This window comes from Brachybacterium sp. FME24 (assembly GCF_014897705.1).
GTDB lineage: Bacteria > Actinomycetota > Actinomycetes > Actinomycetales > Dermabacteraceae > Brachybacterium.
The window spans coordinates 171198-226357 of the sequence record NZ_JABUXV010000002.1 but is presented as its reverse complement, the minus strand read 5'-3'; the positions used below and the strand labels follow the sequence as shown (position 1 = coordinate 226357).

Sequence of the window (55160 nt, the reverse complement as noted above, 5' to 3'; positions counted from 1 at the left end):
TGCCCGGTTATCTCGAGACCAAGATCCACCTCACCCCGAACGAGTCCCTGATGGTGATCCTCATCGGCGAGGTGGCGATGATGGCGGTGATCCCGTTCTGCGGATCCCTGTCGGATCGGATCGGCCGCAAGAAGCTGTGGTGGTTCTCCATGGTGGGCCTGTTCGTGATGGCCCTGCCGATGTACACGCTGATGGGACAGAGCTTCGGCCTGGCGATCCTGGGCTTCGCGGTGCTGGGCCTGCTGTACATCCCGCAGCTGTCCACGATCTCCGCGACCTTCCCGGCGATGTTCCCGGCGCATGTGCGCTTCGCGGGCTTCGCCGTCACGTACAACGTGTTCACCTCGATCTTCGGCGGCACGGCCGCGCCGCTGAACGAGAAGGTCATCAGCGCCACCGGATTCCTCGAGTTCCCGGCGGTCTACGTGATGCTCGGCTGCGTGGTCGGGATGGTCGCGCTGCTGTTCCTCAAGGAGACCGCCGGTGCGTCCCTGCACGGCACCGACATCCCGGAGTCCGAACCCCAGGACTACGGTCTGGAGGCCATGCAGGCAGAGGACCAGGCGCTCGACGACGCCGGTCGCTGAGCGACCGGTGCGAGGATGACCGCATGTCTCCCGCCCCGCCCGTCTCCCGCCGCTTCGCCCAGCTCGACGTCTTCGCCGATCGCCCCCAGCGCGGGAATCCTCTGGCCGTCGTGCTCGACGCCGAGGGGATCGACGACGAGACCATGCAGCGCGTGGCGCGCTGGACGAACCTCTCGGAGACCACGTTCCTGCTGCCCCCGACGTCGGCCGACGCCGACTACCGGGTACGGATCTTCACCCCGTCGGGCGAACTGCCCTTCGCCGGCCATCCCACGCTCGGCACCGCGCGCGCCTGGCTGTCCGCCGGTGGGGAGCCCTCGGGGGAGCGGATCGTGCAGGAGTGCGCGGCGGGGCTCATCACGGTGCGCCAGGACGGGGACCGGCTCGCCTTCGCCGCCCCACCCCTTCTCCGCGACGGGCCCCTCGAGGAGGCCGACGTCGTCCAGCTCGCGAAGGCGCTCGGGGTGCAGCGCTCCTCGGTCCGCGGGCACACCTGGGCCGACAATGGCCCGGGCTGGCGCGTGCTCGAGCTGGAATCCGCCGAGCAGGTCCTGTCGCTGTGCCCCGACCTGGCGGGGATGACGGAGGCGAAGCTCGGTGTCGTCGGCCGTCACGGCCCGGCGGGCACCACCGACGGCCCGGACAATAGGACCGACGGGTCGGTCGACGGGACCGGCGGGACCACCGCCGGCCCGCTCTACGAGGTCCGCGCCTTCACCCTCGGCGGCCTCGAGGACCCCGTCACCGGCAGCCTGAACGCGGGCATCGCCCAATGGATGGTGGGCCGCGAGCCGATGCCCGCGCGGTGGACCGCCGCGCAGGGCACGGTGCTGGACCGCGAGGGTCGCATCGACGTGCAGGTCGAGGCCGACGGCACGATCTGGATCGGCGGCGCGACCGTGCTCACTGTGGAGGGCTCGATCCTGGTGTGACCCGTCGACGGAGCGCTTCGCGCTGGGTCCGCCGTGCCGGTCAGCGGTCCGTCGGCGGGGTCAGCTCCTCCATCGCCCGACAGATGGTCGCGTGCACATCGCTCTCGTGCTCCTGCGCTGCGGCCTCGGGATCCCACTCCAGCGCAGGGGCGTCGGCGTCCTCCGGGCCGAACAGCCACCACACGTTGTGCCACGGATCCTGGAACCGGGCGATCGTCGAGCCGTAGAACGGGGAGACCTCCGTGATGATCCATGCCCCCGATGCGCTCGCCCGCCGCAGTACTTCGCGGGGGTCCTCGACGTTGACCTGGAGGAGCGCGGGGGTGAAGGGCCAGTCGGGCTTGGAGTCGACGACCATGAGGCATGAATCGCCGATCCGCGCCTCGGAGTGGATCAGGAGTCCATCGGTATCGATGGCGTGGGCCTCGGGCGTCTCGACCGCGTCGAACACCGCGCCGAGGAACTCGAGGAAGGCACGGGCCCCGCCAGGGCCTGTGACGGCGGCGAAGGGGTTGAGGCTGCCGTAGCCGCCGGTCAGTCGGGAGGTCGGGGTGATCAGTGAAGAGGTCATGGACCGAGGGTCTCCCGCAGGGCGGACAGGCCCTGTCCGCGGAACGGCTCGGGTCCTCGAGCGTCGGCTCTCCGCATTCCGGAGGCGTCCCCGCGTTCCCATGCATACCCTGTCCTCATGGTGACGACACTGCCCTACGGGTCCTGGCCCTCTCCGATCTCTGCTGAGCTGCTCGCGACCGGGGGCACGAGGCTCGGTGCCCCGCGCCTGGTCGACGACGCCGTGTGGTGGACCGAGGGCATCGCGACCGAGGGGGGTCGTCAGGCGATCGTGCGCTCTGCCGGACCGGTCGCCCTCCCTGATCCGTGGGACGGCACCGCCGGTGCGGAGCAGGCCCCGACGGACCCCGTGACCGTGCTGCCCGCCCCGTTCAACGCCCGCTCCCGCGTGCACGAGTACGGCGGCGCGAGCTGGACCGTCGTCCCCCCTGCCGCCACCCCCGCCACGGCCACCGAACGCACCTCCCCGCTGGTGGTGTTCGTGAACTTCGAGGACCAGCGGGTCCACGCCGTCCGGGAGGGCGAGCAGCCGCGCCCGCTCTCACCCGTCGGCCCCGAGGTCGAGACCGCGCACGGACCCTCCCTGCGCTGGGCCGACCCCACCGTGGTCACCCTCGCCGACGGCACGCAGGAGGTCTGGTGGATCTGCGAGGACCACACCGGCGGCGACCAGGGCCCGCGGCTCGACGCCGACGGCGCCCCGCACATCGAACGCTATGTCGCGACCGTTCCCCTGGACGGCTCCGCCGCGGAGGATCCGTCGGCCGTTCGTCGGGTCACGCCTGCCTCCCGCTTCGTCGCCCATCCGCGCGTGAGCCCCGACGGGTCGAAGGTGGCCTGGCTGAGCTGGGAGCACCCGCAGATGCCGTGGGACGGCACCGAGCTGCACGTGGCGACCCTGATGGCCGGCAGCGCGGGGATCGGCGAGGTCGTCCTGGGCGGAGCGGAGACCTCCGTGCTGCAACCGGAATGGCTCGATGACCACCGTCTGCTGATCATCTCCGATGCCTCCGGCTGGTGGAACCCCTGGGTGTGGTCGGCCGCCGACGGTGCCCGACAGGTCCTCGAGCTCGACCAGGAGTTCGCCGGAGCCATGTGGGCGCTCGGCACCACCTGGTACCAGGTGCTCGACGCGGATCGCGCCCTGGTGCAGTACGGCCGCGCCGCAACCGGCCTCGGCGTGCTGCGCGTGAGCACCGGCGAGCTGACGCCGCTGTCATGCCCGCTCACCCACCTCACCGCCGCCGAACTGCGCGCCGACGGCCTGCTGCTGCTGGCAGGATCGTCGCCCACCGAGTTCCCCGCGATCCACACCGCGCTCCTCGACCTGCCGACGGGGCCAGAAGAGACCTCGCCGTCTCTCTCGCCGCTGCGCCTGCTGCGCTCTTCGCGAGCCGACGCCCCGAGCAGGGCCGTACTGCCCATCGGCGAGAGCATCGAGGTCCCCCTCGACGGCGGTGGCGTCGTCCACGCGATCATCTATCGCCCCCACCAGGAGGGCCTCGCCGGCCGAGAGGGAGACCTGCCGCCCTTCATCGCACGCGTGCACGGCGGGCCCACCGGGCACGTCCCCCCGGTGCTGTCACTGCCCACGGCGTACTACACCTCCCGCGGCCTGGGTGTGGTCGACGTCAACTACGGCGGCTCCACCGGGTACGGCCGCGAGTACCGCAACCGCCTGCGCGGACAGTGGGGAGTGGTCGACGTGCACGACACCGTCGCAGTCATGGAGCACCTGGTGGCCCAGGGGATCGCCGATGGTCGACGACTCGCCATCGAAGGCGGCAGTGCTGGTGGGTGGACCACTCTGGCCTGCCTCACCCGCACCGACACCTTCGCCGCCGGCGCCTCCAGCTTCGGGGTCGCCGAGCTCGAGAGGTTCCGGCTCGACACCCACGATTTCGAGTCCCGCTACATCGACGGACTCGTCGGCCCCTACCCGGAGCGCCGCGATCTGTACGTCGAGCGCGCCCCTCTCAGCCACGTCGAGGAGCTCGAGGTCCCCGTGCTGCTGCTGCAGGGCGACGAGGACCGCATCGTCCCACCGAGCCAGTCCGAGCTGTTCCGCGACGCGCTCGCCGCCAAGGGCATCCCGCATGCCTACCTGCTGTTCGAGGGGGAGCAGCACGGGTTCCGCAAGGCGACGTCGATCATCCGAGCCACCGACGCCACGCTGTCGTTCTACGGCCAGGTGCTCGGTTTCAGCCCGCCCTGCGTGCCGGTGATCGAGCTGGAACGGGACTGAGGCCGCCAGTTGTGACGGTTGCCACATCGTGGCTCGCGTCGATACCGTGGTCGACGGCGCGCGGCCCCGACGATGAGTCCCGACGAGGGGTTCTGCACCGTCGGCCTCCCGCGGGCGACCCGATGCGAAGGAGCTTCATGGACCCCCAGATCACCCGTCGGACGGGACTGACCGCGACCGCGCTCGCGGCGGCCACCACCGTGGTCGCAGCGCCGGTGGCGGCCTCGGCGAAGGGCGACCCCGCCCCGCACAAGGGGAAGCCGGCCGCCAGCACGGCCCGGGCCGCTCCGAGCTGGCGCCCCGGGGGGCCGCACCCGCACCCCTGGGACCGGCGCGGTTCCGGGAAGACCCTGCGCGAGACCGATCCAGGGTCCGTCGGGCTGGACGCCGAGACGCTCGAGGCGCTGCCAGGGATCATCCGGGCCGGCCTGGACCATGACCCGCCACGGTTCTCCGGGGCGTCCGTGCTGGTCGCCTCCCAGGCGGGGATCGCCATCGAGCATGCCGACGGGTACGCCCTGCGATGGAAGGACGCGACCGCGCAGCTGCCGGAGGCGCAGTGGCTCCCCGCGCGCACCGACACGATCTACGACCTGGCCTCGATCTCGAAGATCTTCACCGCGACCTCGGTGATGCAGCTGGTCGAGCAGGGGGCGCTGTCGCTTCAGGACACGGTCGCCTCGCATCTGCCGAGGTTCGCCGAGAACGGGAAGGAGCAGGTCACCGTCCAGCAGCTGCTCACCCACGTCGGCGGGCTGCCCGCTTTCATCAATCTCTACTCCGCCCACCCGGACGTCCCCTCGCGCGTGGACGCGGCGCTCACCGTCGCGCCGAAGACGCCGCCGGGGGTGGCGTATGTGTACAGCGACCTGGGGCTGATCGCGCTGGGCCTGGTCGTCGAGAAGCTGTCCGGGCAGAGCCTGGACGAGTACGTGCGCGAGCACATCACCGATCCGCTGGGCATGGCCGACACGATGTACAACCCGCCCGCCGAGCTGCGCGATCGCATCGCCGCCACCGAGTACATCGAGTACTACGGGGAGCTCGTGCACGGCCATGTCCACGACGAGAACGCCTATTCGCTGGGCGGGGTCGCGGGCCACGCGGGCGTGTTCTCCACCGCCCGCGACCTGGCGGTGTTCGGGCAGATGTTCCTCGGCGGCGGACGCTACGGCAACGCCCGGATCCTCGAGGCGGCGACGGTGCAGGACATGTTCACCGACCGCATCGGCGAGATCACCGGAGTGGGCGGCGCACGCAGAGGTCTCGGGCCGGAGCTGGAGGCCTGGTACTACCACGCCGGTCTGACCAGCCCCTACAGCGGGACGCATACCGGGTTCACCGGTACCTCCCTGGTCATCGACCCGCTGACCGACACGATCGTCATCATGCTCGCGAACTCGGTGCACCCCACGCGGGAGTGGTCCAGCACGTCGGCCACCCGGCGCGAGGTCTCCACCTGCGTTGCGCAGGCCCTCGGCGTGGTGCCGCGAAAGCTGCGGGACGGCTGGCACGCAGGCCACGAGGACGAGACCACGGCGACACTCGCGGTGGCAGTGGACCTGCCGGGCACGGAGGCCGGGTCGGGATCGGGTGCGGGGTCGGGCCCCGCGCTGGTCCTGGACCTCTTCGCCCACCTCGAGACCGCATACGACGTCCTCACCCTCGAGGCCTCACAGGACCAGGGCTCGACCTGGGCCCCGCTCGCCGGCACCCTGGAGGCGAAGCACCAGGAGCCGGTGGAGGTGCCCGACGGGCAGATCACCGGATGGGGCCGTAGGCAGCACTGGACGGGGACGTTCCCACTGGTCAGTGGCGCGGACTCGCTCGTCGGCGAGGTGCAGCTCCGGCTGGCCGTGACGACCGACGCCGCGACCCGAGGGCTCGGCGCCTGGGTCGGGAGAATCCGTGTGGCCGACGGTCACGATGTTCTGCTGGACACGGCGCGCGCCGAGGATCGCGAGCAGGTCGTGGCCGACGGGTGGATGCTGGGCGAGTGAGCTGAGCGGGCGGTCTCAGGCCTGCGTGGCCAGAGCCTTCTCGATGTCGTCGGCGATGTCGGCGGGCTCGACGTCCGAGGCGTAGCGCCCCAGCACGGTTCCGTCGCGCCCGAGCAGGAACTTGGTGAAGTTCCAGCCGATCTCGTCGGCCGGGATGTCGCCGTGCGGGCCGGTGAGCCACTGGTACAGCGGGTGCGCGCCCTCGCCGTTGACCTCGACCTTCGCGAACATCGGGAACTCGACCCCGAAGTTCACCTGGCAGAATTCGGCGATCTCGGACTCGGTGCCCGGTTCCTGGTGCATGAACTGGTCGCACGGGAAGCCGAGGACGGTGAGGCCCTTCTCGTGGAAGCGCGCGTACAGGTCCTGCAGCCCGGCGTACTGCGGGGTGAATCCGCATTTGCTGGCGGTGTTGACCACCAGCACGACGGAGCCGACGTAGTCGGCGAGGTCCTTGTCCTGCCCGGTGATCGTGGTCGCGGTGAAATCGGCGAGTGTCGTCATGGGTCCATTGTGGCCCTCCGGGGTGCGAAAGGGGTGTGGGGAGGGGTGGCGCCCTGTGCCCACCGTGCCGCTCCCCGTCCACCAGCCATGTCTCGCCGCCCACCGCTCCCGAACGGCATCGGGTTCTTTCCTCCCCACACCCTCACTATTCATATTTGTAAATACGCACGTGTGCGGCCACCGAAGAATACTGTGAACCCGGCATGGAGTACCTGCGTGCGGCGCCGGCAGCCTTTCCTCCCCAGTGGGTTGTTATCCACATTATTCGATCGCATCTTGTGCATCCCCGTCGGATGTGCTGGCCATGACTGCAGTTCATCGGCAATATGTGCGCCGCTACCGTGCCGTGGGTTGTGGAGGAATGGTCCGCTGCGCCACGACGTTATCCACATTCCGTGAAAGGGGTTCTCAAGCGTGGCGATACGAGTGAAGATGGGGGCATGTCGATCTCGCAGAAGGCCCCCGGCGCCGCGGAAGAGTCCCCGAACACTCCGTGGACTCTGGACGCCGTGCGTGCGGCCGGCGTGGACGGTCTCGCGCAGATGCTGGGGGATGTCGGGTTCATCCTCGAGGAGCTCGCGAAGGAGCCCGGCGACCTGTTCGAGACCCGCGCGACGGCGCGCAGCCACCTCGCGCACCTGCTGGTCTCCGAGCAGGTGATCCGGGGCGCGCAGGACGCCTTGGAGGCGCACACGGTGGTGGCCCTCGCCGAGGTGACGCGCCGCGAGCAGGCGGGCGCGGCCCGGAATGCCGCAGCCCACGAGGATGCTGCCGTGCCCTCGTCGTCAGTGCTGGACAAGCACGCCGATGGGATCGCACGTCGGGACCTGTCGCTGATCGCGCGATGTTCGCCCTCGGCCGCGGGCAGCTCGCTGGCCTCAGCGCGGCGGCTGGTCTTGTCGATGCCGAACATGGTGACGGCCCTGGCGACGAGGAAGATCCCGGCGCAGGTCGCGTACGCGGTCGCGGGGGCGACGTCGGTGCGGGACGAATCGCAGCGGCACGAGGTCGACGAGATCCTCGCGCAGCGGTTGCCGAGGCTCGATGGTGCCGGGGTACGGCAATGGCAGGCAGAAGTGGCCACCGCGATCATGGAGTTGGATCCCGAGGGCGCCGTGGTGCGCCACCGCCGGGCGCGGAGGAGGCGTGGCGTCACGCTCACGCCCAGGGAGAACGGCATGGCGAACATCTATGCGCAGCTGCCGGCCATCGATGCCCGGTTGCTCCACAAGCGCGTCTCCCTGGAGGCCGAGCGCCGCCGCGCCGAGGGTGCGGACGACGGCCACGGTGCCCTGATGGCAGATGCACTGGTCGATACCGTGCTGGGACGCGAGGGGGCTATGGAGGCAGTGGAGCTGGACCTCGGGGTGATCATCACCGACCGGGCCCTGTTCCGCCCCGACTCCGGTGATGCCGCGCAGATCGAAGGGTATGGGCCGGTTCCGCCGGAAGCCGTGCGCGCACAGTTGCGGTCCGCGACAGCCCTGCCCAAGGACTCCGAACAGGACCCGTTCGGGGCCGACGGCCCGGCGACTCGAGCTGTGATCCGCCGCTTGTACACGCATCCCACAACAGGGGAGCTGGTCGCCGTGGAATCCCGCGGTCGAGCGTTCCCGCCCGCGATGGCGAAGTTCCTGACCTGGCGTGATACCTCATGTCGCGGCCCGTTCTGCAACGCCCAGACCCGCCAGCATGACCACATCATCCCGTTCGCCCGGGGCGGTCCCACCAGCGTGGAGAACGGGCAGGACGCCTGCGCGCACTGCAACCAGAAGGAACTCGACACCCTCAGCGTCGAGCGCATCGACGATCCCGGCCACCCCGGACACCGCGTCGCCTGGACCGGGCACGCCGGCATCACGAGGGTGACCGGGCCGACCCCGCTCGTGCGCCCACCGCGCTCCGCCGCCCCCGACACGACGACCACCACCGAATCTGCCGCTACGAAGGCGGGAACGCCAGAGCGAGCGTCGCCCGGCGATGCTCCGCCGGGCGAAATATCCCCAGGCCACGCGGCGGCGTGACGCAGCGCCTCGCGACTGAACCGGAGGGTGGCGCCACAGACATCACGGCCTCACGGTGCCTCTCACTCCACGCCGTCGGCCGCCAGCCGCAGCGCCGCCCGCGCAGCTCCGTCCATGGTTCCTGCCTCTTGCACGCACCGTGCGAACAGCCACCGCCGAGCTCGGGCCGGATCCAAGCCGGTCAGCTGTGCCATGCGATCGGCGAACGCACCCGGCTCCGCCACCAGCCGATCGCTGTCGTTGAGCATGTGCTGCAGCAGGTCGTAGTGCGGATCGCCGACGTACGGCTTCGGATCGATCAGCACCCATTCCCGCTCCGCGCCCTCGCCGCGAGCCAGCACGTTGGACGGGTGGAAGTCGGTCGCCAACAGCACCGCCTCACCGTCCCACTGCCTCGGCAGTTCGCGGAACAGCGTCAGACCGTGCTCGACGAGGTCGCGAGGCAGCGGCGAGTCACCCGTATCCCCAGCATCCGCGCGTGCCTGTGCTTCGTCGGCCCACCACGCGCACATGTGCGAGAGCGGACGGAACCGCGCCGCCTCGGCCGGCGAGAACACATCTCCCGGCGGGAACCACATCCGTCGCAGCAGCCCCGCGACCACCTCGTCACGTTCCGGCCAGGAGAGCAGCTCCGCGAGCGGCGTCCCGGGCAGGACCTGCTCCATCAGCACCAGCGAGGTCTGCCCCCTGATCTCACTGCGCCGCACCTCGGCCGCGCCGCGCCCCTGCCACGCAGCCATCCCTGCGGCCTCGTCCCGCGACTCCTCATGCGCCCACGCGACCTTCAGGACCAGAGCCGTGCCGTCCCGGTCGCGCACCGGCGCGACCCACGCCGACGAACCGCCCGGCAGGTAGGGGGCCGACGCGACCAGCGACCACGTCTCGAGCACCTCCTCGACGAGCACCGGCAGCCCCGCCCGCCAATCCGCCAGACCCTGCTCGCCCCCGTCTGCCAGGCGAGGCGGCAGCGGATGCCCGGCAACGAGGATCCCGGCGGTCGAAGGCCCACCCGGGTCTCCAGCGTCACCGCCGCTCATTGCCTCGCCCCGGTCTCCCCGCCGCCATGCACTCTCGCGAGCCCGTGCACAGCGAGGCGCTGTGCCAGCGCGAAGGTGGTCGATGCAGTCATGGATGCGGTCATGAGGTCTCCTTCGACGGTCAACAGCGGCACTCGCGCAGGCGAAGACGCCCAGCGCGTGCCGCTAACATTCTCGCGTGAAACCGTTCGTGCAGATAGCCACCCGCCCTGAAGACGACGTCGCCCTCACCGAGAGAGCCGCCGTCCTGGCCTTCACCGGTCTGCGCGAGGATGACCTCCTCTGGGCCCGGCTGGACCGCGACCCCTTCCCCGACCTGCACGCCGAGGACATCTCCGGCATCATCCTGTGCGGCAGCCCCTTCACGGTCTCCGAGCCGGAGGACTCCAAGTCGAACGAGGAGAAGCGCGCCGAGGCGGAGATCTTCTCCGTGCTGGACCGCGTGGTCGCCGAAGACATCCCCTTCCTCGGCGCCTGCTACGGCATCGGCACCCTCGGCACCCACCAGGGCGCAGTCATCGACCGCACCTTCGGTGAGCCGCTCGGCGCCGTCGAGGTCACCCTCACCGCCGACGGACGACAGGACCCCCTGGTCAGGGAGGCAGGACTGCGCGACACCTTCACCGGACTCGTCGGTCACAAGGAGGCCGTGCACACCCTCCCGAGCCATGCGAGCGTGCTCGCCACCGGCGCCACGGCACCGGTGCAGATGTTCCGCGTGGGCACCCGGCAGTACGCCACCCAATTCCATCCCGAGCTCGACATCCCCTCGATCATCGAGCGGGCCCGTGCCTACCGCGACCACGGATACTTCTCGCCCGATCAGATGGAGGACATCTTCACCGCCCTGAAGAGCGAGAGAGCGGACGAGCCTCCGAAGCTGCTGCGCGCCTTCGCGACACTGTTCGCCCGCTGACCCGATCGTCGCCGGGCGGCCGAGCGAACGGTGCTGCGCCGCCACGTCATCCCGCTCCCAGTGCTCACGCTCCGGTAGCGTCACGGCCGTGCCCCGATTCACACCTGAGCAGGTTCGACGCCGTCAGCTGGTCGCTGGCGCCCTCGCGTTGACTCTCCTGCTGGTCCTCGGTGGCTGCACCGCCGCGCTGATCGGCGCGATACGCGGTGGCGGGGACGGATCCACCACCCAGCGCGAGCCGTTCCGGGCCGACGACGACGCCATGGCGGTCGGCACCACTGCGGAGGACGCCGCCGCTCTCGGCAATCTGCCCGGCGGCATCGCGCTTGCCGAGGACGAGGTCATGGGCGTGGATGTGTCCGCCCACCAGGGGGAGATCGCCTGGGACCAGGTCGCCTCCGACGGCTACGCCTTCGCCTACATCAAGGCCACCGAGGGCACCGGGTTCACCGACGCCGCCTTCGGCCGGAACTGGGACGGCGCCCGCGCCGCGGGAGTCACGCCGGGCGCCTACCACTACTTCACCCTGTGCTCGTCGGGCGCCGAGCAGGCCGCGGACTTCCTCGCGGCCGTCCCCCCGGACGACTCGGCCCTGCCGCCCGCCCTCGACCTCGAGTTCGACGGGGCCTGCGAGGAGCGCCCGGGAGGGGTCGATGCTCAGGCCGAGATCGACGCCTTCACCGCTGCCGTCGAGGAAGCCTGGGGCCGTCGTCTGGTCATCTACTCCTCGTCCGAGTGGCGCAGCCACTACGGCCTGCCGGTCACCGATCCACGTCCGGACTGGCTGTTCGCCCAGGACGGGCGCCCCCGGCAGGCAGACTGGGCGGTGTGGCAGCTCCGCTTCGACGGGAACGTCTCGGGCATCGAAGGTGGTGTGGACATCGACGTCGCCCGCATCGAACTGCTGCGTGACGGGGCTGCGATTCCTGAAGGAGACGGTGCAATCGCGCACGAGGTGGACGGCGAATAGCGCACTCCCGCACCAACCGGGAGATGCGCCGGGGCGGGCGCGCCAGGAAAGCGGGTGCTACGAGGGGAGGTCGTAGGTGACGGCAGTCTCGCGCTCGAGGGCCGCGACGAGATCATCCAGGATCGCGGTCCACTGCTCGAGCAGGCTCTGTCGTTCGACGGCGTCCACCAGTCGCTCCTGGTGGATCGCGATCGTCGTTCCGGCCGAGGCCTCCAGCAGAGTCACCTGGAAGACCGTCTCGTGGTCGAGGGCGACAGGTGTCCAGTACATCCGCACGCGGCGACCCATATGGCAGCCGACGATGCGGCCCCGCACACTGCCGTTGTGACGCAGCGGCGCCCCCACCAGCTGCGGGATGGAGTCGACCTCGAGCCACTGGGGCAGCCATTCGGCCAGGAGCCGATGCCACACATCCGGCGCCGTCGCCGCGACGGTGCGTCGGACGCCGAGCTCCCAGCCGGCGTCGCGGGTGAGGCCGAGGGGATCATGCCTGCGCAAGGTGTGCATACGGCCACCCTAGGGAGGCCGATGGGGAGCAGGGAGGGACGCGCCGAGGCGTCCACAGCTGTTCGCCACCTGGTCCTCGCGCCGTTACCTGGGTGCCGCCGTCGGTGAGGGAGCGACGTCCCGGGTCGCCGCGGATGCCAGGTCTCCTGGAGTCTCAGGACCCTTCGACAGCGGCCTTCACGGCGCCGGTCTCCGTGATGTCCCCGGTGAACTGCTCCCCGTCGATCAGCACGGTCGGGGTGCCCTCGGTGTTCTCGAGTGCCTCGGGCTCGACGATCTCCTGGACCCAGGGGATGTAGGTGCCCTCGGTGACGCAGGAGGCGATGTCCACACCGGTCGCCTCGCCCACCAGGTCGGTCAGCTCCTCATCGGTGAGGCCGGCCTCCCCGGGCTGGGAGCCGAACAGCGTCGCCTCGGCCGAGAACCACGCGCCCGGGTCCGCATCGTAGGAGTAGGCGCAGATCGCGGCATTCGCGGCGCGGCTCGAATATCCGGCAGGCGCGGAGTTGGCGTCGAGCATGGGACGCGGATGCATGCGCAGCGTGATCTCCCCGTCGTCGGCCATCTGCTGGAGGTCCTCGCCCTGGGCGTCGTGGAAGGTGGCGCAGTGCGGGCACAGGAAGTCGACGTAGACGTCGACGACCGGCCCGTCGGCAGCCGTGCTCAGCTCGAGGTACGGACCCTCGATGTCGACCTCCGGGGGCAGGATCAGCTTGCCGGAGGAGGATTCGGACTCGGACGCCGAGGGGCCGCCGTCACCCTGCTCCTCGGAGTTGTTCGCGAACAGGACGCCGCCGATCACGAGCGCGAGCACGACGATCAGTGCCAGGCCCAGGCAGGCGACACCCGCGACGATGCCGATGATGAGCGGGGTGCGGGAACGGGCCTGGGTCATGGGGCACCTCGGTGGCTGGGTCAGTGGTGACGGGGGTATGTGGTGGCGGAGTTCGTGGCACAGGTGTGCAGAGCACTGAGAAGTGTATCGAGGAGGTGTGGTCACGGTGGGCGACCGCGCGTCGGATGTCCCTCCCGTACGACAGACTGGAGTCGCTCCCTTCGACGGAAAGACACGGAAAAAGCTGAGATGACCTCCTGGACCACCCGCCCCGAACGCCCGGACGACGCCGCCGCGATCCACGCCGTGAACTCCGCAGCCTTCCCCACCGAGGAGGAGGCGGAGCTGGTCGAAGCGCTGCGCGAGGACCCGTCGGCCTGGATCGACGGCCTGTCCACCGTGACCCTCGACGAGGAGGGCCGCATCGTGGCGCACGCCCTGCTGACCCGCGCACCCGTCGGCGGCGAGCCCGCGCTGGCCCTGGCACCCTGCGCGGTGCTGCCCGCGGCCCAGCGCCGAGGGGCGGGATCCGCTGCGATCCGCGCTGGCCTGGAGGCGGCGCGGGCACTCGGCGAGAACCTGGTCGTCGTCCTCGGTCATCCCGAGTACTACCCCCGCTTCGGCTTCACCCCCGCCTCGGCGTTCGGTATCACCGCACCCTTCGAGGCGCCCGACGAAGCCTTCCTCGCGCTCGCGCTCGACCCATCGCGCCCCCTGCCCCGCGGCCAGATCATCTACCCCGCAGGCTTCGGGATCTGAAGGCCGACGAGGTGGAGGCGCCCCTGCTCCCGCTGCGAGAGGTGCGCCGGCACGAGCTCGCCCCCGTCGATCCGCACGTCTGGCCCGCGACGCTGCCGCCGGTGCGCCAGATCCTGTCCGACGGCCTCGAGCTCGGGCAGGTCACCGTGCTGACCGGGGACAACGGTGCCGGGAAGTCCACGCTCGTCGAGGCGATCGCCGGTGCGTACGGGCTGAACGCCGAGGGTGGTGGCACGGGCGCGATGCACTCCACCCGCGTCACCGAGTCGCCGCTGGCCGAGCACCTGCAGCTCGTGCGCGGCGCCGGGGCGTCGAAGAAGGGCTTCTTCCTGCGGGCCGAGACCATGCACTCGCTGTTCACGTATTACGAGGAGATCGGCGTCGGCGGCATGATGCACGAACGCAGCCACGGAGAATCGTTCCTCGCGCTCGTCGCCGAACGCTCACGGATCCGCGGACTCTGGATCCTGGACGAGTCCGAGTCAGCGCTCTCCCTCAGCGGCTGCCTGGCCCTGCTCGGACTGCTGCGGGACCTCATCGAGAACGGCTCGCAGATCCTCCTGTCCACCCACTCCCCGGTGCTCGCCGCCCTGCCCGGCGCGGACCTGTACGAAGTGGGGGAGTGGGGGCTTCGCGCCGCCGCCTACGACGACCTGGACCTGGTGCGCACCTGGCGCAGCTTCCTCGGGGCCCCGCAGCGGTTCCTGCGCCACCTGGACTGACCCGCCTCCGGGCGCGTCAGGGCTGCAGGCGGTGCCGCTCCCAGGAGCCGTCGGCGGTGAGCGCGTACTCGATCCGGTCGTGGAAGCGGTTCTCACGCCCTTGCCAGAACTCGAGGTGCTCGGCCAGCAGTCGCATCCCGCCCCAGAACTCCGGTCGCGGCACCTCGAGGCCCTCGAACCGCGCCTCCACCTCGGCGTACTGCGCGTCGAGATCTGCGCGGGAGGTGATGGGAGCGCTCTGGTGCGAAGCCCAGGCGCCGAGCTGCGAGCCGCGGGGGCGCTGCGCCCAGTACGCGTCGGACTCCGCTCCCGGAAGGTGCTCGACGCGTCCCTCGATCCGCACCTGCCGCTGCAGCGAGTACCAGGGCAGCAGCATCGCGGCGCGCGGGGTCGCATCCAGCTCCGCGACCTTCGATGAACCGAGATTCGTGTAGAAGAGGAAACCGTCCTCGTCGTGGCCCTTCAGCAGCACCGTGCGCGAACGCGGACGCGGACTGCCGTCGGCACCCAGTGCCACGGTCGAGAGCACCACGGCAGAGGGATCCGAGAGGTCGCCATGCTCCGTGCGTCGGGCGAAGGCGTCGCCCATCCAGACGTCGAACAGGGCCAGCGGATCCGCAGGGGCGTCATCGGCCAGGGACCCGGCGAGGTAGTCGAGGCGCTCATCGGCGAGGCGGTCTGTCATATCGGTGATCCTAGGACGTGCCCGGTGGTCCAGGCTGACGCCGCTGGGATCATCCGAGGTTCATGGGGTCGCCGTCGGCGATGTTCCGCAGAGCGGCCAGATGTGCCTCCAGGGCTGGTCGTCCGGTGCGGGTGAGCGCGACCCAGGTGAGCCGGCGGGCGTCCGTGCGCTGGGGGGACGCCTCCTTCCGCACTCTCACCAGGCCGGCATCGGAGAGCACCTTGAGGTTCTTGGAGAGGTTCGCGTCCCGCAGGTCCAGCGCCTCGCGGATCACGGAGAACTCGAGCTCGTCGACCTGTCGCAGCAGGCCGCAGATACGCAGCCGCACCGACGCGTGGATGACCTCATGGAACGCAGGAGCCGGCGACGAGGAGCTCATCACCGGGCGTCGGAGGGTCGGGCCAGCTCGGCGCGCAGGACGGCGTCGTAGCGCCGGCCCAGCACGAGGGTCGCGGTCGCGGCGAGGGCGGCGGGGATCAGCACCCACCCGGGGGAGAGGCCGGTGAGCTTGACGACGAGGCCGCTGGCCATGGCCATGATCATGAGGACGACCAGGATGATCAGGAGGCGCTTGCTGCGAGGGCCCGCAGGGTGGGTCACGGTGACCCCCGAGTGTCGGCTGTAGGCGATCACGAGGAACGGCAGGGCGATGATGGCCAGGGGCAGGATCATGACGGTCCCGGGGCCCGACAGTGCTTGGGAACCGACGATCACGGCCACGATCAGCGCGAGGATCGGGTGGTACCACCACGGCGTGACGACGCGATCGGCCAGGCGTGCGCCGTCGGCATCGAGGTCGGCCAGGGCCACGCGGGCCTCCGCGGTGGTGGGGGAGGAGTGGTGCAGGGGCTCCTCGGGCTCCGGCTCGAGGTGCCGCGGCGCACCGGCATCGTTTTCCATAGTGGAAAGTCTACAGGTGACTTGCCGAAGTGGAAAGACATGGGGCGGGTGAGGCAGGGTGCTGCGGACGGTGTCTCGCGCTCCCGGACGTCTCAGGCGGCTGCGAGGCGTCCGTTCCCGTGGTGGCGACGGCGATGCGTGCCGCGCTCCCGGCGGGGCAGGCTGAACGGCGTCCGACGGGCACGGGCCGACTGCGACGATCCTGCCTGCGCTGGCTCGGGCGCCGTTGCGAACTCCAGGGTGCTCGGGTCGAGCCCGCGCTCGGCGGCGCCGGCCTTGGCGGCGCGCAGGGCGTGCAGTGCCGCGACATCTCCCCACGTCTCGGGCAGGGGGCGGTACTCGATCAGGTCGGCGGAGGTGGCTCGGGTGCGGCTGGTGGCTATGGTCGCGTTCTTCATGCCTCTACGATCACCGGGATCGGGGGTTGCGCACGTCCACCTGAGAGCGCGGGGCGGTCATCCCCCGGGGTGATTCCGGAGGCCGACGGCCCACGACCCCAGGGGGAATCCCGCCTGGGGCCGCGAGCTGCGAGGGGACCGGCTCAGGAGGCCGGGATCTCGAAGTCGTAGCGGAACTCCGGCAGGGTCTGGTCCTCGCCGATGACCTCGGTCGCCGGACGGATGTACGCGGCCTTGTAGGTCTCCTGCCGGGTCAGGGCGGTGAACGCCATCCAGAGAGGCCCGGACGCCCCGTCGGATCGCGACGGCAGCTCGAGCGGCGTCAGGCCGGCGTCGGCGATCTCGCTGTTCAGGCCGCTCTTGGCGCGGTCCTCGACGCCGTCGACGACGAGATAGAACTCGTTGGTCGAGAGGGCGCCGCCCCACTCCCCGCTGGGCGTGAACTCGAACTGCAGGTAGACCACCTCGCCGCCGTCCTCGACATAGCCGGCGTCGATCGACGTGGGATTGTCGCGCTTCGCGGAGATGAGGGTGAACTCGTCGCCGAGGTCGGCGTCCGAGAAGGTCTCTCCGATCTGGACCTCCGTGCCCGCGGAGCCCGCAGCGGCGCCCGCCCCGTCGGACTCGTCCTCGGTGTCGCTCTCCTCGTCGGAACCGCCGTCGGACTCGTCGTCGGCCCCCTCCTGGTCGGGGCCCTCCTGTCCCTCCTGGCCCTCGTCCTCACCGTCCTCCTTCGGCGGTTCGTCCTTCTCGTTGCCGAAGCTGAAGCTGCAGCCCGACAGGGCCAGCAGAGCGAGACCGCCCACGGCGGCGCGTCGGGTGATGAGTGATCGAGTCATGATGTTCCCCCTGGAAACGTGTCGGGACCAGCGCAGGCTGGTCGGTGGAGTCTCCGTCGCCCTCCCCCGGGCGGCGGCCTGTGCTCGTCCTCGACGCTAGCTGGGTCGCGACGCTCTGGCGATGGGGAGGGGAGCATGGGGAGAAGTCCCCACAGGGCCCTCCTGCGGACGTGAGTAATGCCTGGCGCCCTGACCGCGCATCGCCTTTCATGGGGTGATGGGACAGCAAGGCATCCAGACAGGGCCCGTCCTCGAGAGCGCGAGACTGCTCCTTCGCGGATGGCGCCTCGAGGAAGCCATCGTCCAGCGCGAGCTCTGGGCCGAGCGGGACCCGCGCGTTCCGGCGCATCGTCGGATCGGGGCCGACGGGCGCCCGAGCGTCGGCGACCTCGAGGAGCGGATCCGACGCAGCGCGGTGAGCCCCGGCCTCGGTCTCGGGCTGCTCGCGCTGGAGCGGAAGGGCGAGCGGGACGTCATCGGGTACTGCGGACTGGTCGAGGACGGCGCCGGCTCGGTGGCCCTCGGGGCGGACCGTCCGGGACCGGAGATCGCGTTCGAACTGCTGCGCAGGGCGCAGGGTGCGGGCTATGCGACCGAGGCCGGCCAGGCCGTGCTCCGATGGGCGAGCGCAGCGGGCATCGAGCGTGTGCAGGCCACCGTCTGGGCGTGGAACGGCGCCTCGCGCCAGGTTCTGGAGAAGCTGGGATTCGTCGAGACGGATCGGAGGGGATCCGCCACAGCGGAAGCGGCCGACGGATCCGACGGAGACATGCTGGTCCTCGTCAGAACTCTCTGACCGGCGCGAGGCGCCGTCACCGCACCATGCGCAGATCGCGGATGCTGCCGAGCTGCTCCTCGACCTGAGTGGCGCCGTCGGCCACGAAACCGAGCTTCTCGTAGAAGCGTCGCGCCCGCGGATTCTCCTCGGCGACCCACACCGAGGCCGGCTCATCCCCGATGACAGCCTCCGCCAGGGAGCGCGCGAGGCCGCTGCCGAACCAGGCCCGGTCGATGTACAGCAAGGACAGCTCGCGGTCACGCACCGGCGAGGAGTCGCGCGGGGGCCAGGAGCCGGCGAGCCCGATGGGGGTGCCGCCCGCATCGCGCCCGAGCCGCAGAACGCCCTGGTCGGATGCGGGCGAGCCGGGCGTGAGCCAGGAGATCCACTGGGCGGTGCGGCGCTCGATCGCGGGCTGCCCGAACCATTGCTCGCCCGCCAGCAGGTGGCCATAGGCGATCTCCCACCCGCGCACGTGGATCCGGGCGAGCGCTGGGGCGTCCGCGAGGGTCGGGGAATCGATCGTGAAGGGGAGATCGGCGGCGGTCATGGTGCCAGTGTGCCGGTCCCGCGCGGCCACCGACTTCCCCCGCGGTACCTGCAACCCGTAGTATCACTAAGGGCAGGCCGTGGTCGTCCCGACGTCCTCGTCCGCCCACCGGCACGGGCCGCCCGAGGTTCCGTGCCCGCAGACACCGTCGTCGAAGGAGATCCACGTGCCCGAGGCCGTCATCGTCGCCACCGCCCGCTCGCCCATCGGCCGGGCCCGCAAGGGGTCCCTCAAGGACGTCCGACCGGACGACCTCGCCGCGCAGATGATCCGAGCGGCCCTCGAGCAGGTCCCTCAGCTCGATCCGTCCACGATCGACGACCTGCAGCTGGGCTGCGCGATCCCCGAGGGGTACCAGGGCGGCAACCTCGCCCGCACGGTCGCGATCCGCCTGGGTCTGGACGCCGTGCCCGGGGCCACCGTCACCCGCTTCTGCGCCTCCTCGATCCAGACCACCCGCGCCGCCTTCCACGCCATCCGCGCCGGCGAGGCCCATGCCATGATCTCCGCCGGCGTCGAGTCGATCTCGCACAGCACCGGCAAGCTCATGGAGGAGGACGCCCGCGACCCGCAGTTCCAGCAGGCCTGGGAGCGGACCGACGCTCGCGCGAGCCGCGAGATCCCCGCGCCCTGGCATGACCCGCGCGAGGACGACCAGCTGCCGGATCCGTACATCCTCATGGGGCAGACCGCCGAGAACGTCGCCGAGCTGCGCGGCATCTCCCGTCAGGCCCAGGACGAATACGCCGTGCGCTCGCAGAACCGCGCCGAGGCCGCGAAGGCCTCGGGATTCTTCGACCGCGACATCACTCCGGTCACCCTTCCCGACGGCACCGTGGTCAGCGCCGATGACTCCCCGCGCGCCGGTGTCACCTACGAGGCGGTCTCAGGACTGGATCCTGTCTTCCGCCCCGATGGCACCGTCACCGCCGGCAACTGCTGCCCGCTGAACGACGGCGCCGCCGCGCTGGTGATCATGTCCGACGTGCGGGCGAAGGAGCTGGGCCTGACCCCGCTGGCCCGCATCGTCTCCACCGGCGTCTCCGGTCTCAGCCCCGAGATCATGGGCCTGGGGCCGGTGGAATCCACCCGACGCGCCCTCGCCAGCGCCGGGATGGGCATCGGCGACATCGACCTGGTCGAGCTCAACGAAGCCTTCGCCGCGCAGGTCATCCCGTCGGCCGAGGACCTCGGCATCGACCACGACAAGCTCAACGTCCACGGCGGCGCGATCGCGCTGGGCCACCCCTGGGGCTCCACCGGCGCCCGTATGACCACGACCCTGCTCCACGGCCTGCAGGAGCGCGACGGCCAGTTCGGCCTCGCCACGCTCTGCGTCGGCGGCGGGCAGGGCATGGCCCTCATCATCGAGAGGATGAACTGATGACCAGCAATTCCACCCCCGCGCCCGAACCGGTGCAGAACTCCGTCTCCACGGCGCGGGCGGTGGTCTCCGGACCCGACGCCGACGCCGCGACACCCGCGGAGCTGCTGCCGGTCACCGCGGACCACCTCAGCCTGTTCCAGGACGTGGCGGGGGAGGACCTGGAGGCCTGGAGCACCGCTCGCTCGATCGCGGCCGAGGTGCTGCCGCAGATCAACGACTGGTGGGACCGCGGCGAGTACCCGATCGAGCTGATCGGCCGGCTCGGGGAGCTCGACCTGCTCACCGACGGACTGGACGTGCCCGGCCACCGCACGCTGAGCCCGCTCGCCACCGGCCTGGTGAACATGGAGCTCTCCCGCATCGACGGCTCCGTGGGCACCATGGTGGGCGTCCAGGGCGGGCTCGCGCTGCGCTCCCTCGTGCTGCTGGGCTCACCGGAGCAGAAGGAGCGCTGGGTCGAGCCGCTCGCGTCCGGTCGTGAATACGGCGCCTTCGCCCTCACCGAGCCCGATCACGGCTCCGATTCCGTCTCCCTGGAGACCACCGCGCGTCGCGACGGCGAGCAGTGGGTGCTCTCCGGCGAGAAGCGCTGGATCGGCAACGGCGCGGGCTGCCACCTGTCGGTGGTGTGGGCGAGGGTCTTCGACGAGTCGCAGCCCGACCTGCACGGACGGGTCTCCGGCTTCCTCGTCGAGCAGCAGCTGCCCGGCTACGAGGCCGAGGTGATCCGCGGCAAGGTCGCCCTGCGCGCCATCCACCAGGCGCACATCACGATGACCGACGTGCGGATCCCGCTGGATGCTCGCCTGCCCGGCGCCCGCTCCTTCAAGGACACCTCGACGGTCCTGTTCGCGACGCGCGCCGGCGTGGCCTGGGGCGCTCTCGGGCACGCCACTGCCTGCTACGAGGCCGCCCTCGAGCATGCGACCACCCGCATCCAGTTCGGCCGCCCGCTGGCCAAGGCGCAGCACGTGCAGGTGCGGCTCGCCTCCATGCTGCAGACGCTCACCTCGATGCAGCTGTACTGCGTGCAGCTCGCGCAGCTCGAGGCCGCCGGCACCATCCGGCCCGAACAGGCGTCGCTGGCCAAGGTGCACAACACCCGCGCCGCCCGTGAGATCGCCTCCGACGCCCGGGACCTGCTGGGCGGCTCCGGGATCCTGCTCGAGAACCGCGTGGTGCGCCACCGCAGCGACATCGAGGCCCTGCACACCTACGAGGGCACCGACACCATGCAGTCGCTCATCGTGGGCCGGTCGATCACGGGGACCAGCGCGTTCGCGTGAGGGACCGGTCGGGTGGTGCGATCAGCTCGGGCTGCGGGCGAGGATCACCGCGCCCGGCACCTCGTCGTCCGGCCGGAAGACCAGTTCGGACTCGAGCGTGAACCCGGCGTCATGGAGCCACCTCGCCAGGGTGGCGGGTCGGCGGTGGTAGCTGTCGATGCTGACCGGGCGGCCCGTGTACCCCTCGGACATATGGTGCGACCCGTCGCCGACATGGAAGCCGACGAACAGCAGGCCGCCGGGTCGCAGCACCCGCCGGAACTGCTCCAGGACCGTCGGCATGACGTCGTCGGGCACATGGATCACGGACCAGGACGCGACGATGCCGGCGAGGGAGTCGTCCGCGAGATCGAGATCGGTCATCGTCCCGGTCCCGAAGCTCAGGTCGGGCAGCTCCCGCCGCGCGATGGCGATCATCTCGGGGGAGAGGTCGATGCCGAACGCGTCCAGGCCGGCCTCGTGGAGATGACCGGTGATGTACCCCGGCCCGCAGCCGATGTCCGCGACCGGCCCACCCCCGCCCTCCTGGACCAGCTCCGTGAACAGCGCCAGGCTCATCCGGAGGTGAGGGTTGCCGTGCAGCAGATCTCGGATGCGCTCCGTGTACCCCGGCGCATCGGTGTCGTACGAGGAGCGGGTGGTCGACAACCACGAACTCTCCGGGACATCGGTGTCCTTCGCAGTTCTGCCCTCCACCGCGCCATTGTCCTGCGGGGACGGAGGGCTCGCAAGAGGTGCGGCGCGCAGGGCCGGAGAGCGATTTACCGCCCGTCGGCCGCCTCCTCACGCTCCTGACGGATCACGTCCCGCCCGAACGAGACGACGAGCAGACCCAGCGAGAGGGCGAGGATCGCCAAGGAGACCGGCACCGGGATCACGGGGACCACGGCGGTCACCAGCGAGATGCCCTGGAGCGCGCCGATAGCTCGACGGAGCAGGCTGTATGCGAGCGGGCGACGCAGCGCCGGGCGCACCCACGACGCCGCGACGTACGCATAGCGCATCAGACCGATCGCCAGCACCCACGGGCCGACGACCGACGCGGCGAGCACGGACAGCACCATGACCAGCGCGGCATCTGCCTCCATGTCGATGCGGGCGCCGATCGGCCCGGCGGTCCCGGTGCGCCGGGCCACCTGGCCGTCCGCCGCGTCGGAGGCGAGGGCGGCCCCGATGAGCACGGCGAGGACCCAGGAGCGGGAGGACAGCCCTCCGGCGAGGGAGAGGACGGTTGCCGCCGCGAGAACTCCCGCACCGAGCAGGCGGAGCATCGTGAGGAGATCAGCCGTGGTCACCGGACCCGGTGCGCGCGGGTGCAGGGTCGCGGCGGCGACGAGCGTGGGGGAGAGACCGAACAGGACGGCGAGCGTGCTGATCCCCCACGCCGGTGCAACGGCCGCGACGAGCACCGCGGCCGCGAGGAGCTGACCGGTCGCGAGCAGGACGAGGACCGCCCCCACGCGGCGGATCCCTCGCGCAGAGGGGGAGTCGGTGCGAGCCGTCGCCATGGGGCCGAGGGTAGCCGCCGGGCCCGTGCCGCACAGGCCGAGGGCCGTACTCTGGGGTCGTGACCCCACCGCAGCGCCGCCCCACCTCAGTCGATGTCGCAGCGCTCGCCGGGGTGTCCCGGGCAACCGTCTCCATGGTGCTGAACGGTCGCACCGAGGGCACCGTCTCGACGGCGAACCAGAAGCGCGTGCTCGACGCCGCCGCCGAACTCGGCTACACCCGATCCGCCCTGGCGATCTCCCTCAAGGAGCGTCGCACCCGCACGATCGGGCTGATCACCGACGAGATCGCCACCTCCCCCTTCGCCGGGCGCATGGCCCGCGCCGCTTCTCTCGCGGCCGCGCGGGAGAACTACATGGTCATCACCATGGACCTCTCGTTGCGGGACCACACCGTGGACGATGCTGCGCGGCTGCTGGCCGAACGCCAGGTGGATGGTCTGATCTACGCGACCATGGGCCGCATTCGCGTGCCCCTCCCGAAGACCCCGCCCGGTCTGCCGCTGGTGCTGCTCAACTGCGAGATCGACGTCTCCGACGACGCGAACGGCGCTGACTCGGACGCCGCCGCGGCCCTGTCGACGTTCCTACCCGACGACCGCGGCGGCGCCCGTCGCGCCGCCCGTCGTCTCGTCGATACCGGGCATCGCCGTATCGCGATGCTCTCGGACGACAGGATCTCCGAGGCGGGACGAGAGCGCGAGTCCGGCTTCCGGGAGGAGCTCGCCACGGCCGGCATCACGCCTCGAGTGATCCCTACCGGATGGCAGATGGACGATGGATACCGTGTGACCTCTCGGCTCCTGGCGGAGGAGGAGCCGCCGACCGGGCTGTTCTGCATCCGTGACCGGGTGGCCGGCGGCGCCCTGCACGCTGCGGCCGCCGCGGGCGTGGACGTGCCCCGTGAGTTGTCGGTGATCGGCTTCGATGACGAGGACTTCTTCGCGGAGCGACTCACGCCGCCGCTGACCACCATCGCCCTGCCCCATGAGGAGATGGGGGAGCAGGCCATGGTTGCGCTGCTCGGAGTGCTCGGAGTCGGGCCCGAGGGCGATCGCGCCGCCGAGGGAGGGCCGGCCGGAGCGGCGGCCGCATCGCGGGCGATCGTTGTCGAGTGCCCGCTGGTGGAGCGCGAGTCCGTAGGGATCGTGCCCACCGTCTGATTCCGATCGACGGGGCTGCCGCGGACAGGTCGCCGAGCGCGGCGCATTGACACGTGTGTAACTTGCGCTCCATACTGTCTGCACTCGACTTGCGCACGTGTAGAAGTCGAGTGGCCCGCCGCGTGGAGGGGCGAAGGCGTCGAGAGTGCCGTCGGCATGGGCATCGCCGCCACCCTCAGCGCACAGTCAGGCCGTGCCACCACTCACCGAAGAGGACTGTATGGCCAGCTCATCGAACATCACCCGCAGGGCGCTCCTCGGCGCGGCCGGGGTCGCGGGTGCCGCAGGCACCGTCGTCGCCTGGCCCCGGCTCACCGGCGCCGATATTCCCGGCCGCGGCGAGGACGCCCTGACCGTTCTCATTCTCGGCACCTCCCAGGACGCCGCCGGCCGCCAGGCCATCGCGGACGCCTTCATGGAAGAGCACCCGGACATCCCGGTGCTCATCCAGTCCGTGCAGGCCACCGACTGGGGAGATTTCTTCGCCAAGATCCTCACCATGGTCGCCTCCGGCACCGAGCCCGACATCGTCTACACCGCCACCGAGGGCGCCCAGCTCTTCGCCGAGCGCCTCGCCCTGCCGCTGGACGACTACATCGCCCACGATGCGGAGGAGATGAGGGACTACTTCGAGGACGTCCACCCCAGCCTCGTCGAAGCGTTCATGTACAAGGGATCGCTGTTCCAGCTGCCCTTGGACTTCAACGCCGCGAACATGTACCTCAACCTCGACGTCATCGAGCGCAACGGCCTGGAGATGCCCGGAGAGGACTGGACCCACGACGACTTCACCGAGCTCCTGCGCGGCATGAAGGGGGATGCGACTGCGTACTACTGGACCAACCGCCTCTTCGGCGGCGTCGTCCCCTGGCTCTACGTCAACGACACCAGCTTTCTGGTCGAGGAACGCGCCACGGGCGGCGAGGACTTCTGGTCCACCTTCTACCCCGGCGAGGAGCGCTCCGGCGGCTACCTGTGGACAGGCTCCAACGCGCGGCATGAGCGGGTCCACGAGACCGTCGAGTACATGCGCGGACTGGTCGAGGAGGGCCTCGCGGTGCGTCCCGAGGAAGGCGGTGGCAACACCCTCGTCGGCCTCTTCGCCTCCGGGCGCATCGGTACCACCCCCGCCGGCGGCTACTGGGTCCAGGGGCTCGCCGAGGGCGGTATGTCCCCCGAGCAGTACGACGTGCAGTTCTTCCCCCGCTGGCGCACCCAGCGTCACCAGTTCGGCGGCGCCGGTTATGCGGTCATGAAGACCACGAAGAAGGCCGACCAGGCATGGGAGTGGATCAAGTTCACCGCCACCAGGAACGCGATGGAGCTGGCGTTCCCGACCCCGTCGACCACGCCCGCCCGGCGCTCGATGGTCAACGACAACCTGTACACCGGCGTGGGCCCCGAGCACTGGTCCCGGTTCTACGACACCCTCGACCGCTTCCCGACCAGCGGGCCGATCCCCGCCCCGCCCCAGCAGGCTGCCGTGGAGACGGCGCTGATCCGCAACATCTCCACTGCCCTGTCCGGCGGCCCCGACCAGGTCGACCGATCCCTGGAATCCCTCGACCGCGACCTGCGCGATGTCTTCAGCCAGGAGGACGCCTCATGAGTATCGACCGTCGCAGCGCCCTCCTGAGCTGGCTGTTCCTGGCTCCCACCATGATCGGCGTCGGCATCTTCGTGGTCCTCCCCATCATCGGCTCGCTGGTGCTGGCCTTCTTCCGGTGGGACATCATCACCTCTCCGCAGTTCGTGGGTCTGCAGAACTTCACCGAACTCGCCACCGACTCCACTGTCGGCATCTCCTTCGTCAACACGGCGGTCTTCGTGGCGCTCGCGGTCATCGCGCAGCTGGCCATCGCGATGCTGCTGGCCGTGCTCGTGCAGTCTCGGATGCCCCCTTGGCTGCGGGTCTTCTTCCGCTCGACCTTCTTCTTCCCGCTGGTGCTGTCGGCCGCGAGCGTCTCGATCCTCATGCGGTACCTCTTCAACGAGAGCTACGGGGTCATCAACTGGGCGCTGTCCCTGGTGGGCATTCCCGCCGTGCCGTGGCTGACCAGCCCCCAGTGGGCCATGGTCGTGGTGATCGCCGTGTATGTGTGGCAGAACTTCGGCTTCTCGTTCCTGCTGTTCATCGGGGGTCTCGGGGCGATCCCCCCGGAGGTCTACGAAGCGGGCGCGATCGACGGCGCCACCGGCTGGCGGAAGTTCAGCAACCTCACGCTGCCGCTGGTCAGCCCCACCGTGCTGGTCGCCTCGGTGATGGCGATCATCTCTTCGCTGCAGGTCTTCGACCAGCCCTACGTGCTCACCCGCGGCGGGCCCGGCGACTCCACCCGCACCGTCGTGATGGTCATCTACGAGAGCGCGTTCCGGCAGCTCGAGTTCGGCCGTGCCAGCGCGATCGGGCTCGTGCTCATGGTGCTGATCATGCTCGTCACCGCGCTCCAGTTCCGCCTGGCCCGCCGCTTCGTCTTCTACCAGTGAGCCGCGCTCCCGCCGCCGCGAGCGCCCCTGCCCCCGTCCGGAAGGACCCCCGATGACCCGTCACCTGCCCGCCCTCGCCAAGTACGCGGCGCTCCTCGTCGCCGCCGTGCTGACCCTCGGTCCGGTCTGGTGGACCTTCACCACCTCTTTGCGCCCGGCCGCCGAATCCTTCAGCCTGCCGCCGAGCTTCTTCCCCCTCTCACCGGACTTCTCCAACTACGTCGCCGTCTTCCAGCAGATCAGGATTCCCCTGCTGGTGCTCAACAGTGCCCTGGTCACCGGGGTCATCGCGGTGGGCCAGATGCTCACCGCCGCTATGGCCGGGTACGTGTTCGCGCGCATGGAGTTTCGGGGGAAGAACGCCCTGTTCGCGATCGTGCTGTCTACGATGATGGTCCCGGTGCAGGTCACGATCGTGCCGGTGTTCATGATCATCCGCGGAGTCGGCCTGTCCGACACCCTGCTGGCCCTGATCCTGCCCGCGATCCCCACCGCCTTCGGGACCTTCCTCATGCGGCAGTACTTCCTCGGACTGCCACTCGAGCTCGGTGAGGCCGCCGCGATCGACGGCGCGAGCCCCTGGCGCACCTTCTTCTCGATCTACGCGCCACTCGCTCTTCCCGGTATGGCGATCGTGGGCGTCCTCGCCTTCAACTATCACTGGAACGAGTTCTTCCGTCCGCTGATCTTCATGATCTCCGAGCAGAACTACACCCTTCCGCTGGGCCTGGTGACGCTCCAGGGCAACCTGGGCACCGGCTCGATCTCCATCGTGCTGGCGGGCGTGATCCTCTCGATGATTCCCGCGGTGGTCGTGTTCCTGTTCGGCCAGCGGTACCTGCGAGAAGGTCTGACCGCCGGCTCCTCGAAATGACGCGATCTCCACACCACGACGCCCTGCACCACCACCCCGACCCCAGGAGCACCCGCACCATGGCCGAGACCCTCGACCCCCGCTTTCCCGCCCTGCACCGCGTCCACCCGCGCGGCTGGATCAACGACCCCAACGGGATCGTGCGCGTGGGGGAGCGGTGGCACGTGTTCTTCCAGTACAACCCGCAGTCCGCGCGCCACGAGCACATCTGCTGGGGCCACATGTCCTCGGCGGACCTGGTCACCTGGCGCGAGGAGCCGATGGGGCCGCAGCCTCGTCCGGGGGAGGCCGATCAGGACGGCTGCTGGAGCGGCGTCGGCCTGCTCGATCGCGCGAGCGATCCTGCCGGAGTGCCCACCCTGGTCTACTCCGGGGTCGACGGGGTGGAGAACCAGCTGTCCCGCGTGATCGTCTCGCGTCTGGACGCGGGCGCGACCGGGCTGGTCGAGCCCGGTGTCGTGGTGGCCGACATCCCGGAGATCGACGGACTCCTCGGCGTGCGCGACCCCTTCGTGTTCGAGCACGACGGCCGACGATGGGCGATCCAGGGCGCCGGGCTCCAGGAGGAGGGCGGATACGTGCCCGCACTGCTGCTGTACTCCTGCGATGACCTCGAGAGCTGGGAGTACGTCGGCCCGCTGCTGCGCGGTGACCACTGCGTCGCCGCGCAGCACGCGCCCGCGGACCTCTGGGAGTGCCCGCAGCTCGTGCAGATCGGCGGGCAGTGGGTGGTGCTGCTCTCGCTGTGGCGCCACCCCGACACCGTCGAGCGCTCCACCATCGAGGTGACCTATCTCGTCGGTGACCTCGTGTCGGATGCTGCCGGCGCCCCCCGCTTCGAGCCCACCGGCGGCGGTCGGGTCGACCTCGGCCCCGACTTCTATGCTCCGCAGGCGGTTCTCGACGAAGGTGGCCAGAGGGTGCTGATGTGGGGCTGGTCCTGGGAGGGACTGCAGCGCAGCCAGGAGCAGACCGATGCGCAGGGCTGGGCCGGCGCCCTCACCTTCCCTCGGGAGCTCCGTCTCATCGATGGCGTGCTCCTGGCCTCGGTGCCGGCCGAGCTGGAGGCGCTGCGGTCCGCGGCCCTCGACGTCCCTCCGGACGATGGGCAGGGAGCAGTGCTCGACCTGCCGATCCCGGCCCGTGCCGAGGTGCGCTCGCGGGGGCGCCTCCAGGTCGAGATCCTCTCGGCCGACGGGGCGGCCGCCGACGTCGTCTCGTGCGACGAGGGCCCTGCCACGGTGCTCCTCGACGGGAGCCTGCTCGAACTGATCCCGCAGCACGCGACCGCGTGCACCGTGCGCTTCTACCCCGAGGCGGGGGACGTCCTCCGGGTGCGAGGGGACCTGGACGGAGCCTGGGCGCTGGCGCTGCCCGCTGCGACGAGCTGACGGCGGCGCGCCTGCGGCCAGTCGGGGCTCACAGGCCGCGCAGCGTCTGCGCGAGCACCTCGGACTGCTGCCCGGGGCACAGCCGGTATGTCCAGGTCAGGGACGGCTCGCCCTGCTTGATCACCCGGATCTCCCCGGTCTGGTCGCCGCAGCCGAGCTGGCGCTGGCCCAGCAGGAAGCCGTTGACCTCCGTCAGGACAGTTCCGGTGGTATCCCATCCGAGCGAGGCGGGGTCGTCGCCCTCGGGCACGAGCTCGGCGCCCCAGCCGGAGGGGGCGTTCTGTGCGGTGATGCCCATGCCCTTCTCATGCTCGGCCCGGGTCAGCACGTACCGCTCGACGTCTGCGGAGTCGTCCGGTTCGGCCCCGGCGCGGATCTCGATCGTCCACTCGTCGGTGGGGTGGGCGAGCTGCTCGGGGAATTCGCTCTGGGCGTGGGTGACGCTCTGTTTCAGGGCGCGCAGCGGTGTCTCCTCCGAGCAGTCCTGCACGGTGGACTCGTGAGTGGTGGAGCCGGAGATCTCGATCCGATCGCTCGGAATGTCGGTGCAGGGGGTGCGTGCTCTCTCGGAGAGCGTCCTCTCCCACTGCAGGTACTCCTCGGCGGCGTGCTCGATGCGCTCGCGGTCCGGTGCGGCGAGCTCCTCGGTCAGAGCGTAGATCTCGGCGCCGTTGGGCAGCGAGTAGCGACTGGTGACCGTGTCCTCGGCGATCTCGGTGGTCCCCGCACCGAAGAGCCCGAACATCCCGGCGCTGGTACGGGTGATCGTGATGACGTCCCCCGACGCCAGGTCGACCCCGCCGCCACCCCACTGCGGCAGGGAGCAGGCGCTCACCATCATTGCCAGGCCGGTCATCAGCGCAAAGGCGCGTGTTCTCCGCATGGTTCCCCCTTCGTCCCACGCGGGCTCCCCCGAGCCGCGTGGCGCCAGCGTAGGGCCGTCCGCGCCGGCCGGCGATGGGGACAGGTCCCCATGGCGAGGGCCGTCACCCGGCAAGGAGGGTGAGCGGGCGCGCTCAGAGGCTCCCGATCGGCAGCATCCGCTCCAGCTCGGCCCGCCATGGGCCCAGCTCCCACCCCTGCGCGGAGACCCAGTCGTCGTCGAAGTAGGTGTCGGTGTAGCGGTCGCCGGTGTCGCACAGCAGCGTGAGCACGCAGCCGGTCTCGTCCCGCTCCCGCATCTGCGTGACCAGTTGTGCGACCGCGACCAGGTTCGTCCCGGTCGAGGCGCCGACCCGTCGGCCGAGCCGATCGGACAGATAGCGGGCCGCCGCCACCGAGGCCTCGTCGGGCACGCGGATCATCCGGTCGACCACGCCCGGCACGAAGCTCGGCTCCATCCGAGGTCGCCCGATGCCCTCGATCCGGGAGCCGGTCTCGGTGGTGGCGCCGGGGTCGCCGTGCACCCAGCCGTCGAAGAAGGCGGAATTCTCGACATCGGCGACGCAGAGCCCGGTGGGCAGGTGGCGATAGCGCAGGTAGCGCCCGAAGGTCGCACTGGTGCCGCCGGTGCCTGCGCCGACCACGATCCACCGCGGCACCGGGTGCGGCTCCAGCTCGAGCTGATCGAGGGCGCTGAGGGCGATGGAGTTGTTCCCGCGCCAGTCCGTGGCGCGCTCGGCATGGGTGAACTGGTCCAGGAAGAGACCGCCGTGCTCCTCGGCCACCCGCTGCGCCTCGCGGCTCATGTGCTCGGCGTGCTCGATGACGTGGCAGCGCCCGCCGGCGGATTCGATCAGCGCGATCTTGCGGGGGCTGGTGCCGCGTGGGATCACCGCGATGAAGGGGATGTCCAGCATCCGCGCCACATGCGCCTCGCTGACCGCCGTGGAGCCGGAGGAGGCCTCGATGACGGGCATTCCCGGCTTCAGCCACCCGTTGACCAGTGCGAAGGTGAACAGGGATCGGGCGAGGCGATGCTTCAGGCTGCCGGAAGCATGAGTGGATTCGTCCTTGAGGTACAGCTCGATGCCCCAGGCCGCGGGCAGCTCGACCTTGACCAGGTGGGTGTCCGCCGAGCGCCGGTCATCGGCGTCCAGGCGCCGGATCCGCTCGGCCACCCAGGCGCGCAGGCCGTCGTCGCTGCGGTCCACATCCGCCAGCTGGCCCAGCAGGGAGGTGCCGGGAGCGTTCTCCCCGGGAGTGTTCATGCCGGGACTGCGCAGCGCCTCATCCATGCGACGACCGTACCGGGTCAGGGCGTCCGCACGGCACCGAACATCAGCCGGCGCCGCAGCGCGAAACCGAGCTTCTCGTACCCGGCGATCGCGCTCGTGTTCGTGGCCGACGCGTGCAAAAGGGCCCGGTCGCCGCGCTGCTGGATCTGGAAGGCGACGTCGAGCACCAGACGTGAGGCGAGGCCCTGGCGGCGGTGGTCCTCGTCGACCGCGACCGCGCTGATCTCGGTCCAGCCATCGGGATGCAGGCGCTCGCCGGCCATCGCGATCAGTCGCCCGGCGCGGCGGATGCCCACGTAGCGACCCAGCTCATGGGTGCGCGGCAGGAACGGGCCGGGCTGGGTCCGCTCGACCAGCTCGAGCATGTCGGTCGAGTCCCCGCCGCCCAGTTCGACCGCTTCCTCGTCCGGACGGGCTGCCAGCTGCTCGGTCTGCACGAGCTGCACGCCGGGGATGGAGAACACGGGGGCCCAGCCCTCGGGCAGCAGCGGGTCGGCGTGGGAGACGCCCACGGTCGCGCCGTGCCCGAACACGTCGAGGATCGCGTCCCACACGTCCGGGTGCTCCCAATCCTTGACGCCGACGAAGGGGGAGACGTCGTCCGGGAAGTGCCGCACGAGGTCATTGCCGATCGCGAGATGCGCGTGGTGGCCGGTCAGCGAGGACCAAGCCGGATTGTCGAGCACGGCGTCGTCCGCCGTGCCGGCAGCGCTCGACCCCGCGTGCGCACCAGCGGTACCCGCATCGCGCGCATCGACGTGCAACGGCTCGTAGGCGGTCTCGTCCTGCAGGGCCATGCGGGCTCCTCGTTCGGCAGCGGAGGGGCGCACCGTCGGGTCCGACGGGCGTCGTCGAAACGCTACTCCTGTGCGCCCTGACAGCCCAGGGGGTGCGTCACGAGGTGTGACGGAGACCTGAGGTCGGGTCCGCCCGCCCGCCAGGCTCTTGCCTGGATGCTCGACGGGCGAGGGTCCGGTCCTCCCAGCGCACCCCGGCGAAGAAGGCGGCGCCGAACATCAGTGCGACGAGGACGCGGACGGCGACCGGGGCATCGTGAGGGAAGACGACCACTGCGAGGCTCAGTGAGATCGCGACGACCACGAGGAGCACGGAGGGCAGATCGAACGACAGAGCAGTCCTCCGCTCTCGGCCGTGACGCCGGTTCACCCACGCCACGAGCAGGGTGGAGGCGGCGATCAACAGAGCGCCGAGGCCCGTGTCCAGGGTGGAGGGCAGAGGGAGCACGGCCAGCACCGCGAGCGCCCCGAGGGTGGCCAGCGCGCTCGCCACCAGGTGGACAGGCAGAGGAACCCGAGCGGTCGGGCGCACCGCGGCGAGCGGCCCGGCAGACGACGCGGTGCTCCTGGGCGGAAAGGACATTCAGGCCTCCTGATCGGTCCCTCCACCGTAGAGCTCGTCGTCGCTCCTGTCATGGTGCCGGGCCGTCGCCGCGCAGGGAGCGCACGGCGGGATGCGGGCGAGGTCGGATACCGTGAGCTCGCCCGTGCGCACGGACGCGGGCACTGCGTCCTCGTCCGGAAGGAACGCGGCCCCGCGCGCCGCACATGCCCATGAGCCAGCCTCCTCAGCCTCCCGATCCCCAGCGTCCCGAGGGGCCGCAGTCGCCGCACGGTGACGGCTCGCAGCCCGCTCCCGAGCAGTCGTCGGCGCCCGAAGCCCCGCAGTACGGATCACCCGCATCGTCGTACGGGCAGTCCGGCGACGGGCAGTACTGGCAGCAGGATCAGTCCTTCGCGCCGGTGAACCAGCAGTGGATGCCCCCTGGTCAGCAGGAACTGCCGTTCGACGCTGGTGCGGCGGCCCCCGGATCGCAGCAGTTCCCCTCCCAGCCGTATTCGTCGCAGCAGGGTGAGCCGCCCCGCAGCTCCGGTATCGGCAAAGGGCCGATCTTCGCGATCATCGGGTGTGTCGTGCTCGTGTTCGTCCTGGTGGTCGGCATCGGTGGCTTCTTCGTGATCCGTGCCCTGATGGCCGATGAGAGCCCCCAGGGCACGGAGTCGTCGGAGGAGGCGCCGGCCGAGGAGACGCCCGCGGAGGAGGAGACGGAATCCGGCGCGGAGGAGACGACGGAGCCCGAGGAGGAATCGACCTCCGCGGAGGAGGAGGCCGAGGGCAGCCCCGTCGGGCTGGCGAACGCCCTCCCCGCAGGCAGCACCATCGACTATCTGGGGTCCGGTGGCGTCGAGGTGAGCGTGACCTTCGGCGAGATCGATTGGGATGCCGAGGCCGCCGTGATGGAGGCGAACAGCTTCAACGAGCCGGCCCCCGACGGCCAGAAGTACGTTCTCGTGGACATCGCGATCGTGAACAACAGCGAGGAGGAGTTCTCCAACTTCGCCTGGGCGAAGATCGACTTCGTCGACGCGGAGGGCACCGTCTACGAGGACGCCGGCCAGGTGATGCCGGCGACCGCAGCCGGTGAGGACGGGCCTGCGGCCCCCGGCGACTCCACGATGGCGCAGGCGCTGTTCCTCGTCCCGGAGGACCTCCCGGAGGGCGGCCACTTCGTGATCAGCGACTTCATGGGTCCCGAGGAGGGCACCTGGGTCGAAGCGGTCTGAGGCGATCTGAGTCCGGTGCGACCGGATCAGGCGACGAGGTCGTCGATCTGGTTGATCGCGGAGCGGGAGCCCTCCTCGACGCCCATGTCGAGCACCGTCTGGAGTCCTTCTCGCGAGGCGAAGCTGGTCACGTAGACCGCCTGCGTCGTCCCGTCCTGCTCGGTGAAGGTGCTGACGCAGGTCGAGATGGGCAGAGCGGTGTTCGGGGTGAAGTCCTCGTGCGCGAAGCCGTCCTCGTAGGAGAACGAGCGAGGCTCCTCGACGGTGAGCACGCCCCAGTAGCCGTAGAAGCGATCCCCGTCCGGGCCGGTCATGTAATAGGTGACGCGACCGCCCGGGGTGAGGTCGTGGTCGACCACGGTGGCCGGGTACTCCTTCGGGCCCCAGACCTTCTCCAGCTGGCGAGGGTCCGCATAGATGTCCCAGATGCGTCGGGCGGGCGCAGCGAACTCCGCGGTGATCGTGAGGGTGAGGGCGTCGAGGTCGTGGCTGATGTCGGTGACAGGCATGGTGGTCAGTCCTTCCGGTGGGGCGAGTCGGCCGGAGCCGCATCGACCGGGGCCGTGTCGGCCTCGGCGCTGAGGAGGTCGTCGATGTGGGAGACGCGCTCGCGCCAGACGGCTTCCAGCTCGGTGAGGAGATGCGCGACGGAGCGCACGGAGTCGGCATCGCCGCGAGCCAGGGACTCCCGGCCGCTGCGTCGCCGGCTGAGGAGGCCTGCTCGTTCGAGCACTGCGACATGCTTCTGCACTGCCGTGAGACTCATGGAGTAGTTCCTGGCCAGGGACGAGACCGACTGCTCGCCCACCAGCACCCGCCGCAGGATGTCACGGCGCGTGCGGTCGGAGAGAGCGTGGAACCGGGCGTCGGCCCGGTCGTCGTCGATCTGCTGCACAGGCCAAACCTACAACCGGTCGGTTGTGGATGACAAGCAGGTCTCCACCGTTCCTTCATCAAAGAATATTGCTCGAATTGGCCAAGAGATCGTAAAGTCTCTCGTGGAGAGCGAGGCAGTTCCTCGCTCGAGCATCTGCGGGGGTACCACCTGCCTGTTCTCCCAGCTGCCCCGTGGTCGGATCCAGGGCCTGATGCGCCCTCGCGGTCCACGGCATGGGGTGCTGAGCGGCACGACGGCGGCGTGCCGGATCGGGGCCGCCTCTATGCTCACGTCATGACGTCGCAGCGGGGAACTCCGCACGGGTACGACTGGGAGGACTCGTCCACCCCACCGGAACCGGAGCACCGTGCGCTGCCCGATCGTCGCTCGGATCCGCCGCGCATCGAGGGGGACGGCCCGCTCACTGCCGGCGCGCCCCGATTCGACCATCCCGAGGATCATGCCGGTGGCTCGGGGCGGGCCTCTCGCCGACTGCCCCCGTGGTCGATCGTGGCGATCGTCGCGCTGCAGGTGGTGGCTCTGATCGCCACGGTCGGCCTGGTCGTCGGAGGCGTGCTGCGCCTGGTCGAGGATGATGCCGACCCGGCCGCGGCGCCGTCGGCCACCCGATCTCCCGCACAGGACGAGCAGGAGAGGGACCGTGAGCCCGGCGTCGTCACCACCGCCGAGGGCACCGAGGTGCGGGACGGGACCGGCAGCTTCGAGGAGCCGGCCACGGTCGGCGAGCACACCGTCAGCTGGCCCACCTGGACCGACGGCACGATCAGCGTCACGGCGCTGGAGGTCGATCTCGAGGCGACGCTGCCGGGGGCCGACGGCGTGGACGTCGCCGAGGATCCCTACCGACTCGTGGCGGTCGCCTATGAGGTCCGCTACGAGGGTCCGGGCCAGCTCGCCCCGGTCGAGGAGCTCTGGCTCACCGGCGAATCCGATCGTGCCTACTACCCTGACATCTCCGAAGGCTTGGTCCCGGACCCCCTCAGCGACATCCACCCTCTGGGCAGCGGGGAGAGCACCGAGTTCCGCAGCGTGTTCGTGCTTCCCGAGCAGGAGCTGGAGAGCTTCCGACTCGGAGTGGAGACCTACAGCGGCCGGACCCTCTACTACGCGTCCCGGTGAGTCGAGGTCGTGCGCTAGCGTGAACCTGGCCGCGCCTGCCGGCGGTCACCGCACGTCACGCCGAGAAGGGGGAAGCCCGGCGCACGCCACGGGCCACCATGAACCACACTCCGCGCACCGAACCGCCCACCGCCGGCGGATCCACCCAGGCGCAGGCCACAAGGCCGTCGCGAAAGCCGTTCTACCTCAGCGTCGGCTGCGCCTCGGTGATCCTGGGACTGATCCTCGGCATCGGCGGATTCTTCGGGGTGCGGACCATCACCGCACCGCGCGAGTCGCCGTCCGCCGTGGCGTCCATCCCCGTCGGAGAAGGAGCTCCGGTGCCGCTCGGCACGACGTTCCCCTTCACCTCACCGGAGCAGTTCCCGGGCGAGGCCGAGGTGACCGTGACGGAGATCGACTGGGATGCGAGCACTGCGGTCACCGAGGCCAGCGACATCAACGAGCCCCCGCCCGAGGGCGAGAAGTACGTGCTGGCCACCGCGGACGTCACCTATCGCGGGGACGGCACGCTCCGGACCCTTCTGTGGGCCAACATGGTGTACGTCGCTGCGGACGGCACGGAGTACCCGCAGGACCATGTCACCGCCCCCTCGCAGGGGGAGGTGCCGGCGGAGGTGTCCGAGGGGAACGGATTCTCGGACGAGTTCACCTTCCTCGTGCCGACGGATGTCCCTCAGGACGGGCACTTCGTCCTCATTCCGGACTTCGGCCTCGACGTCGACAAGGGTGCCTGGGTCGCGGCGACCTGACCCGGACCGCACCTTCGGATCCCTCCCGGCGCGGTGGACAGCGGCCGTCGCCCTGAGGCATGATCTATCTGAAACCCGCGGTATCAGGCAACCGTGGGGGGATCCGCCACCCCTCGACGAAGAGATCGCGAAAGGCCACTGATGAGCAGCTACACCGAGCACGTCACCCGAGTCCTCACGCAGGATCGCGACCATCCCGGGCTGGGCACCGTCGCCGTGCTGACCTTCGCACCGCCCGAAGGCGAGGAGAAGCGTCCCGCAACCCTCGGTCCCCGCTCGATCGAGGCCGTCACCTGGGCGATCACGACCGCACTGGACCGCGCCGAGGCCGGGGAGATCCAGGCGATCGCCCTGACCGGAACCGGCCGCGTGTTCCTCGCCGGCGCCGACCTGTCGATGTTCTCCGACCCCACCGCCGCCTCGAACGTCCACGGCATGACCCGCGCCGCCCACGACCTGCAGGTCCGCGTGCGCACCAGCCCCGTCCCGCTGCTCGCCCACCTCAACGGCGTCGCCCTCGGCGGTGGCCTCGAGGTCGCCCTCATGGCCGACGTCCGCACCGCCGAGCCCAGCGTCAAGGGCCTGGGTGTGCCCGAGACCAGCCTCGGCATCCTCCCCGGCTGGGGCGGCACCACACTGCTGCCGTCCGTCGTCGGCCCCGAGACCGCCGTGCGCATGATCCTCGAGGACCCCGCCCGCGACAAGCAGCTCGGCGCCGAACAAGCCCTCGAGATCGGGCTGGTCGACGAGCTCGCCGACGATCTGGACGCCGCGCTCGACGAGTTCGCCGCCCTGGTCGCCGCGCACGTGGACGTCGACGAGACCGACGCCGACGTCATCGACCCGACGCTCGCCGAGGCCGCCGCCGACGAGAACTCCGTCGTCGCCGGTGCCTGGGGCGGCCGCACGGCGCCGCTGCCCGGCGTGGACACCCCGGAGGCCGAAGCCCTGCTCGACGCGCTCGATGCCCCGCACGGCAGCGCCGAGACCCGCCGCACCTGGGCCGCCCGCCTCGAAGGGCAGGGAGCCCCCGCCGTCGGCCGCGCGCTCGGGCTGCTGCAGAAGCTGCCCGGCTCCACCCTGGACGAAGCCCTCGCCCGAGAGGCCGACGCGCTGTCCGAGCTGGTCCGTTCCGACGCCGCCGCGGCCTCGATGTACACCGCGGAGCTGCTGCGCCGCGGCAAGCCCGGCCGCAAGGGCGTCGACGGGGCCCGAGAGATCCGTCGGGTCGGCGTCGCCGGAGCCGGCCTCATGGCCTCCCAGATCGCCGCGCAGCTGGCCCTCGGGCTCCAGGTCCCGGTGGTCATGCGCGACCTCGACGAGGGCATCGCCGCCAAGGGTCTCGCCGCCGCGCGCGACGTCATCGCCCAGACGGCAGCGCGCGGCCTGCTCGACGAGGACACCGCCACGCAGGTGGCCGGCGCCCTCTCCGCGACCACCGACCTGGCTGAGCTCGCGGGCTGCGACCTGGTGCTCGAGGCCGTCCCCGAGGTCCTCGCGATCAAGAAGTCCGTCTTCGCCGAGCTCGAGAGCGTGCTCGCGCCCGACGCCCTGTTGGTCACCAACACCTCCTCGTTGTCCGTCACGGCGATGTCCGAGGATCTGGACCATCCGCAGCGGGTCGTCGGCCTCCACTTCTTCAACCCCGTCGCCAAGATGCCGCTGGTCGAGGTGATCCACACCGAGGCGACCGACGAGGCCACCCTCGCGACCGGGCTCGAGGTGGTGCGCCGACTGCGGAAATTCGCCGTGCGCAGCGCCGACGCCCCCGGTTTCATCGTCAACCGCCTGCTGTTCCGGGTCCTCGGCGGGGTGCTCGCGCCCCTGGACGCCGGCGCGGACCCGGCCGAGGTCGACGCCTCCCTGGACGCCCTCGGCATGCCGATGCGACCCTTCGAGCTGCTCGACCTGGTGGGGCTGGCGGTCGCCGACCATGTGGGAACGGTCCTGCGCGGCGAGCTCGGCGACCGCTTCCACGCCTCTGCGGGGCTGAGCGTCATGGCCGAGCAGAAGGCTCACTTCACCGAGCGCAGCAAGACCTCCGTGCACCCGCCGGTCTCCCCGACGGTCGCCGAGGTGTTCGCGGCCGACGCCGCCCCAGCCGATGCGGCGACGGCACCGGTCGGCGACGCCCTGCTGGAACGGGTCCAGGACGCTCTCGCCGAGGAGATCGCACTCATGCTGGACGACGGCGTCGTCGAGCGGCCCGAGCAGATCGACCTGGCGTTGATCCTCGGGGCCGGCTTCCCCCGTCATCGCGGCGGGGTCACCCCGTACCTCGACGCCTCGGGGGCCTCGCAGCGCGCGGCCGGGCGCACCTTCCACGGAGAGCTGTTCACGGCACGGCGTTGAGCCGCTGCGGCAGGCGGCAGAGTGGTCAGCGGCGTCATCTCTTCGTGACCGGATAGCGACCTCGCGGCCCTCCGGGCAGAAGAGGGCGCCCCGTACGATGTGGCGATCGGGCCCAGGGGGGTTCGATCTCACGCAGTCGTGTCGGGAGAGAGGGGACGGTGCCGCCCGCGGCGCCGGAGGAGATCATGTCGCAGCCACCGCAGAACGGATGGGGTCAGCCTCCTTCCGGTGAACCCCATGGCCAGCCCTCGCCCAACGGTGGGTACGGCCAGGAGCAGCAGGGCGCGTACGGACAGCTCTCCGCCGACGGCGCGTACGGCCAGGACCAGCAGGGTGGATATGGGCAGCCGTCCGCCAACAGTGGATATGGCCAGGCCCCGCAGGGTGGATACGGACAGCCCTCTGCTGACAACGCGTACGGCCAGGACCAGCACGGAGGATACGGCCAGGACTCGCAGGGCGGTTTCGGGCAGGCGTCCCCGAACGGTGGGTTCGGTCAGGATCCTGCTTTCGCCCCGTCCTTCGGGGGTGGGACAGAGCAGACCGGTCAGACCGGGCAGGGCTTCACGCCGCAGCCCCCGGAGAAGAAGGGCGGCGGCGGCAAGCTCGCGATCATCATCTGCGCAGGCTGCGCAGTGCTCGCCCTGTTGCTGATCATCGTCGGCGGCGGCATCTTCCTGTTCACCCGAGGTGGCGAGGAGCCGATCGACGCCGGCGGGACCGCCACGGAGGAGACCACCGAGGAGGAGCCGACGGACGAAGCCACCACTGAGGAGGAGCCGCCCACCGAGGAGGAAACCTCGGAGGAGGCCACCACGGAGGAAGAGGCCTCGGAGGAGGCTCCGCCGGCTGGTGACGGAGAAGGCTCGAAGGACTCCCCGTACGCGCTGGGCGAGACGTTCACCATCGAGGATGGTGACGGCGGAACCCTCGACGTGACGCTGGGCGAGGTGAACTGGGACGCCACCGACGCAGTCATGGAATCCAACAGCGCGAACACCCAGCCCGGCGAGGAGGAGACCTACCTCCTCGTGCCCGTCTCGGTGACTTATCACGGCGACGGCACGGCCGAGCCGCTGCTGCTGCTGCTGGTCGACTACGTCTCGGATGCGGGGAACACCTACACCGACGAATACGCGATCACGCCGAAAACCTCGCTCGATGTCGGGACACTCCACGACGGAGGCAGCGGCGAGTGGGAGGTCGGGATCATCATCCCGACGGATCAGGCCAAGACCGGTGCGTTCACCGTCTCGGCGCTCCTGGACTTCAGCAACGATCCGGTGTGGGTGGCCGCTGGCTGACCTGACCTGCCTGACCTGGCGGGGCCGATGGTGCGACGGCCCGCCCGCTCCCCGGACGAACGGTGGAGCAGGCGGGCCGTCGCTGTGCCAGAGAGAGGCCGCTGGCCGGATCCGGCGGGTGGGCTGAACGGTTCGACCGAGCGGCCGATCTCAGCGGCGCGGCGCCGCCCAGGTCTCGAGGCGCTCGAGGGACTGCTCGAGGGTGGAGCGGTTCTTGCAGAACGCGAGCCGCAGGTACGAGCTCGCGTCCCCGGCCTGCCCGTCGCGGTAGAACGCCGACAGCGGGATGCCGAGCACCCCGGCCTCCTCGGGCAGGCGCTCGCACAGCGCAGCGGCGTCGGCCTCGCCGAGAGGCGCGGCGTCGGCCACGACGAAGTATCCGGCCTCGGGCACGCTGACGCGGAAACCGATCCGGCGCAGCCCGTCCGTGAGCAGGTCGCGGCGCTCGCGCAGGTCCTGGGCGAGGTCGTGGAAGGCCGACGTCGGCATCCCGAGCCCCGCGGCCACCGCGGGTTGGAAGGGAGCGCCGGAGGAGTAGGTCAACCACTGCTTCACGCCGGTGATCGCCGTGACCAGCTCGGGACGGGCCGTGATCCAGCCGACCTTCCAGCCGGTCACCGAGAAGGTCTTGCCAGCCGAGGAGATCGAGACCGTGCGGTCCTGTGCCCCCGGCAGCGTCGCGATCGGCAGGTGCGCGGGACCGAAGGTGAGGTGCTCGTAGACCTCGTCGGTCACGATGATCGCGTCGTGCGCCACCGCTTCGTCGACGATCGCCTGCAGCGCGTCCACCCACAGCATGAGCCCGGTGGGGTTGTGCGGCGTGTTCACCAGCACCAGGCGGGTGCGATCGGAGAACGCGGCGCGCAGATCCTCCTCGGCGACGTCGAGCATCAGGTCACCGGTTCCCTCGGAGCGCGAGGTGACCGGGACCGTGCGGTGGACGCCGCCGGCCAGAGCGATCATCGCCGCGTACTGGTCGTAGAAGGGCTCGAGGGTCACCACCTCATCGCCCGGTTCGACGAGCGCCAGGATGGTGGCGGCCAGCGCTTCGGTGGCGCCCGTGGTCACCAGCACCTCGCTGGCCGCATCCCACCGCAGCCCGTACCACTGCGCCTGGTGCTCGGCGATCGCTTCGCGCAGCACGGCTTCGCCGATCCCCGGCGGGTACTGGTTGCGCCCCTGCCGGATCGCGGCGATGGCGGCGTCGGCCACCAGAGCGGGTGGGGCGTCATCAGGGAAGCCCTGGCCCAGGTTCAGGGCGCCGGTCGCGGTCGCCTTCGCGGACATGCGGGCGAACACGGTGGGACGCGCCTCGCCGTCGATGAGCAAGCCGGCAGCTGCGGCGGCGCGGGTCCAAGGGCCGGTGGTCTCCATGTCCCCGAGTCTGTCAGAGACGACCACGACACGGTCGCAGCGCCCAGAAGGGCGGGTCAGCGGCGGGGGAAGACGAAGCGGCCGTAGGTGACGTACCGGAACGAGGTCGAGACGATCTGGCCGATGAATGTGCCGGCGATGTTGTCGGCCAGCACCGAGTCCAGGCCCAGCACGTACCGCGAGAAGCCCAGGCAGGACAGCTGCAGACCGGCCGCGAGCACGTTGATCAGGATGAACAGCATGATCGAGCGGGTGGTGTCCGGCCGCGGGCGATCGCCGAACGTCCACAGACGGTTGCCCAGATAGGTCAGGCACGAGGCCGCCGCGATCGTGAACACCTTCGCCACGAGCGGATTGCCGTGCATGAGGCCCTCGCCCCAGCCCTCGGCCGGGTGCCAGAACACCAGCAGGTTGTACATCCCGGCGTCCAACAGGAACACCACTCCGCCGACGAGCAGGAACTTCATCGTGGAGCTCAGATGCTCCTCGAGCAGGGCGCCAGCTCGCGCGCGCAGTGATGCCCGGTGGGGTCGCCGGCTGCGGGATGAACCGCGAGGGGGTGACTCGTCCGCCCCGGCGAGCTCGAGCGACGAGCACGAGTCCCAGCTGGCAGCGGACTCGCGAGCGGTGTCCGCCGGGCCGGGCCCGGGCATCGCGGATTCCGGGGATCGGGTGGGATCCGCGGTGTCCGTCGAAGGGTCTGGCGTCAGCACGCCCGGCACTGTACCCGAGGCGTTACGATCGATGTTCTGTCGCAGCGACGGGCCGGAGGCACCTCACACGGAGTCTCTCCAGCCCTGGGAGCGCGCGGCACGACCGTTGCGACGGGTCCGACGGGAGGTCGGCGCCCTGGGAGCGCGCGGTCACAGCCGCCGCGTCGGCCCCGTGGGTGCCCCTCGGACCCGATCAGCGTGCGGCCCCCTCTACGACCGACTCGCAGGAAGAGACCCCATGACCCACGTCGCCCTCACCATCGCCGGCTCCGAGACCACCGGAGGCGCCGGCGCGCAGACCGATCTGAAGACGTTCCACCAGCTGGGAACCTTCGGCACTGCGGCCCTGACCTGCATCGTGTCCTTCGACCCGGCGAACGACTGGGCACACCGCTTCGTGCCGATCGAGCCGCAGGTGATCGCCGACCAGATCGAGGCGACCACCGCCGTGCACGACATCGATACCGTGAAGATCGGCATGCTCGGCACTCCGGCCACGATCGACACCGTCGCCGCCTCGCTCGCCGAGCGCTCCTTCACGAACGTGGTGCTGGATCCGGTGCTGATCTGCAAGGGCCAGGAGCCCGGCGCGGCCCTGGACACGGACAACGCGCTCAAGGCGCAGATCCTGCCGCTGGCGACATTCGTGACCCCCAACCACTTCGAGGCGCTCACGCTGTCCGGGATGGACAGCATCGAGACCGTCGCGGAGCTCACCGAGGCCGCCCGGCGCATCCATGACACCTACGACGTGATCGTGCTGGCCAAGGGCGGAGTGGTGCTCGAGGGTGACGACGCGGTGGACGTGTTCCACGACGGCGAGCAGACCGTCGAGCTGCGCAGCCCCAAGATCGGCCAGGAGCGGGTCTCCGGCGCCGGCTGCACGCTGGCCGCCGCCGTCACCGCCGAGCTCGCCAAGGGCGCCAGCCCGCTGGAGGCCGCGCAGGTCGCCAAGGACATCGTCACCAGCTCCATCGAGCACCGCCAGGGCGGCCACGCCCCCTTCGAGGCCGTGTACCAGGGCGCCTACCAGGGCTAATTGCGCCGGGCAGTGCCGGGGGCAGGCTGGGCTGCGCCGTGCCGGACACCGCTGGGCCGCGCCGGCCCGGGCTTGTGGTGGCCGGTTCGCCGGGGCGCGACGCATCCACTGGCGCCCAGTGCGCAGGGAGCGGCTATACAGCCGTCGCTGCTCGCCTGGCGCCAGTGGATACGAGGGACGTGGCATGGGCTGGTCGGGGTCAGGCCGGGGGTGCGGCTCCTGGTCACGAAAACGTTCCGACATGCGATCGATCGAGGCCTGATCTGGACAGATGCTCCATTCCCGCGCATTCTCAGAGCATGAGCGACAGCAGCACCTCCACCGGAGCGCACCGCGCGGAACAGCCCGCGCCCGGCGCACCGGAGACATCCGGCGCGGCAGGTGCGCCCGGGGTCGGTCACGCGGCCAGGGGTCCTGCGGCCAGAGGTTCCCGGTCCGGAAACGCCCCGAAGCAGATCGGGGAACCCCTGATCTCCGCGCGAGGCGTCGACAAGTTCTTCGGGGACTTCCAGGCGCTGAAGAACATCGACCTCGACGTCCGCCGCGGTGAGGTGGTGGCGCTGATCGGTGCCTCCGGCTCCGGGAAGTCGACCCTGTGCCGCTGCCTGAACCGTCTGGAGACCATCTCCGGCGGGGAGATCACCATCGACGGCCAGCTGCTGCCTGAGGAGGGCAAGGAGCTGACGAAGTTGCGCAGCGACGTCGGCATGGTGTTCCAGAGCTTCAACCTCTTCCCCCACCTCAAGGCGATCGACAACGTCACGCTCGGCCCGCGGAAGGTGCGCGGCCTGAGCAAGGCCGACGCCGATCAGCAGGCCACCGAGCTCCTCGAACGCGTGGGCCTCGCCGACAAGGCGAACTCCCTGCCCACAGCGCTCTCCGGCGGGCAGCAGCAGCGCGTGGCCATCGCCCGCGCCCTGGCGATGAAGCCCAAGGCCCTGCTGTTCGACGAACCCACCTCGGCGCTGGACCCCGAGGTCATCAACGAGGTCCTGGACGTGATGACCGAGCTCGCCGAGCAGGGCATGACGATGCTGGTCGTCACCCACGAGATGGGCTTCGCCCGGCATGTCTGCGACCGCGTGGTCTACCTGGACCAGGGCGAGATCGTCGAGCAGGGCGATCCCGAGGAGTTCTTCACCAACCCGCGCAGCGAACGCGCCCAGGCCTTCCTGAGCAAGATCCTCGCCCACTGAGAACCGCTGCCGACCACCGCACCCGCGACGCCCCGACCCCGCCGGACCACCCGTCGTCGCTCCACCCGGAGCGACCCGAGAATCGGAGAGATTCATGACCAGCATCAGCTTCCGACCCGGCCGACGCGCCGTGGTCACCGCCGCGGCTGCCCTGCCGATCGGCGTCGCCCTGGCCGCCTGCTCCAGCGATACCGGCGCCGGCCCCGACCTGGGCGGCGACGCCTCCGACGGCGGCGGCGCAGGCACCCCCTTCGGCGACGCCGTCGCATCCGGCCCCGTGGCCGCGGACGACGTCGTCTCCGCCAGCGCCTGGGCCACCGCGATCAAGGACAAGGACGAGCTCATCCGCGGCGGCACCCTCGCCAACCAGGTGTTCTCCCTGGCGAGCACGTCCGACGGGCCGCCCACCGGCTTCGACGCCGGCATCACCCAGCTGCTGGCCCAGTACATCCTCGGCGAGGGCGGCGCCGAGAAGGTCGAGTACATCGACACCACCGTCGAGACCCGCGAGACCCTCGTCGAGAACGGCACCGTGGACTGCGTGATCGCCACCTACTCGATCACCCCCGAGCGGCTCGAGGTCATCAACTTCGCCGGCCCGTACTACCTCTCCGGCACCGCCATCCAGGTGCGCACCGAGGACAAGGACACGATCTCGGGGCCCGAGGACCTCACCGGCCTGAACCTCGTCACCCAGGCGAACTCGACCGGAATCGCCGCCATCGAGGAGTTCGTGACCGATCCGGGGGACGTCCAGACCCTCCCGGACAACGAATCCTGCGTGGCCGCCCTCAAGCAGGGCCGCTCCGACGCCTACGTCCTGGACCAGGGCGTGCTGCTGGGCAACTCCGCCGCGGATCCGGACGTCACTGTGGTGGGCGAGCCGTTCGTGGACGACCCCTACGGCATCGGCCTGTCGAAGGACGACGAGGACGCCCTGGAGTTCTGCAACACCTTCCTGCAGGAGATCATCGACTCCGGCACCTGGGAGTCCCTGTGGACCGCCACCATCGGCGAGGTCATCGACGGCGAGGCCCCCGAGCCGCCCGTCCCCGGCGACCTCCCCGCCTGACCCGTCGATGACGGGACGGGCGCCATGCGCCGCGAATCCGCGGCACGGACCCGTCCCGTCGGCCGACATCCCAGCACCGAGAGGCCCCGATGGAAGCCATCGCCGAGAACGTCCCCCTGCTGCTGCAGGGCATCGCGTACACCGTCGCGCTGACCCTGCTCGGCTATGTGCTCGCCCTGATCGTCGGCACCGCGCTCGCCGTGTGCCGGGTCAGCCCGATCCCGCCGCTGCGCTGGGCCGCCACGGTGTACGTCGAGATCTTCCGCAACATCCCGCTGCTGAGCCTGCTGATCCTCATCGCCTTCGGCCTGCCGGACGTCGGCCTGCGGTTGCCGTACTTCTGGTGCGGGGTGCTCGGGCTGACCCTGTCGTCGGCCGCCTTCGTGTGCGAGAACGTGCGCTCGGGCATCAACACGGTGCCCGTCGGCCACGCCGAGGCGGCCCGCTCCATCGGCCTCGGCTTCTTCGGGACGCTGCGCTTCGTCGTGCTCCCGCAGGCCTTCCGCACCATGATCCAGCCGCTGGTGAACGTCTTCATCGGCACCGTGATCGGTTCGGCGCTGTGCTCGGCCATCGCGGTCAGCGAGATCACCTGGGTCACCCAGACCCTCAACATCCAGTACGCGCAGGCAGTGCTCATGTTCCTGGTCGCCGGCGCTGTCTACCTCGGGATGTCGCTGGGCGGCTCCGCCCTCGGCGGCGTGATCGAGCGCGCCGTCTCCCCGGACGCCCCCACCGGTCGCTCCCGGGGCCGCAGCGCACTGGACGTCACCGCAGGAGCGCAGGCATGAGCGCAGCCGCGGGCACCACCCGCCACGCCCCCCGCGCCGCCCATCGCAGAGCCACGCACAGCGCGACCCAGGTCCTCTTCGACGCCCCCGGCCCCAAAGGGCGCCGGCGCATCGCGCTGCTGTCGGTCCTCAGCGCCGCGGTGATCCTCGGACTGCTCGCCGCCGGACTCTGGCAGTTCCAGAAGAACGGGCAGCTGGACCCCGCGAAGTGGGTCGTCTACCTGCGAGTCGACTATCTCGCCTTCCTCGGCCGCGGCCTCCTGGGAACACTCCAGGTCACCGCGGTCGCCGCCGTCGTCGCCTTCCCCTTCGGCCTGCTGCTGGCGCTGGCCCGACTCTCCCGCTTCGGGGCGCTCAGCAGCGTCGCGACCGTGTGGATCGAGTTCTTCCGCGGCATCCCGATGCTGCTGGTGGTCTACGCCTTCCTGCTGGCCCTGCCCGCCTACGGCGTCACCTTCCCACGGTTCTGGATGCTGGTCATCCCGATGATCCTGGTCTCCGCCGCCACCACCGCCGAGGTGTTCCGCGCCGGCATCAAGGCCGTGGACAGGGGCCAGCACGAGGCCGCCTCCGCGATCGGTCTGGGCCGGCGCGACGCGCTGGTCCACGTGATCCTTCCGCAAGCCGTGCGCCTGGTGCTGCCGAGCCTGATCCTCGCGCTGGTCACCCTGCTCAAGGACTCCACCCTCGGCTACGTGGTCAGCTACAACGAGCTCCAGTTCCAGGGCAAGACGATGGTCTCCATCACCCGCTACCTGGTACAGACCTATGTGGTCGTCTCGGTCATCTACATCGCACTGAACTTCCTGCTCACCCGCATCGCGTTGGCCCTGGACGCCCGCATGAAGGCGCGCGCGGTCGCGAGTTGAGCCGGCGGGCTCCGCGCGGCGGGTCCACTCCGCCGAGCTTCCGCGGCACGCAGGAAACCTCACGACGTTCGTCGGTACGCGTGGGTAAGGTTGGACGTCCCGGCAGCAATGCACGTCGGCCCATCCCGTCTGGAGGCCCCGGTGATCGGTTTCGAGAACGTCCGCAAGGAGTACCCGGGCGGCACACTCGCCGTCGAGGATTTCAGCCTGGAGATCGCCTCGCACGAATCCGTGGTGCTGGTGGGCACCTCGGGCTCCGGCAAGACCACCCTGATGCGCATGATCAACCGCATGGTCGATCCCACCTCGGGGCGCATCACCATCGACGGCGACGACGTGGCGAGCCTGGACCCCGTGCGCCTGCGTCGCAGCGTCGGCTACGTCATGCAGGCCTCCGGGCTGCTGCCGCATCGCACCGTGCTCGACAACATCACCACCGTGCCCGTGCTGCGCGGCATCTCGAAGCGCGATGCCCGGACCCGCGCGCACGAGCTCATGGAGACCGTCGGCCTCGAGGCCGCCCTGGCCGTCCGCTACCCCGCGCAGCTCTCCGGCGGGCAGCAGCAGCGGGTGGGCGTCGCCCGCGGTCTCGCCGCCGACCCGAACATCCTGCTCATGGACGAACCCTTCGGCGCCGTGGACCCCATCGTGCGAGGCGAGCTGCAGCAGGAACTGATGCACCTGCAGCGGGACCTGAAGAAGACGATCGTCTTCGTCACCCACGACATCGACGAGGCCTTCCTCATCGGTGACCGCGTCGTGATCCTGCGGCCCGGCTGCGTCGTCGCCCAGATCGGCACCCCGCAGGAGATCCTCGCCGATCCGGCCGACGACTTCGTGGCCAGTTTCGTCGGCGCCGACCGCGGGACCCGTTCCCTGCATGTTGAGCGCGTCGACGGCCGCGACATCGTGGTGGATGCCGACGGGCGCGCCGCCGGCGTGCTGACCGCGCATGCAGCAGCCCGTTCCGGGCCGGCGGGGGAGACCCCCTCGTGAGCTGGGTGCTCGAGAACCTCGACCTGATCGCCGCCCGCACGGGCTCCCACCTGCTGCAGGCACTGCCCCCGATCCTCGTCGCCCTTGCCCTGTCCCTGCCGCTGGCGAAGCTCGCCAACTCCCAGGGCTGGCTGCGCACAGGAGTCACCACCACCTCGGGGCTGCTGTACGCGATCCCCTCGCTGCCGTTGTTCGTGCTGCTGCCCGGCATCATCGGCACGAGCGTGCGCAGCCCTCTGAACATCGCGATCGCGCTCTCGCTGTACGGGCTCGCGCTGATGGTGCCCGCAGCCTCGGACGCCTTCCGCTCCGTGAGCCGTGACGTGCTCAGCTCCGCCACCGCCCAGGGCTATGCGCCCACGGCCCGCTTCTTCCAGGTCGAGCTGCCGCTGGCCGGGCCGGTGCTGCTGGCCGGGGTGCGCGTGGTCGCCGTCAGCACGATCTCGCTGGTCACCGTCGGCGGCGTGCTCGGCGTCCCCAGCCTGGGGATGCTCTTCGTGGACGGATTCCGACGCGGGATCATCGCCGAGATCGCCGCCGGAGTGGTCCTGACCGCGGTGCTCGCCGTCCTCACCGATGCGCTGCTGGTGCTGCTGGGACGAGCGCTGATGCCGTGGACGCGACAGAGGTCGGTGAGGCGGCCATGACCGGCAATCCCTTCCTGCAGGCCCTCGCATGGTTGGCCGAGGCCGCACACTGGTCCGGCCCCTCGGGCATCCCGATGCGCACACTCGAGCACCTCGGGTACACCGCGCTCGGTGTGTTCGTCGCGGCGCTGATCGCCGTTCCGCTGGGACTGCTCGTCGGTCACACCGGGGTCGGCAAGAGCGTGGCGATCGCCTCCGCCGGCGCCGCCCGGGCACTGCCCACCCTGGGCCTGGTCACCCTGTTCGCGCTGCTGCTCGGCATCGGACTCACCGCGCCGCTGCTGGCCTTCGTGGTCCTCGCGGTGCCCTCGCTGCTGGCCGGGGCCTACTCGGCGGTCGAGTCAGCGGATCCGGCGACCGTCGATGCCGCCCGTGCGCAGGGCATGACCGAGTGGCAGATCCTCACGAAGGTGGAGATCCCGCTGGGAGTGCCTCTGATCGTGGGCGGGTTCCGCGGCGCGACCGTGCAGGTCGTCGCCACCGCGATGCTCGCCGCGTACGTGGGCAACGGCGGGCTGGGGCGCTACATCTTCCTCGGCCTCACCTCCCAGGACTACCCGCAGATGATCGCGGGTTCGCTCCTGGTGATCGCCCTCGCCCTGCTCCTCGACCTCGCCCTCCTGCTGCTGCAACGTGTCACCGCCCCGCGCGGGGCGAAGACCGCATGAGCGACTCCGGGCGCGAGGACCGCCCACCCCATCACCACTGCATCGACCCCAGGAGAACCCCCATGAGAATCCACAGCTCCCGTCGTCATCTGCTCGGTGCGATCGGCATCGGCGGCGTCGCCCTCGGTGCGGCCGCCTGCGGAGCTTCTGATCCCTTCGAGGAGGGCGGCGACACCGGCGGCGAGGGTGGGTCCGGGTCCGATGGCGGCGCTGCGGACTCGGGCACCGTCGTCGTCGGCTCCCAGGCGTACTACTCCAACGAGATCATCGCCGAGCTGTTCGCGCAGTCCCTCGAGGCCGCGGGCCTCACCGTCGACCGGCAGTACCAGATCGGCCAGCGCGAGGTGTACATGCCGGAACTGGAGAACGGGGCGCTCGACGTGCTCCCCGAGTACACCGGCAACCTGCTCCAGCACTACGACTCCGAGGCCACCTCCGCGAGCCCCGAGGAGATCCACACCGCGGCCGATGAGGCACTTCCCGACGGCCTGCGCCTGCTGCCCTTCGCCGACGCCACCGACCAGGACTCGTACACCACCACCGCCGCCTTCGCCGAGGCCAACTCCCTGACCACCATCGCGGATCTCGCCGGTGTCGAGGAGGATCTGAAGATCGCCGCCAACAGCGAGTTCGAGGTGCGCCCCTACGGCCCCGAGGGCGTGAAAGAGGTCTACGGCGTGGACGTCACCGTGGTCCCGGTCGAGGACGGCGGCGGCCCCCTCACCGTGCAGGCCCTCACCGACGGTGATGTGCAGCTGGCGGATCTCTACACCTCGGACCCCGCGATCGTGGCGAACGACCTGGTGCCGCTCGAGGATCCGGAGTCGCTGATCCTGCCGCAGAACGTCGTGCCCGTCGTCTCCGAGAAGGTCGATGCGGATGCCGAGGCGGCGATCACCGCGGTGATCGAGGCGCTCAGCGCCGACGACCTCATCGAGCTGAACCGTCAGAGCGTCGAGGAGCAGTCCAGCTCCGCCGACATCGCGACGGCATGGCTCGCGGAGAAGGGTCTGGTCTGATGCGCATCGCGATCACCGGCGCGACCGGGAAGGTCGGGGGAGCGGTGGCCACGCTGCTGACCGAGCAGCCTGCCGGGACCGGGCCGGACCTCCGTCTCGTGGTGCGCAGTCCGCGCCGCGCCCCGGAGGTCCCCGGCGCCGAGGTGGTCCGCGCCGAGTTCTCCGATGCCGCCGCCTGCCGAAAGGCCTTCACCGGGGTGGACGCGCTGCTGCTCGTCTCGGCCGGGGAATCCGCGGACCGGGTCCAGCAGCATCGCACCGCGATCGCCGCCGCCGCGGAGGCGGGCGTCGGCCATATCGTCTACACCTCGTTCCTGGGGGCCTCGACCGACGCCGAGTTCACCCTGGCCCGGGACCACGGCACCACCGAGCAGGCCCTGCGCGACTCGGGCCTGCCCTGGACTTTTCTGCGCGACAGCTTCTACGCCGACGTGCTGCTCGACTTCGCGGGCGAGGAGCGCGTGATCCGGGGCCCCGGGGGCGCGGGCCGCTGCGCCTTCGTGGCCCGGGCCGACGTCGCCGAGGTCGCCGCCGCGATCCTGCGCGATCCGGCGACATGGGCCGGTCGCACCCTGGACCTCACGGGTCCGAGCGCGGTCACCCTCGCCGAGGCGGCGATGATCTTGACCGCTGCCCGCGGCGAGGAGTACCGCTATGTCGACGAGACGCTCGAGGAGGCCCGTGCCTCCCGAGCCCCGTACGGCGCCCCGGACTGGATGGTCGAGGCCTGGATCAGCACCTACACCGCGATCGCCTCGGGCGCGCTCGACGTGGTCAGCACCGATGTCGAAGCGGTGCTGGGACGAGCGCCGCGACCCCTCGCGGAGGTTGTCGCATCACCCCTGTGACCAGCGTCGTTGACCGTGCGGTCGGCTCGCGGGTGACAACGCGCAGAGTGCGCGACAGGGTGATGCCATGACTGACAACCAGACCCACGTGACCGTCACCCGAACCGTCGATGCGCCCTCCAAGGACCTCTTCGACCTGCTCACCCTGCCTGCGCGGCACCCGGAGTTCGACGGATCCGGCACCGTCCGCTCCGCCGATGACACCGAGCGCATCACCAAGGTCGGCGAGAAGTTCGTGATGAACATGCACCGCGAGGCGATGGGCGGGGACTACCGCACCCACAGCTTCGTCACGGCCTTCGACGAGAACAAGATGGTCGGCTGGCAGCCGGCCCCCGAGGCGGAGGACGGCACCGCACCGGAGCAGCCGCTGGGCTGGGAATGGCTCTACGAGCTGAAGCCCACCGGCGCCGGCACCACCGAGGTCACCTTGACCTACGACTGGTCCAAGGTCACCGACAAGGCGCTCCTGAAGAAGGTCGGGTTCCCGGCGATCCCGCAGGAGGATCTCGAGCAGTCGCTGAACCTGCTGGCTGCGGCGGTCACGAAGCCGTGACCCCTCCGTTCCCACGGTGACGTGCCAGGAACTCACCCATACTGCAATCGAAGGGTTGCACTATGGGTGGGTTCCTGGCACGCTGGGGGGGGACGAGGCCGGTGCGGCCATCCACCGAGCGCGAGGAGCGCAGTCATGACCGTCGATCCCACCCCGCTCACCACCGACGACGTCCCCGACGAGATCGTCCGCAGCATCCACATCGACGCCACTGCCGAGACCGTGTTCGCGATCGTCAGCGAACCCGGTTGGTTCATCAACGACGGCGCCTACACCGAGCACGAGATCACCACCGACGGCGACACCTCGCACGTGGTCGACCCCGTGCACGGCACGTTCGCCGTGGCCACCGACGTGCTCGACCCGCCTCGGCGAGCGGTGTTCCGCTGGCTCGTCGGTCAGGTCGGCGAGCTCGCCGATTTCCCGAACAACACCATCGAGTTCACCATCGACCCGGTGGGATCCAGTGCGTCCGACGGGGTCCTGCTCACCGTCCGTGAACGCGGTTTCGCCGCGATCAGCGACGACGCCGCCAAACGTCGGGCGGCCTTCGAGGACAACACCACCGGCTGGATCCAGGAGCTCGAGATCGCGCGCACCCTGGCGGAGACCCGAGCGTGACCGGGCGGGCAGGCCCTGACGGTCTGCTCGCAGAGGGCGCCGATGACCTCTTCGCGGCGCTCGCCGATCGCACGCGTCGGCGCATCCTGGTGCGCCTCGCCGAGCAGCCCGACGACGCCGGCGCCGTGGCCCGCGACCTCGACGTCAGCAGGCAGGCCATCGCCAAGCACCTGCGGATCCTCGAGGACGTCGGCCTCGTCGGCGCCGCGCGGCAGAAGCAGCGCCGGGTGCACGCGGTGGAGCCCGCTCGCCTCCGGGAGATCTCCGACCTGCTCGGTCTCGTCTCGCGCGGCTGGGACCGGCGCCTGCTGCAGATCAAGGACCTGGCGGAGTCCCGGGATGATCCGTCGGCGTGATCCGTCGGCGTGATCCAGCGGCGTGATCCAGTTGTCGAGCCACGCCGCAGGTGGGAGGGCTACCCTCGCGGTATGGGCAGGGTCACCGACACCACACGGATCCGCACCGTCAGGGTGCGCGAGGGCCGGCTGTATGCCGGGCGCAAGGGCGATCACGTCGCCGTCGAGGAGCCGCTCGACATCCGGGTCAACGGGCAGCAGCTGTCGCTGACCATGCGCACGCCCGGGAACGACGTCGAACTGATCCACGGCTTCCTCCATGGCGAGGGCATCATCGCCCACCGCGAGGACATCACCGAGGCCCGCTATTGCGACGGCGCGGTGATCGACGACGGCAGCGGCTTCGCGCAGAACACGTACAACGTCATGGACTTCACGACCACGCGGCCGCAGCTGCTCCCCCTGGCGACCAGGAACTTCACCACGACCTCCGCCTGCGGGGTGTGCGGCTCGGAGAGCATCGACGCGGTGCGGCAGAAGAGTCGCTACACCCTGGTGAAGAACTGGTCACTGGATCCGCGCGTGATCCTCGGCGCCGCCCGCGCCCTCACCGACCAGCAGGCCGTCTTCGCCCGCACCGGCGGCGTCCATGCCGCCGCCCTCGTGGACCTCGACGGCACGATTCTGGTGGTGCGCGAGGACGTCGGCCGCCACAACGCTGTCGACAAGGTCATCGGCTGGGCCCTGCTCGAGGACCGCCTGCCGCTGCGTGACTGCTTCCTGCTCGTCTCCTCCCGCGCCAGCTTCGAGATCGCCCAGAAGGCCTGCATGGCCGGGATTCCCCTGCTCGCCTGCGTCTCCGCCGCGAGCTCACTGGCCGTGGGCACCGCCGAGGAGTTCGGACAGACGCTGGTGGGCTTCACCCGCGCCGCCGACGACGGCGATGGCCGCATGAACGTGTACACCCACCCCGAGCGCCTCGACCTCTCCGCCGCCGAGGGCTGACCCGGCCCGCCCCGGCCGCCGAGGGCTGACCCGGCCCGCCCCGGCCGCTCGGCGGCACCCCGGCCGGCTCTGCGTACTTCCAGGTTCTCTGCCAAATTCGGGCTCAGATGGCAGGGAACCTGGAAAATCCGCGGGTCCGCGGGTCGGCGGGTGGGGGTGGCGGTCCGGTGCGGCTCGTGGACATCGTTCCTCCCCATGTCGCCGTCGTCCCGAATCCGGGGCGACACGTCGTCGGCGGGCCCCTCGGGCCCTACGTTCGGGCCATGGCGCGACGTAAGCGGGGAGGTGCGGAAGGAGGTATCGCAGGAGCACTGCTCCATCGCGATCAGTGGAGGGCGCGGGGAGTCTACGACCGTGCTCTGGCGTCGGCCGAGTTCACCACGGTGTATCCCGGGTATCAGACTCCGACGGACGAACCGGCGTCGTTCTCGGCCATGTCATGGGTGCTCCAGAACAAGGTCCTGCCGGGTGCCGTCCTGAGCCACACCACGGCCGCGTTGCACTGGGGGATTCCTTTCCCCGTGCAGCTCGAGAGGGGCGTCAGCCTGCTCCGTCAGCCGGATCTGCCGGTATGGAAAGGCGTCGAGGTCATCCCGTCCATCGGCGAGGGGAGGTCCCTGCGGTCCGGCGCGCGGCTCCCCATCCTGCACTGTCGTCTTCCTCCGGGAGCGACCTCGGCCGTGGGGCGCGGGGTCGTCGTCCACCGGTGGCGGGAGGGGCCCACCGCAGCACGCAACGAGCTCACGGTCTCCTCCCCGTCGGAGGTGCTCCGCGAACTGGCGACGATGATGCCGCTCTGGGACGTCGTGGCAGCGATCGATGCCGTGATCGGGCCGCATTTCACGGGGCCGGAGCAGTGCCTGGAGGGCCTGGTCGCGCAGGTCGGACGGGCCCGCGGGCTGCGAGGATCCGCGCGTCTGTCCAAGGCGCTGGCGCAGGCTCGCGGGAACGTCCTCTCGCCAGGAGAGTCGTTGACCAGACTGGTCCTGTTGGCTGCCGGCTTTCCCGAGCCGGCGGCGAACCTCCACGTCCGTGACCCGATCTCCGGCCAATCGCGATACATCGACCTCGCCTGGGAACAGATCGGGCTCGGCGTGGAGTACGACGGGGACGGGCATCGGACGACGAAGGATCAATGGCGTGAGGACGAGGCGCGGCGTGACGAGCTGGCCTCCCACGGGTGGACCCTCGTGAGGGCGACCGGCGAGGACATCAAGCATCCGCGTCGACTGCTCCTGCGTCTTGGCCGGACGATGGGTGAGCGGGGCCTGTCAGTCCCGTCCCCGGAGCGCATCGGACGGTTCGTCGCAGGTCTCGGGGAGAAGCGGCCGTCGATGCAGATCGGCCGCCATCAACCCAGCGCCTGATCCAGATCCCGGGTCCCGAGAGCGCGTGAAGCGTCACGGGACCAT

58 protein-coding genes (1 of these 58 only partly in view) are annotated in these 55160 nt (G+C 70.5%); 37 read left to right on the top strand and 21 right to left on the bottom strand.

The window, feature by feature from the left end:
- Positions 1-587, top strand: the final stretch of a protein-coding gene (locus INT51_RS03065) for an MFS transporter (RefSeq protein WP_304502062.1). 835 nt of this gene lie to the left of the window's left edge; the window shows 587 of its 1422 coding nt (coding positions 836-1422); its start codon lies off the left edge, out of view; the stop codon is at positions 585-587.
- 23 nt (positions 588-610) lie between these two features.
- Positions 611-1519, top strand: a complete 909-nt coding sequence (locus INT51_RS03060) for a PhzF family phenazine biosynthesis protein (protein WP_193103732.1) — start codon at positions 611-613, stop codon at positions 1517-1519.
- A gap of 40 nt (positions 1520-1559) precedes the next feature.
- On the opposite strand, the gene INT51_RS03055 is transcribed toward INT51_RS03060, so the two are convergent.
- Positions 1560-2090 carry a glyoxalase/bleomycin resistance/extradiol dioxygenase family protein gene (locus INT51_RS03055; RefSeq protein WP_193103731.1) on the bottom strand — a complete coding sequence of 177 codons (531 nt, stop codon included), beginning with the start codon at positions 2088-2090 and terminating at the stop codon, positions 1560-1562.
- 117 nt (positions 2091-2207) lie between these two features.
- Here INT51_RS03055 and INT51_RS03050 point away from each other — a divergent pair, with 117 nt between their 5' ends.
- Entirely contained in the window at positions 2208-4334 is a 2127-nt protein-coding gene (locus tag INT51_RS03050) for a S9 family peptidase (protein ID WP_193103730.1), read from the top strand.
- A gap of 137 nt (positions 4335-4471) precedes the next feature.
- On the top strand, positions 4472-6334 hold the full coding sequence (locus INT51_RS03045; RefSeq protein ID WP_226831896.1) for a serine hydrolase: 1863 nt from the start codon (positions 4472-4474) through the stop codon (positions 6332-6334).
- Positions 6335-6349: 15 nt separating this feature from the next.
- On the opposite strand, the gene INT51_RS03040 is transcribed toward INT51_RS03045, so the two are convergent.
- Positions 6350-6838, bottom strand: a complete 489-nt coding sequence (locus tag INT51_RS03040; protein ID WP_193103728.1) for a glutathione peroxidase — start codon at positions 6836-6838, stop codon at positions 6350-6352.
- 440 nt (positions 6839-7278) lie between these two features.
- Between INT51_RS03040 and INT51_RS22630 the strand changes: the two genes are divergently transcribed.
- Complete coding sequence (locus INT51_RS22630; protein ID WP_193103727.1) at positions 7279-8862, top strand: HNH endonuclease; 1584 nt, start codon at positions 7279-7281, stop codon at positions 8860-8862.
- Positions 8863-8924: 62 nt separating this feature from the next.
- Here INT51_RS22630 and INT51_RS03030 read toward each other — a convergent pair whose 3' ends face one another.
- Positions 8925-9899 (bottom strand): aminoglycoside phosphotransferase family protein, encoded by a 975-nt coding sequence (locus tag INT51_RS03030; RefSeq protein ID WP_193103726.1) that lies wholly within the window; start codon positions 9897-9899, stop codon positions 8925-8927.
- Between the two features lie 178 nt (positions 9900-10077).
- Between INT51_RS03030 and INT51_RS03025 the strand changes: the two genes are divergently transcribed.
- Positions 10078-10815 carry a glutamine amidotransferase gene (locus INT51_RS03025; protein WP_193103725.1) on the top strand — a complete coding sequence of 246 codons (738 nt, stop codon included), beginning with the start codon at positions 10078-10080 and terminating at the stop codon, positions 10813-10815.
- An 88-nt stretch (positions 10816-10903) separates the two neighbouring features.
- Entirely contained in the window at positions 10904-11785 is an 882-nt protein-coding gene (locus INT51_RS03020) for a GH25 family lysozyme (protein ID WP_193103724.1), read from the top strand.
- Positions 11786-11842: 57 nt separating this feature from the next.
- Here the strand turns inward: INT51_RS03020 and INT51_RS03015 are convergent, their stop codons facing one another.
- Complete coding sequence (locus INT51_RS03015) at positions 11843-12292, bottom strand: hypothetical protein (RefSeq protein ID WP_193103723.1); 450 nt, start codon at positions 12290-12292, stop codon at positions 11843-11845.
- A 154-nt stretch (positions 12293-12446) separates the two neighbouring features.
- Positions 12447-13187 (bottom strand): thioredoxin domain-containing protein, encoded by a 741-nt coding sequence (locus INT51_RS03010; RefSeq protein WP_193103722.1) that lies wholly within the window; start codon positions 13185-13187, stop codon positions 12447-12449.
- A gap of 189 nt (positions 13188-13376) precedes the next feature.
- Here INT51_RS03010 and INT51_RS03005 point away from each other — a divergent pair, with 189 nt between their 5' ends.
- Both INT51_RS03005 and INT51_RS03000 read left to right on the top strand, forming a co-directional pair.
- On the top strand, positions 13377-13886 hold the full coding sequence (locus INT51_RS03005) for a GNAT family N-acetyltransferase (protein WP_193103721.1): 510 nt from the start codon (positions 13377-13379) through the stop codon (positions 13884-13886).
- A gap of 11 nt (positions 13887-13897) precedes the next feature.
- Positions 13898-14608 carry an ATP-binding cassette domain-containing protein gene (locus INT51_RS03000; RefSeq protein ID WP_193103720.1) on the top strand — a complete coding sequence of 237 codons (711 nt, stop codon included), beginning with the start codon at positions 13898-13900 and terminating at the stop codon, positions 14606-14608.
- Positions 14609-14624: 16 nt separating this feature from the next.
- Here INT51_RS03000 and pdxH read toward each other — a convergent pair whose 3' ends face one another.
- The 5 genes from pdxH to INT51_RS02975 form a co-directional block, all read right to left on the bottom strand.
- Entirely contained in the window at positions 14625-15293 is a 669-nt protein-coding gene (gene pdxH / locus INT51_RS02995) for a pyridoxamine 5'-phosphate oxidase (RefSeq protein WP_193103719.1), read from the bottom strand.
- Between the two features lie 49 nt (positions 15294-15342).
- Positions 15343-15672 (bottom strand): transcriptional regulator, encoded by a 330-nt coding sequence (locus INT51_RS02990; protein WP_193103718.1) that lies wholly within the window; start codon positions 15670-15672, stop codon positions 15343-15345.
- Positions 15672-16193, bottom strand: coding sequence for a hypothetical protein (locus INT51_RS02985; protein ID WP_193103717.1), 522 nt, complete (start codon positions 16191-16193; stop codon positions 15672-15674). The genes INT51_RS02990 and INT51_RS02985 overlap by 1 nt, the downstream gene beginning before the upstream one ends.
- A gap of 92 nt (positions 16194-16285) precedes the next feature.
- Complete coding sequence (locus tag INT51_RS02980; RefSeq protein ID WP_193103716.1) at positions 16286-16591, bottom strand: hypothetical protein; 306 nt, start codon at positions 16589-16591, stop codon at positions 16286-16288.
- A 143-nt stretch (positions 16592-16734) separates the two neighbouring features.
- On the bottom strand, positions 16735-17430 hold the full coding sequence (locus INT51_RS02975; protein ID WP_193103715.1) for a transcriptional regulator: 696 nt from the start codon (positions 17428-17430) through the stop codon (positions 16735-16737).
- A 217-nt stretch (positions 17431-17647) separates the two neighbouring features.
- On the opposite strand from INT51_RS02975, the gene INT51_RS02970 reads away from it, so the two are divergent.
- A complete protein-coding gene (locus INT51_RS02970) occupies positions 17648-18226 on the top strand; it encodes a GNAT family N-acetyltransferase (RefSeq protein ID WP_193103714.1) in 579 nt (192 codons plus the stop codon).
- Positions 18227-18242: 16 nt separating this feature from the next.
- On the opposite strand, the gene INT51_RS02965 is transcribed toward INT51_RS02970, so the two are convergent.
- Positions 18243-18758, bottom strand: a complete 516-nt coding sequence (locus tag INT51_RS02965; protein WP_193103713.1) for a GNAT family N-acetyltransferase — start codon at positions 18756-18758, stop codon at positions 18243-18245.
- Between the two features lie 166 nt (positions 18759-18924).
- Between INT51_RS02965 and INT51_RS02960 the strand changes: the two genes are divergently transcribed.
- Positions 18925-20142 (top strand): acetyl-CoA C-acetyltransferase, encoded by a 1218-nt coding sequence (locus tag INT51_RS02960; protein ID WP_193103712.1) that lies wholly within the window; start codon positions 18925-18927, stop codon positions 20140-20142.
- Complete coding sequence (locus tag INT51_RS02955; RefSeq protein ID WP_193103711.1) at positions 20142-21431, top strand: acyl-CoA dehydrogenase family protein; 1290 nt, start codon at positions 20142-20144, stop codon at positions 21429-21431. Before INT51_RS02960 ends, INT51_RS02955 begins: the two co-directional genes overlap by 1 nt.
- 21 nt (positions 21432-21452) lie before the next feature.
- Here the strand turns inward: INT51_RS02955 and INT51_RS02950 are convergent, their stop codons facing one another.
- Together INT51_RS02950 and INT51_RS02945 are read right to left on the bottom strand one after the other, a co-directional pair.
- Positions 21453-22127, bottom strand: coding sequence for a class I SAM-dependent methyltransferase (locus INT51_RS02950; RefSeq protein ID WP_193103710.1), 675 nt, complete (start codon positions 22125-22127; stop codon positions 21453-21455).
- 65 nt (positions 22128-22192) lie between these two features.
- Positions 22193-22939: a CDP-alcohol phosphatidyltransferase family protein gene (locus INT51_RS02945; protein ID WP_193103709.1), complete on the bottom strand. Its 747-nt coding sequence runs from the start codon at positions 22937-22939 to the stop codon at positions 22193-22195.
- Positions 22940-22998: 59 nt separating this feature from the next.
- Here INT51_RS02945 and INT51_RS02940 point away from each other — a divergent pair, with 59 nt between their 5' ends.
- The 5 genes from INT51_RS02940 to INT51_RS02920 all read left to right on the top strand — a co-directional run bounded on the left by INT51_RS02940 (position 22999) and on the right by INT51_RS02920 (position 28854).
- Positions 22999-24102: a LacI family DNA-binding transcriptional regulator gene (locus INT51_RS02940; protein ID WP_193103708.1), complete on the top strand. Its 1104-nt coding sequence runs from the start codon at positions 22999-23001 to the stop codon at positions 24100-24102.
- A 220-nt stretch (positions 24103-24322) separates the two neighbouring features.
- Entirely contained in the window at positions 24323-25711 is a 1389-nt protein-coding gene (locus tag INT51_RS02935; protein ID WP_193103707.1) for an extracellular solute-binding protein, read from the top strand.
- Positions 25708-26589 carry a carbohydrate ABC transporter permease gene (locus INT51_RS02930; RefSeq protein ID WP_193103706.1) on the top strand — a complete coding sequence of 294 codons (882 nt, stop codon included), beginning with the start codon at positions 25708-25710 and terminating at the stop codon, positions 26587-26589. Before INT51_RS02935 ends, INT51_RS02930 begins: the two co-directional genes overlap by 4 nt.
- 52 nt (positions 26590-26641) lie before the next feature.
- A complete protein-coding gene (locus INT51_RS02925; RefSeq protein WP_193103705.1) occupies positions 26642-27463 on the top strand; it encodes a carbohydrate ABC transporter permease in 822 nt (273 codons plus the stop codon).
- A gap of 59 nt (positions 27464-27522) precedes the next feature.
- Complete coding sequence (locus INT51_RS02920; RefSeq protein WP_193103704.1) at positions 27523-28854, top strand: glycoside hydrolase family 32 protein; 1332 nt, start codon at positions 27523-27525, stop codon at positions 28852-28854.
- Positions 28855-28882: 28 nt separating this feature from the next.
- On the opposite strand, the gene INT51_RS02915 is transcribed toward INT51_RS02920, so the two are convergent.
- The 4 genes from INT51_RS02915 to INT51_RS02900 form a co-directional block, all read right to left on the bottom strand.
- Positions 28883-29737, bottom strand: a complete 855-nt coding sequence (locus INT51_RS02915; RefSeq protein WP_193103703.1) for a hypothetical protein — start codon at positions 29735-29737, stop codon at positions 28883-28885.
- Positions 29738-29870: 133 nt separating this feature from the next.
- Positions 29871-31031: a PLP-dependent cysteine synthase family protein gene (locus tag INT51_RS02910; protein ID WP_226831895.1), complete on the bottom strand. Its 1161-nt coding sequence runs from the start codon at positions 31029-31031 to the stop codon at positions 29871-29873.
- Between the two features lie 17 nt (positions 31032-31048).
- Complete coding sequence (locus tag INT51_RS02905; RefSeq protein WP_193103702.1) at positions 31049-31828, bottom strand: GNAT family N-acetyltransferase; 780 nt, start codon at positions 31826-31828, stop codon at positions 31049-31051.
- Positions 31829-31925: 97 nt separating this feature from the next.
- The gene (locus INT51_RS02900; protein ID WP_193103701.1) at positions 31926-32411 is read right to left on the bottom strand and encodes a hypothetical protein; all 486 of its coding nucleotides are present in this window, start codon (positions 32409-32411) and stop codon (positions 31926-31928) included.
- 191 nt (positions 32412-32602) lie between these two features.
- Between INT51_RS02900 and INT51_RS02895 the strand changes: the two genes are divergently transcribed.
- Positions 32603-33613 (top strand): hypothetical protein, encoded by a 1011-nt coding sequence (locus INT51_RS02895; RefSeq protein ID WP_193103700.1) that lies wholly within the window; start codon positions 32603-32605, stop codon positions 33611-33613.
- Positions 33614-33639: 26 nt separating this feature from the next.
- Here the strand turns inward: INT51_RS02895 and INT51_RS02890 are convergent, their stop codons facing one another.
- Both INT51_RS02890 and INT51_RS02885 read right to left on the bottom strand, forming a co-directional pair.
- Positions 33640-34122: an SRPBCC domain-containing protein gene (locus tag INT51_RS02890; protein WP_193103699.1), complete on the bottom strand. Its 483-nt coding sequence runs from the start codon at positions 34120-34122 to the stop codon at positions 33640-33642.
- A gap of 5 nt (positions 34123-34127) precedes the next feature.
- Entirely contained in the window at positions 34128-34508 is a 381-nt protein-coding gene (locus INT51_RS02885) for a helix-turn-helix transcriptional regulator (protein ID WP_193103698.1), read from the bottom strand.
- Between the two features lie 276 nt (positions 34509-34784).
- On the opposite strand from INT51_RS02885, the gene INT51_RS02880 reads away from it, so the two are divergent.
- The 4 genes from INT51_RS02880 to INT51_RS02865 all read left to right on the top strand — a co-directional run bounded on the left by INT51_RS02880 (position 34785) and on the right by INT51_RS02865 (position 40038).
- Positions 34785-35630, top strand: a complete 846-nt coding sequence (locus tag INT51_RS02880) for a hypothetical protein (RefSeq protein WP_193103697.1) — start codon at positions 34785-34787, stop codon at positions 35628-35630.
- Positions 35631-35728: 98 nt separating this feature from the next.
- Positions 35729-36382: a hypothetical protein gene (locus INT51_RS02875; protein WP_193103696.1), complete on the top strand. Its 654-nt coding sequence runs from the start codon at positions 35729-35731 to the stop codon at positions 36380-36382.
- A gap of 141 nt (positions 36383-36523) precedes the next feature.
- On the top strand, positions 36524-38734 hold the full coding sequence (locus INT51_RS02870; protein ID WP_193103695.1) for a 3-hydroxyacyl-CoA dehydrogenase NAD-binding domain-containing protein: 2211 nt from the start codon (positions 36524-36526) through the stop codon (positions 38732-38734).
- A 185-nt stretch (positions 38735-38919) separates the two neighbouring features.
- Positions 38920-40038 carry a hypothetical protein gene (locus INT51_RS02865; RefSeq protein WP_193103694.1) on the top strand — a complete coding sequence of 373 codons (1119 nt, stop codon included), beginning with the start codon at positions 38920-38922 and terminating at the stop codon, positions 40036-40038.
- Positions 40039-40188: 150 nt separating this feature from the next.
- Here INT51_RS02865 and INT51_RS02860 read toward each other — a convergent pair whose 3' ends face one another.
- The gene (locus INT51_RS02860) at positions 40189-41412 is read right to left on the bottom strand and encodes an aminotransferase class I/II-fold pyridoxal phosphate-dependent enzyme (RefSeq protein ID WP_193103693.1); all 1224 of its coding nucleotides are present in this window, start codon (positions 41410-41412) and stop codon (positions 40189-40191) included.
- 56 nt (positions 41413-41468) lie between these two features.
- Positions 41469-42125 carry a GtrA family protein gene (locus INT51_RS02855; RefSeq protein ID WP_304502061.1) on the bottom strand — a complete coding sequence of 219 codons (657 nt, stop codon included), beginning with the start codon at positions 42123-42125 and terminating at the stop codon, positions 41469-41471.
- A 238-nt stretch (positions 42126-42363) separates the two neighbouring features.
- Between INT51_RS02855 and INT51_RS02850 the strand changes: the two genes are divergently transcribed.
- The 15 genes from INT51_RS02850 (at position 42364) to INT51_RS02780 (ending at position 55115) form a co-directional block, all read left to right on the top strand.
- On the top strand, positions 42364-43164 hold the full coding sequence (locus tag INT51_RS02850) for a hydroxymethylpyrimidine/phosphomethylpyrimidine kinase (RefSeq protein WP_193103692.1): 801 nt from the start codon (positions 42364-42366) through the stop codon (positions 43162-43164).
- A gap of 299 nt (positions 43165-43463) precedes the next feature.
- The gene (locus INT51_RS02845) at positions 43464-44360 is read left to right on the top strand and encodes an amino acid ABC transporter ATP-binding protein (RefSeq protein WP_304502060.1); all 897 of its coding nucleotides are present in this window, start codon (positions 43464-43466) and stop codon (positions 44358-44360) included.
- 94 nt (positions 44361-44454) lie between these two features.
- Positions 44455-45432: a glutamate ABC transporter substrate-binding protein gene (locus INT51_RS02840; RefSeq protein ID WP_193103691.1), complete on the top strand. Its 978-nt coding sequence runs from the start codon at positions 44455-44457 to the stop codon at positions 45430-45432.
- 89 nt (positions 45433-45521) lie between these two features.
- The gene (locus tag INT51_RS02835; RefSeq protein WP_193103690.1) at positions 45522-46223 is read left to right on the top strand and encodes an amino acid ABC transporter permease; all 702 of its coding nucleotides are present in this window, start codon (positions 45522-45524) and stop codon (positions 46221-46223) included.
- Positions 46220-47092 (top strand): amino acid ABC transporter permease, encoded by an 873-nt coding sequence (locus INT51_RS02830; RefSeq protein WP_193103689.1) that lies wholly within the window; start codon positions 46220-46222, stop codon positions 47090-47092. Before INT51_RS02835 ends, INT51_RS02830 begins: the two co-directional genes overlap by 4 nt.
- Positions 47093-47233: 141 nt before the next feature.
- A complete protein-coding gene (locus tag INT51_RS02825; protein ID WP_193103688.1) occupies positions 47234-48088 on the top strand; it encodes an ABC transporter ATP-binding protein in 855 nt (284 codons plus the stop codon).
- Positions 48085-48735 (top strand): ABC transporter permease, encoded by a 651-nt coding sequence (locus tag INT51_RS02820; RefSeq protein ID WP_193103687.1) that lies wholly within the window; start codon positions 48085-48087, stop codon positions 48733-48735. The genes INT51_RS02825 and INT51_RS02820 overlap by 4 nt, the downstream gene beginning before the upstream one ends.
- Positions 48732-49403, top strand: coding sequence for an ABC transporter permease (locus INT51_RS02815; RefSeq protein WP_193103686.1), 672 nt, complete (start codon positions 48732-48734; stop codon positions 49401-49403). The genes INT51_RS02820 and INT51_RS02815 overlap by 4 nt, the downstream gene beginning before the upstream one ends.
- Before the next feature lie 62 nt (positions 49404-49465).
- Positions 49466-50422, top strand: coding sequence for an ABC transporter substrate-binding protein (locus tag INT51_RS02810; RefSeq protein WP_193103685.1), 957 nt, complete (start codon positions 49466-49468; stop codon positions 50420-50422).
- Positions 50422-51270, top strand: a complete 849-nt coding sequence (locus INT51_RS02805; RefSeq protein ID WP_193103684.1) for an SDR family oxidoreductase — start codon at positions 50422-50424, stop codon at positions 51268-51270. Before INT51_RS02810 ends, INT51_RS02805 begins: the two co-directional genes overlap by 1 nt.
- A 67-nt stretch (positions 51271-51337) precedes the next feature.
- The gene (locus INT51_RS02800) at positions 51338-51826 is read left to right on the top strand and encodes an SRPBCC family protein (protein ID WP_193103683.1); all 489 of its coding nucleotides are present in this window, start codon (positions 51338-51340) and stop codon (positions 51824-51826) included.
- 135 nt (positions 51827-51961) lie between these two features.
- Positions 51962-52447, top strand: a complete 486-nt coding sequence (locus tag INT51_RS02795; RefSeq protein ID WP_193103682.1) for a polyketide cyclase — start codon at positions 51962-51964, stop codon at positions 52445-52447.
- Positions 52444-52803 (top strand): helix-turn-helix transcriptional regulator, encoded by a 360-nt coding sequence (locus INT51_RS02790; protein ID WP_193103681.1) that lies wholly within the window; start codon positions 52444-52446, stop codon positions 52801-52803. The genes INT51_RS02795 and INT51_RS02790 overlap by 4 nt, the downstream gene beginning before the upstream one ends.
- Before the next feature lie 72 nt (positions 52804-52875).
- Positions 52876-53748, top strand: a complete 873-nt coding sequence (fdhD, locus tag INT51_RS02785; protein WP_193103680.1) for a formate dehydrogenase accessory sulfurtransferase FdhD — start codon at positions 52876-52878, stop codon at positions 53746-53748.
- Positions 53749-54011: 263 nt separating this feature from the next.
- Positions 54012-55115: a hypothetical protein gene (locus INT51_RS02780; protein WP_193103679.1), complete on the top strand. Its 1104-nt coding sequence runs from the start codon at positions 54012-54014 to the stop codon at positions 55113-55115.
- The last annotated feature ends 45 nt before the right edge of the window (positions 55116-55160 follow it).

Coding starts and splice junctions, on each gene's coding strand:
- INT51_RS03060 (WP_193103732.1), top strand. CDS start 611: ATGTCTCCCGCCCCGCCCGTCTCCCGCCGCTTCGCCCAGCTCGACGTC.
- INT51_RS03055 (WP_193103731.1), bottom strand. CDS start 2,090: ATGACCTCTTCACTGATCACCCCGACCTCCCGACTGACCGGCGGCTAC.
- INT51_RS03050 (WP_193103730.1), top strand. CDS start 2,208: ATGGTGACGACACTGCCCTACGGGTCCTGGCCCTCTCCGATCTCTGCT.
- INT51_RS03045 (WP_226831896.1), top strand. CDS start 4,472: ATGGACCCCCAGATCACCCGTCGGACGGGACTGACCGCGACCGCGCTC.
- INT51_RS03040 (WP_193103728.1), bottom strand. CDS start 6,838: ATGACGACACTCGCCGATTTCACCGCGACCACGATCACCGGGCAGGAC.
- INT51_RS22630 (WP_193103727.1), top strand. CDS start 7,279: ATGTCGATCTCGCAGAAGGCCCCCGGCGCCGCGGAAGAGTCCCCGAAC.
- INT51_RS03030 (WP_193103726.1), bottom strand. CDS start 9,899: ATGAGCGGCGGTGACGCTGGAGACCCGGGTGGGCCTTCGACCGCCGGG.
- INT51_RS03015 (WP_193103723.1), bottom strand. CDS start 12,292: ATGCACACCTTGCGCAGGCATGATCCCCTCGGCCTCACCCGCGACGCC.
- INT51_RS03010 (WP_193103722.1), bottom strand. CDS start 13,187: ATGACCCAGGCCCGTTCCCGCACCCCGCTCATCATCGGCATCGTCGCG.
- INT51_RS03005 (WP_193103721.1), top strand. CDS start 13,377: ATGACCTCCTGGACCACCCGCCCCGAACGCCCGGACGACGCCGCCGCG.
- pdxH (WP_193103719.1), bottom strand. CDS start 15,293: ATGACAGACCGCCTCGCCGATGAGCGCCTCGACTACCTCGCCGGGTCC.
- INT51_RS02990 (WP_193103718.1), bottom strand. CDS start 15,672: ATGAGCTCCTCGTCGCCGGCTCCTGCGTTCCATGAGGTCATCCACGCG.
- INT51_RS02985 (WP_193103717.1), bottom strand. CDS start 16,193: ATGGAAAACGATGCCGGTGCGCCGCGGCACCTCGAGCCGGAGCCCGAG.
- INT51_RS02980 (WP_193103716.1), bottom strand. CDS start 16,591: ATGAAGAACGCGACCATAGCCACCAGCCGCACCCGAGCCACCTCCGCC.
- INT51_RS02975 (WP_193103715.1), bottom strand. CDS start 17,430: ATGACTCGATCACTCATCACCCGACGCGCCGCCGTGGGCGGTCTCGCT.
- INT51_RS02970 (WP_193103714.1), top strand. CDS start 17,648: ATGGGACAGCAAGGCATCCAGACAGGGCCCGTCCTCGAGAGCGCGAGA.
- INT51_RS02965 (WP_193103713.1), bottom strand. CDS start 18,758: ATGACCGCCGCCGATCTCCCCTTCACGATCGATTCCCCGACCCTCGCG.
- INT51_RS02955 (WP_193103711.1), top strand. CDS start 20,142: ATGACCAGCAATTCCACCCCCGCGCCCGAACCGGTGCAGAACTCCGTC.
- INT51_RS02945 (WP_193103709.1), bottom strand. CDS start 22,939: ATGGCGACGGCTCGCACCGACTCCCCCTCTGCGCGAGGGATCCGCCGC.
- INT51_RS02935 (WP_193103707.1), top strand. CDS start 24,323: ATGGCCAGCTCATCGAACATCACCCGCAGGGCGCTCCTCGGCGCGGCC.
- INT51_RS02930 (WP_193103706.1), top strand. CDS start 25,708: ATGAGTATCGACCGTCGCAGCGCCCTCCTGAGCTGGCTGTTCCTGGCT.
- INT51_RS02925 (WP_193103705.1), top strand. CDS start 26,642: ATGACCCGTCACCTGCCCGCCCTCGCCAAGTACGCGGCGCTCCTCGTC.
- INT51_RS02920 (WP_193103704.1), top strand. CDS start 27,523: ATGGCCGAGACCCTCGACCCCCGCTTTCCCGCCCTGCACCGCGTCCAC.
- INT51_RS02915 (WP_193103703.1), bottom strand. CDS start 29,737: ATGCGGAGAACACGCGCCTTTGCGCTGATGACCGGCCTGGCAATGATG.
- INT51_RS02910 (WP_226831895.1), bottom strand. CDS start 31,031: ATGGATGAGGCGCTGCGCAGTCCCGGCATGAACACTCCCGGGGAGAAC.
- INT51_RS02905 (WP_193103702.1), bottom strand. CDS start 31,828: ATGGCCCTGCAGGACGAGACCGCCTACGAGCCGTTGCACGTCGATGCG.
- INT51_RS02900 (WP_193103701.1), bottom strand. CDS start 32,411: ATGTCCTTTCCGCCCAGGAGCACCGCGTCGTCTGCCGGGCCGCTCGCC.
- INT51_RS02895 (WP_193103700.1), top strand. CDS start 32,603: ATGAGCCAGCCTCCTCAGCCTCCCGATCCCCAGCGTCCCGAGGGGCCG.
- INT51_RS02890 (WP_193103699.1), bottom strand. CDS start 34,122: ATGCCTGTCACCGACATCAGCCACGACCTCGACGCCCTCACCCTCACG.
- INT51_RS02880 (WP_193103697.1), top strand. CDS start 34,785: ATGACGTCGCAGCGGGGAACTCCGCACGGGTACGACTGGGAGGACTCG.
- INT51_RS02875 (WP_193103696.1), top strand. CDS start 35,729: ATGAACCACACTCCGCGCACCGAACCGCCCACCGCCGGCGGATCCACC.
- INT51_RS02870 (WP_193103695.1), top strand. CDS start 36,524: ATGAGCAGCTACACCGAGCACGTCACCCGAGTCCTCACGCAGGATCGC.
- INT51_RS02865 (WP_193103694.1), top strand. CDS start 38,920: ATGTCGCAGCCACCGCAGAACGGATGGGGTCAGCCTCCTTCCGGTGAA.
- INT51_RS02860 (WP_193103693.1), bottom strand. CDS start 41,412: ATGGAGACCACCGGCCCTTGGACCCGCGCCGCCGCAGCTGCCGGCTTG.
- INT51_RS02850 (WP_193103692.1), top strand. CDS start 42,364: ATGACCCACGTCGCCCTCACCATCGCCGGCTCCGAGACCACCGGAGGC.
- INT51_RS02845 (WP_304502060.1), top strand. CDS start 43,464: ATGAGCGACAGCAGCACCTCCACCGGAGCGCACCGCGCGGAACAGCCC.
- INT51_RS02840 (WP_193103691.1), top strand. CDS start 44,455: ATGACCAGCATCAGCTTCCGACCCGGCCGACGCGCCGTGGTCACCGCC.
- INT51_RS02835 (WP_193103690.1), top strand. CDS start 45,522: ATGGAAGCCATCGCCGAGAACGTCCCCCTGCTGCTGCAGGGCATCGCG.
- INT51_RS02830 (WP_193103689.1), top strand. CDS start 46,220: ATGAGCGCAGCCGCGGGCACCACCCGCCACGCCCCCCGCGCCGCCCAT.
- INT51_RS02815 (WP_193103686.1), top strand. CDS start 48,732: ATGACCGGCAATCCCTTCCTGCAGGCCCTCGCATGGTTGGCCGAGGCC.
- INT51_RS02810 (WP_193103685.1), top strand. CDS start 49,466: ATGAGAATCCACAGCTCCCGTCGTCATCTGCTCGGTGCGATCGGCATC.
- INT51_RS02805 (WP_193103684.1), top strand. CDS start 50,422: ATGCGCATCGCGATCACCGGCGCGACCGGGAAGGTCGGGGGAGCGGTG.
- INT51_RS02800 (WP_193103683.1), top strand. CDS start 51,338: ATGACTGACAACCAGACCCACGTGACCGTCACCCGAACCGTCGATGCG.
- INT51_RS02795 (WP_193103682.1), top strand. CDS start 51,962: ATGACCGTCGATCCCACCCCGCTCACCACCGACGACGTCCCCGACGAG.
- fdhD (WP_193103680.1), top strand. CDS start 52,876: ATGGGCAGGGTCACCGACACCACACGGATCCGCACCGTCAGGGTGCGC.
- INT51_RS02780 (WP_193103679.1), top strand. CDS start 54,012: ATGGCGCGACGTAAGCGGGGAGGTGCGGAAGGAGGTATCGCAGGAGCA.